This is a genomic window from Amycolatopsis sp. lyj-84, assembly GCF_046549075.1.
GTDB lineage: Bacteria > Actinomycetota > Actinomycetes > Mycobacteriales > Pseudonocardiaceae > Amycolatopsis.
On sequence record NZ_JAJPWO010000009.1, the window covers coordinates 339687 to 393891 of the forward strand.

General features: G+C 69.6%; 64 protein-coding genes and 1 tRNA gene (2 of these 65 only partly in view). 19 read left to right on the forward strand and 46 right to left on the reverse strand.

From position 1 onward, the window contains the following. The 4 genes in view from ACLJRM_RS27610 to ACLJRM_RS27625 are tightly spaced (at most 9 nt apart) and all read right to left on the reverse strand, a layout consistent with a single transcriptional unit that may run on beyond the window. Positions 1–5: the 5' end (the start) of an MFS transporter gene (locus tag ACLJRM_RS27610; RefSeq protein ID WP_410664670.1), read on the reverse strand. It extends 1300 nt beyond the left edge of the window; 5 of the gene's 1305 nt are visible here — the first part of the coding sequence; it begins with the start codon at positions 3–5; its stop codon lies off the left edge, out of view. Then, on the reverse strand, positions 2–349 hold the full coding sequence (locus tag ACLJRM_RS27615) for a VOC family protein (RefSeq protein ID WP_410664671.1): 348 nt from the start codon (positions 347–349) through the stop codon (positions 2–4). Before ACLJRM_RS27615 ends, ACLJRM_RS27610 begins: the two co-directional genes overlap by 4 nt. Then, positions 346–504 carry a CopG family transcriptional regulator gene (locus ACLJRM_RS27620; protein ID WP_410664672.1) on the reverse strand — a complete coding sequence of 53 codons (159 nt, stop codon included), beginning with the start codon at positions 502–504 and terminating at the stop codon, positions 346–348. Before ACLJRM_RS27620 ends, ACLJRM_RS27615 begins: the two co-directional genes overlap by 4 nt. Before the next feature lie 9 nt (positions 505–513). Then, positions 514–1647 (reverse strand): MFS transporter, encoded by a 1134-nt coding sequence (locus ACLJRM_RS27625; protein ID WP_410664673.1) that lies wholly within the window; start codon positions 1645–1647, stop codon positions 514–516. A gap of 77 nt (positions 1648–1724) precedes the next feature. On the opposite strand from ACLJRM_RS27625, the gene ACLJRM_RS27630 reads away from it, so the two are divergent. Continuing rightward, positions 1725–2282, forward strand: a complete 558-nt coding sequence (locus ACLJRM_RS27630; RefSeq protein ID WP_101610677.1) for a helix-turn-helix domain-containing protein — start codon at positions 1725–1727, stop codon at positions 2280–2282. Positions 2283–2284: 2 nt separating this feature from the next. On the opposite strand, the gene ACLJRM_RS27635 is transcribed toward ACLJRM_RS27630, so the two are convergent. Continuing rightward, positions 2285–2692 (reverse strand): VOC family protein, encoded by a 408-nt coding sequence (locus tag ACLJRM_RS27635; protein WP_101613522.1) that lies wholly within the window; start codon positions 2690–2692, stop codon positions 2285–2287. Between the two features lie 167 nt (positions 2693–2859). Here ACLJRM_RS27635 and ACLJRM_RS27640 point away from each other — a divergent pair, with 167 nt between their 5' ends. After that, positions 2860–3243 (forward strand): YciI family protein, encoded by a 384-nt coding sequence (locus ACLJRM_RS27640; RefSeq protein WP_410664674.1) that lies wholly within the window; start codon positions 2860–2862, stop codon positions 3241–3243. Positions 3244–3265: 22 nt separating this feature from the next. Here ACLJRM_RS27640 and ACLJRM_RS27645 read toward each other — a convergent pair whose 3' ends face one another. From ACLJRM_RS27645 to ACLJRM_RS27665, 5 genes are read right to left on the reverse strand one after another with little or no spacing between them, the layout of a single operon-like run. Further along, positions 3266–3553, reverse strand: coding sequence for a DUF1905 domain-containing protein (locus ACLJRM_RS27645; protein WP_410664675.1), 288 nt, complete (start codon positions 3551–3553; stop codon positions 3266–3268). 5 nt (positions 3554–3558) lie between these two features. Beyond that, complete coding sequence (locus ACLJRM_RS27650) at positions 3559–4941, reverse strand: pyridoxal phosphate-dependent decarboxylase family protein (RefSeq protein ID WP_410664676.1); 1383 nt, start codon at positions 4939–4941, stop codon at positions 3559–3561. Continuing rightward, the gene (locus ACLJRM_RS27655) at positions 4934–5575 is read right to left on the reverse strand and encodes a class I SAM-dependent methyltransferase (protein WP_410664677.1); all 642 of its coding nucleotides are present in this window, start codon (positions 5573–5575) and stop codon (positions 4934–4936) included. Before ACLJRM_RS27655 ends, ACLJRM_RS27650 begins: the two co-directional genes overlap by 8 nt. A 23-nt stretch (positions 5576–5598) precedes the next feature. Further along, complete coding sequence (locus ACLJRM_RS27660) at positions 5599–6003, reverse strand: hypothetical protein (RefSeq protein ID WP_410600374.1); 405 nt, start codon at positions 6001–6003, stop codon at positions 5599–5601. Further along, positions 6000–6197, reverse strand: coding sequence for a type II toxin-antitoxin system HicA family toxin (locus tag ACLJRM_RS27665; protein WP_410664738.1), 198 nt, complete (start codon positions 6195–6197; stop codon positions 6000–6002). Before ACLJRM_RS27665 ends, ACLJRM_RS27660 begins: the two co-directional genes overlap by 4 nt. Before the next feature lie 244 nt (positions 6198–6441). Between ACLJRM_RS27665 and ACLJRM_RS27670 the strand changes: the two genes are divergently transcribed. The 3 genes from ACLJRM_RS27670 (at position 6442) to mscL (ending at position 8021) form a co-directional block, all read left to right on the forward strand. Further along, entirely contained in the window at positions 6442–6765 is a 324-nt protein-coding gene (locus ACLJRM_RS27670) for an FmdB family zinc ribbon protein (RefSeq protein WP_101610682.1), read from the forward strand. A gap of 115 nt (positions 6766–6880) precedes the next feature. Next, positions 6881–7522: an SAF domain-containing protein gene (locus ACLJRM_RS27675; protein WP_410664678.1), complete on the forward strand. Its 642-nt coding sequence runs from the start codon at positions 6881–6883 to the stop codon at positions 7520–7522. A 94-nt stretch (positions 7523–7616) separates the two neighbouring features. Continuing rightward, positions 7617–8021, forward strand: a complete 405-nt coding sequence (mscL, locus tag ACLJRM_RS27680; RefSeq protein ID WP_101610684.1) for a large-conductance mechanosensitive channel protein MscL — start codon at positions 7617–7619, stop codon at positions 8019–8021. A 6-nt stretch (positions 8022–8027) separates the two neighbouring features. Here the strand turns inward: mscL and ACLJRM_RS27685 are convergent, their stop codons facing one another. Together ACLJRM_RS27685 and ACLJRM_RS27690 are read right to left on the reverse strand one after the other, a co-directional pair. After that, positions 8028–8198, reverse strand: a complete 171-nt coding sequence (locus tag ACLJRM_RS27685) for a hypothetical protein (RefSeq protein ID WP_168214414.1) — start codon at positions 8196–8198, stop codon at positions 8028–8030. 3 nt (positions 8199–8201) lie between these two features. Beyond that, complete coding sequence (locus tag ACLJRM_RS27690) at positions 8202–8702, reverse strand: molybdenum cofactor biosynthesis protein B (protein ID WP_005155592.1); 501 nt, start codon at positions 8700–8702, stop codon at positions 8202–8204. A 128-nt stretch (positions 8703–8830) separates the two neighbouring features. Between ACLJRM_RS27690 and ACLJRM_RS27695 the strand changes: the two genes are divergently transcribed. Together ACLJRM_RS27695 and ACLJRM_RS27700 are read left to right on the forward strand one after the other, a co-directional pair. Continuing rightward, complete coding sequence (locus tag ACLJRM_RS27695) at positions 8831–9892, forward strand: NAD-dependent epimerase/dehydratase family protein (protein WP_101610685.1); 1062 nt, start codon at positions 8831–8833, stop codon at positions 9890–9892. A 72-nt stretch (positions 9893–9964) separates the two neighbouring features. After that, positions 9965–10768 (forward strand): MBL fold metallo-hydrolase, encoded by an 804-nt coding sequence (locus ACLJRM_RS27700; RefSeq protein ID WP_410664679.1) that lies wholly within the window; start codon positions 9965–9967, stop codon positions 10766–10768. Here ACLJRM_RS27700 and ACLJRM_RS27705 read toward each other — a convergent pair. From ACLJRM_RS27705 to ACLJRM_RS27715, 3 genes are read right to left on the reverse strand one after another with little or no spacing between them, the layout of a single operon-like run. Next, positions 10765–11814: a sensor histidine kinase gene (locus ACLJRM_RS27705; protein ID WP_101610687.1), complete on the reverse strand. Its 1050-nt coding sequence runs from the start codon at positions 11812–11814 to the stop codon at positions 10765–10767. The genes ACLJRM_RS27700 and ACLJRM_RS27705 overlap by 4 nt on opposite strands. After that, on the reverse strand, positions 11811–12509 hold the full coding sequence (locus ACLJRM_RS27710; protein WP_101613523.1) for a response regulator transcription factor: 699 nt from the start codon (positions 12507–12509) through the stop codon (positions 11811–11813). The genes ACLJRM_RS27705 and ACLJRM_RS27710 overlap by 4 nt, the downstream gene beginning before the upstream one ends. Before the next feature lie 10 nt (positions 12510–12519). Continuing rightward, positions 12520–13872 carry a hypothetical protein gene (locus ACLJRM_RS27715; RefSeq protein WP_410664680.1) on the reverse strand — a complete coding sequence of 451 codons (1353 nt, stop codon included), beginning with the start codon at positions 13870–13872 and terminating at the stop codon, positions 12520–12522. 131 nt (positions 13873–14003) lie between these two features. Here ACLJRM_RS27715 and ACLJRM_RS27720 point away from each other — a divergent pair, with 131 nt between their 5' ends. The 5 genes from ACLJRM_RS27720 to ACLJRM_RS27740 are packed head-to-tail and all read left to right on the forward strand — an operon-like array spanning position 14004 to position 17380. Continuing rightward, positions 14004–14660 carry a glycosyltransferase family 2 protein gene (locus ACLJRM_RS27720; protein WP_101610689.1) on the forward strand — a complete coding sequence of 219 codons (657 nt, stop codon included), beginning with the start codon at positions 14004–14006 and terminating at the stop codon, positions 14658–14660. Continuing rightward, a complete protein-coding gene (locus ACLJRM_RS27725) occupies positions 14657–15307 on the forward strand; it encodes a DUF2064 domain-containing protein (protein ID WP_410664681.1) in 651 nt (216 codons plus the stop codon). Before ACLJRM_RS27720 ends, ACLJRM_RS27725 begins: the two co-directional genes overlap by 4 nt. After that, positions 15304–15912: a methyltransferase domain-containing protein gene (locus tag ACLJRM_RS27730; protein WP_410664682.1), complete on the forward strand. Its 609-nt coding sequence runs from the start codon at positions 15304–15306 to the stop codon at positions 15910–15912. The genes ACLJRM_RS27725 and ACLJRM_RS27730 overlap by 4 nt, the downstream gene beginning before the upstream one ends. Then, entirely contained in the window at positions 15909–16976 is a 1068-nt protein-coding gene (locus ACLJRM_RS27735) for a molybdopterin-dependent oxidoreductase (protein WP_410664683.1), read from the forward strand. Before ACLJRM_RS27730 ends, ACLJRM_RS27735 begins: the two co-directional genes overlap by 4 nt. Continuing rightward, on the forward strand, positions 16973–17380 hold the full coding sequence (locus tag ACLJRM_RS27740; RefSeq protein WP_410664684.1) for a hypothetical protein: 408 nt from the start codon (positions 16973–16975) through the stop codon (positions 17378–17380). Before ACLJRM_RS27735 ends, ACLJRM_RS27740 begins: the two co-directional genes overlap by 4 nt. Positions 17381–17668: 288 nt before the next feature. Here the strand turns inward: ACLJRM_RS27740 and ACLJRM_RS27745 are convergent, their stop codons facing one another. From ACLJRM_RS27745 to ACLJRM_RS27755, 3 genes are all read right to left on the reverse strand, one after another. Next, positions 17669–19132 carry a trypsin-like peptidase domain-containing protein gene (locus tag ACLJRM_RS27745; RefSeq protein ID WP_410664685.1) on the reverse strand — a complete coding sequence of 488 codons (1464 nt, stop codon included), beginning with the start codon at positions 19130–19132 and terminating at the stop codon, positions 17669–17671. Positions 19133–19204: 72 nt separating this feature from the next. Further along, entirely contained in the window at positions 19205–20287 is a 1083-nt protein-coding gene (gene galT / locus ACLJRM_RS27750; protein WP_410664686.1) for a galactose-1-phosphate uridylyltransferase, read from the reverse strand. Continuing rightward, positions 20284–21084: a DeoR/GlpR family DNA-binding transcription regulator gene (locus ACLJRM_RS27755; protein WP_101610696.1), complete on the reverse strand. Its 801-nt coding sequence runs from the start codon at positions 21082–21084 to the stop codon at positions 20284–20286. Before ACLJRM_RS27755 ends, galT begins: the two co-directional genes overlap by 4 nt. An 83-nt stretch (positions 21085–21167) precedes the next feature. Between ACLJRM_RS27755 and ACLJRM_RS27760 the strand changes: the two genes are divergently transcribed. Next, positions 21168–21551 carry a VOC family protein gene (locus ACLJRM_RS27760; protein WP_410664687.1) on the forward strand — a complete coding sequence of 128 codons (384 nt, stop codon included), beginning with the start codon at positions 21168–21170 and terminating at the stop codon, positions 21549–21551. Here ACLJRM_RS27760 and lspA read toward each other — a convergent pair. From lspA to ACLJRM_RS27790, 6 genes are all read right to left on the reverse strand, one after another. Further along, the gene (gene lspA, locus ACLJRM_RS27765; protein ID WP_101610698.1) at positions 21529–22047 is read right to left on the reverse strand and encodes a signal peptidase II; all 519 of its coding nucleotides are present in this window, start codon (positions 22045–22047) and stop codon (positions 21529–21531) included. The genes ACLJRM_RS27760 and lspA overlap by 23 nt on opposite strands. Further along, a complete protein-coding gene (locus ACLJRM_RS27770; protein ID WP_410664688.1) occupies positions 22025–22525 on the reverse strand; it encodes a carboxymuconolactone decarboxylase family protein in 501 nt (166 codons plus the stop codon). Before ACLJRM_RS27770 ends, lspA begins: the two co-directional genes overlap by 23 nt. Next, positions 22525–23949 carry an ATP-binding protein gene (locus tag ACLJRM_RS27775; RefSeq protein ID WP_410664689.1) on the reverse strand — a complete coding sequence of 475 codons (1425 nt, stop codon included), beginning with the start codon at positions 23947–23949 and terminating at the stop codon, positions 22525–22527. Before ACLJRM_RS27775 ends, ACLJRM_RS27770 begins: the two co-directional genes overlap by 1 nt. Continuing rightward, on the reverse strand, positions 23946–24638 hold the full coding sequence (locus ACLJRM_RS27780) for a response regulator transcription factor (RefSeq protein ID WP_101610701.1): 693 nt from the start codon (positions 24636–24638) through the stop codon (positions 23946–23948). Before ACLJRM_RS27780 ends, ACLJRM_RS27775 begins: the two co-directional genes overlap by 4 nt. A gap of 85 nt (positions 24639–24723) precedes the next feature. After that, positions 24724–25338 carry a trimeric intracellular cation channel family protein gene (locus tag ACLJRM_RS27785; RefSeq protein ID WP_101610702.1) on the reverse strand — a complete coding sequence of 205 codons (615 nt, stop codon included), beginning with the start codon at positions 25336–25338 and terminating at the stop codon, positions 24724–24726. Next, entirely contained in the window at positions 25338–25991 is a 654-nt protein-coding gene (locus tag ACLJRM_RS27790) for a response regulator (RefSeq protein WP_005155565.1), read from the reverse strand. The genes ACLJRM_RS27785 and ACLJRM_RS27790 overlap by 1 nt, the downstream gene beginning before the upstream one ends. A 379-nt stretch (positions 25992–26370) precedes the next feature. On the opposite strand from ACLJRM_RS27790, the gene ACLJRM_RS27795 reads away from it, so the two are divergent. Then, positions 26371–26443 (forward strand) — tRNA-Arg (locus ACLJRM_RS27795). 165 nt (positions 26444–26608) lie between these two features. Here the strand turns inward: ACLJRM_RS27795 and ACLJRM_RS27800 are convergent. The 21 genes from ACLJRM_RS27800 to ACLJRM_RS27900 all read right to left on the reverse strand — a co-directional run bounded on the left by ACLJRM_RS27800 (position 26609) and on the right by ACLJRM_RS27900 (position 48245). Further along, on the reverse strand, positions 26609–27055 hold the full coding sequence (locus ACLJRM_RS27800) for a hypothetical protein (RefSeq protein WP_410664690.1): 447 nt from the start codon (positions 27053–27055) through the stop codon (positions 26609–26611). A 315-nt stretch (positions 27056–27370) separates the two neighbouring features. After that, a complete protein-coding gene (locus tag ACLJRM_RS27805; RefSeq protein WP_410664691.1) occupies positions 27371–28594 on the reverse strand; it encodes an aminotransferase class V-fold PLP-dependent enzyme in 1224 nt (407 codons plus the stop codon). An 88-nt stretch (positions 28595–28682) separates the two neighbouring features. Beyond that, positions 28683–30410, reverse strand: a complete 1728-nt coding sequence (locus ACLJRM_RS27810; protein ID WP_410664692.1) for a CoA transferase — start codon at positions 30408–30410, stop codon at positions 28683–28685. An 83-nt stretch (positions 30411–30493) separates the two neighbouring features. Further along, positions 30494–31813: an acyltransferase family protein gene (locus ACLJRM_RS27815; RefSeq protein ID WP_410664693.1), complete on the reverse strand. Its 1320-nt coding sequence runs from the start codon at positions 31811–31813 to the stop codon at positions 30494–30496. A 233-nt stretch (positions 31814–32046) separates the two neighbouring features. After that, positions 32047–33717: a (2,3-dihydroxybenzoyl)adenylate synthase gene (locus ACLJRM_RS27820; RefSeq protein WP_410664694.1), complete on the reverse strand. Its 1671-nt coding sequence runs from the start codon at positions 33715–33717 to the stop codon at positions 32047–32049. Between the two features lie 23 nt (positions 33718–33740). Continuing rightward, complete coding sequence (locus tag ACLJRM_RS27825; protein ID WP_410664695.1) at positions 33741–36518, reverse strand: cytochrome P450; 2778 nt, start codon at positions 36516–36518, stop codon at positions 33741–33743. Between the two features lie 12 nt (positions 36519–36530). Continuing rightward, complete coding sequence (locus tag ACLJRM_RS27830) at positions 36531–37259, reverse strand: class II aldolase/adducin family protein (RefSeq protein WP_410664696.1); 729 nt, start codon at positions 37257–37259, stop codon at positions 36531–36533. Then, positions 37256–37378 (reverse strand): hypothetical protein, encoded by a 123-nt coding sequence (locus ACLJRM_RS27835; protein ID WP_410600346.1) that lies wholly within the window; start codon positions 37376–37378, stop codon positions 37256–37258. Before ACLJRM_RS27835 ends, ACLJRM_RS27830 begins: the two co-directional genes overlap by 4 nt. Beyond that, on the reverse strand, positions 37375–38007 hold the full coding sequence (locus ACLJRM_RS27840; RefSeq protein ID WP_410600345.1) for a 2-hydroxychromene-2-carboxylate isomerase: 633 nt from the start codon (positions 38005–38007) through the stop codon (positions 37375–37377). Before ACLJRM_RS27840 ends, ACLJRM_RS27835 begins: the two co-directional genes overlap by 4 nt. Continuing rightward, the gene (locus ACLJRM_RS27845; RefSeq protein WP_410600344.1) at positions 38004–38924 is read right to left on the reverse strand and encodes a thioesterase; all 921 of its coding nucleotides are present in this window, start codon (positions 38922–38924) and stop codon (positions 38004–38006) included. Before ACLJRM_RS27845 ends, ACLJRM_RS27840 begins: the two co-directional genes overlap by 4 nt. Then, positions 38921–39718 carry an alpha/beta fold hydrolase gene (locus ACLJRM_RS27850; RefSeq protein WP_410600343.1) on the reverse strand — a complete coding sequence of 266 codons (798 nt, stop codon included), beginning with the start codon at positions 39716–39718 and terminating at the stop codon, positions 38921–38923. Before ACLJRM_RS27850 ends, ACLJRM_RS27845 begins: the two co-directional genes overlap by 4 nt. Further along, entirely contained in the window at positions 39715–40578 is an 864-nt protein-coding gene (locus ACLJRM_RS27855) for a beta-ketoacyl synthase N-terminal-like domain-containing protein (protein ID WP_410664697.1), read from the reverse strand. The genes ACLJRM_RS27850 and ACLJRM_RS27855 overlap by 4 nt, the downstream gene beginning before the upstream one ends. Next, on the reverse strand, positions 40575–41690 hold the full coding sequence (locus tag ACLJRM_RS27860; protein WP_410664698.1) for a beta-ketoacyl synthase N-terminal-like domain-containing protein: 1116 nt from the start codon (positions 41688–41690) through the stop codon (positions 40575–40577). Before ACLJRM_RS27860 ends, ACLJRM_RS27855 begins: the two co-directional genes overlap by 4 nt. Then, entirely contained in the window at positions 41668–42780 is a 1113-nt protein-coding gene (locus tag ACLJRM_RS27865) for a beta-ketoacyl synthase N-terminal-like domain-containing protein (protein WP_410664699.1), read from the reverse strand. Before ACLJRM_RS27865 ends, ACLJRM_RS27860 begins: the two co-directional genes overlap by 23 nt. After that, positions 42777–43982 (reverse strand): beta-ketoacyl-[acyl-carrier-protein] synthase family protein, encoded by a 1206-nt coding sequence (locus ACLJRM_RS27870; protein ID WP_410600339.1) that lies wholly within the window; start codon positions 43980–43982, stop codon positions 42777–42779. The genes ACLJRM_RS27865 and ACLJRM_RS27870 overlap by 4 nt, the downstream gene beginning before the upstream one ends. A gap of 3 nt (positions 43983–43985) precedes the next feature. Then, positions 43986–44240 (reverse strand): acyl carrier protein, encoded by a 255-nt coding sequence (locus ACLJRM_RS27875; RefSeq protein ID WP_184895904.1) that lies wholly within the window; start codon positions 44238–44240, stop codon positions 43986–43988. Positions 44241–44269: 29 nt separating this feature from the next. Then, complete coding sequence (locus ACLJRM_RS27880) at positions 44270–44734, reverse strand: 3-hydroxyacyl-ACP dehydratase FabZ family protein (protein WP_410600338.1); 465 nt, start codon at positions 44732–44734, stop codon at positions 44270–44272. Next, positions 44731–45117, reverse strand: coding sequence for a 3-hydroxyacyl-ACP dehydratase (locus ACLJRM_RS27885; RefSeq protein WP_410664700.1), 387 nt, complete (start codon positions 45115–45117; stop codon positions 44731–44733). The genes ACLJRM_RS27880 and ACLJRM_RS27885 overlap by 4 nt, the downstream gene beginning before the upstream one ends. After that, complete coding sequence (fabG, locus tag ACLJRM_RS27890; protein ID WP_410664701.1) at positions 45114–45854, reverse strand: 3-oxoacyl-[acyl-carrier-protein] reductase; 741 nt, start codon at positions 45852–45854, stop codon at positions 45114–45116. Before fabG ends, ACLJRM_RS27885 begins: the two co-directional genes overlap by 4 nt. Positions 45855–45891: 37 nt before the next feature. Further along, the gene (locus ACLJRM_RS27895) at positions 45892–47103 is read right to left on the reverse strand and encodes a CaiB/BaiF CoA transferase family protein (RefSeq protein WP_410664702.1); all 1212 of its coding nucleotides are present in this window, start codon (positions 47101–47103) and stop codon (positions 45892–45894) included. Between the two features lie 2 nt (positions 47104–47105). Then, positions 47106–48245, reverse strand: coding sequence for a steroid 3-ketoacyl-CoA thiolase (locus ACLJRM_RS27900; RefSeq protein WP_410600334.1), 1140 nt, complete (start codon positions 48243–48245; stop codon positions 47106–47108). A gap of 168 nt (positions 48246–48413) precedes the next feature. Here ACLJRM_RS27900 and ACLJRM_RS27905 point away from each other — a divergent pair, with 168 nt between their 5' ends. From ACLJRM_RS27905 to ACLJRM_RS27915, 3 genes are read left to right on the forward strand one after another with little or no spacing between them, the layout of a single operon-like run. Further along, a complete protein-coding gene (locus ACLJRM_RS27905) occupies positions 48414–49571 on the forward strand; it encodes an acyl-CoA dehydrogenase family protein (protein ID WP_410664703.1) in 1158 nt (385 codons plus the stop codon). 10 nt (positions 49572–49581) lie between these two features. Beyond that, complete coding sequence (locus tag ACLJRM_RS27910) at positions 49582–50598, forward strand: acyl-CoA dehydrogenase family protein (protein WP_410664704.1); 1017 nt, start codon at positions 49582–49584, stop codon at positions 50596–50598. After that, on the forward strand, positions 50595–51689 hold the full coding sequence (locus ACLJRM_RS27915) for an LLM class flavin-dependent oxidoreductase (protein ID WP_410664705.1): 1095 nt from the start codon (positions 50595–50597) through the stop codon (positions 51687–51689). Before ACLJRM_RS27910 ends, ACLJRM_RS27915 begins: the two co-directional genes overlap by 4 nt. A gap of 171 nt (positions 51690–51860) precedes the next feature. Here the strand turns inward: ACLJRM_RS27915 and ACLJRM_RS27920 are convergent, their stop codons facing one another. Further along, complete coding sequence (locus ACLJRM_RS27920) at positions 51861–52280, reverse strand: enediyne antibiotic chromoprotein (protein WP_410664706.1); 420 nt, start codon at positions 52278–52280, stop codon at positions 51861–51863. A 243-nt stretch (positions 52281–52523) separates the two neighbouring features. Between ACLJRM_RS27920 and ACLJRM_RS27925 the strand changes: the two genes are divergently transcribed. Next, positions 52524–53708 (forward strand): cytochrome P450 family protein, encoded by a 1185-nt coding sequence (locus ACLJRM_RS27925; protein WP_410664707.1) that lies wholly within the window; start codon positions 52524–52526, stop codon positions 53706–53708. Between the two features lie 169 nt (positions 53709–53877). Beyond that, positions 53878–54205, forward strand: partial view of an ArnT family glycosyltransferase gene (locus ACLJRM_RS27930; RefSeq protein WP_410664708.1) — the beginning only. It continues 1673 nt past the right edge of the window; the window shows 328 of its 2001 coding nt (coding positions 1–328); its start codon is at positions 53878–53880; its stop codon lies beyond the right edge, outside the window.

The following is a 54205-nucleotide window of genomic DNA, read 5'->3' on the forward strand; positions in this document are numbered from 1 at the left end:
GTCACGTGTAAAGGTCTCGGTCGTACAGGTTGAGCTGCACCCAGACACCGTCGGGATCCTGGACGCGCAGTGAATGCCCGAAGCTTTCGTCCATCGGCGGTCCCGGCTCGAAACCGGCCGCTCGCAGGCGTTCCGCGACGTCTTCCAGTGGTTCGCCGACCTCGAAGGCCAGCTCGCAGCGGCCCACGTCCTCGCCGGACGACCGGTGGATGGCCAGCATCCCGCCCTCGGCGGGCAGTTCGACCCATCCGCCGGGGCGCGACACCGGCCCGGCCCGCAGCCCGAGAGCCTCGTAGAACCGCGTCATGGCCTCGACGTCCGAGGTGTAGCGGATCGGCACGACCTTCATCGTTCGAGTTCCTCACTGGTCCGCAGGTAATCCTCCAGCACCCGTTCGACGAACGACGAGAGCGACTCGTCGGCGTCGACGGACGCGTGCTTCACCCGCTTGATGAGGTCGGGCGGCAGATAGACGTTGAATTGCCGTTTCTCGACCTGAGCCATGCTCGCATGCTAGCAAACGAGCACAAGGGGCACCGTGACCAGCGCCAGGGCCGCGCCGATCCACGGGATGGCGGTCAGCGAGGCGCCCAGGTTCAGTGCCCCGGCGGCGAAGGCCGGGGTGAGGCTGATGCCCAGCTGGAAGGCCGAGACCGTGGTGGCGCCGGCGAGGGTCGGGGCGGAACCGGCGATGGCGAACACCCGCCCGTAGAGCGCCGGGTTGAGCACGAAAGCCGCGACTCCCAGCAGGAACACCACGGGCACGACAACCCAGACCGACGTGGTGAAGACGGCGAGCAGCACCGAGAAGACCGCGATGCCGAGGACACCGCCAAGAAGCGCGTGGTGCGGCCGCTTGTCGGAGATCCGGCCGCCGGCCGACAATCCCGCGAAGGCGCCGATGCCGAACAGTGCCAGGACGGCGGGGATCCAGACCACGGGAAGGACGTCCTCCAGCATCGCCGCCAGGTAGTTGAAGGAAACCATGTACGAGGCGGTGCTCAGGATCGTGACGGCGTAGACGCCCCATAGGCGCCAGGAGCGCATCGCGCGCAGTTCGCCCGAAAGGTTCGGAGCCGCGGACGCGGTGGCGGGCAGGCCCACGGCGCAGGCGACCACGCCTACAACCGTAAGCGCCACGACGCCCCAGAAGCCGCCGGTCCAGTCGGTGAGGTTGCTGAGCAGGGTGCCCGCCGGTCCCCCGGCCACCATGGCGACGCTGAGCCCGGCGACGACGACGCCCGAGGCGCGCGCGTTGCGGTCGGGGGTCACCAGGCTGATCGCGGTCACGGCGGCGACCGCGAAGAAGCCCGCGTAGGCGAGACCGGCGACGAAGCGGGTGATCAGCAGGACGAGATAGTCGTCGGCGAGCAAGCCTGCCGCGATCGACGCGGCGAAGACGAGTTGCGTGGTCATCAGCGCCGTTCGCCGTGGCCACTTCAGGCTGAGCACGGCGAAGGGCGGGCCGCCCAGGACGACGCCGAGGGCGAACGCGGTGATGAGCGCTCCCGCGGACGACAGGGAGACGCCGAGGTCGGCGGCGGCCGAGGGCAGCACGCCTGCCATCAGGAATTCGGCGCTCCCCATGGCGAACAGGCTGAAGGCGAGCAGGTAGACGCCGGCGGGGAGGCGCTGGGTTTCGGTCATGGCGCCAGCATCGGCAGCGTCTGGCTGTTTCGGCAAAGAACTTTGCCGGAATCGGGACGAGCTGCTGTGCTGGCGATATGGAGAACCAACCCGCCGTCGCCGCGGCGATCGAGCTGATCGCACCCCGGCTGCGACGCGCACGCTCGAAAAAGGGGACGACGCTGGTGGAGCTCAGCCGCGCCACCGGCATCTCCACCAGCACCCTGTCCCGGCTCGAATCCGGGCAGCGCAAGCCGAGCCTCGAACTGCTCCTGCCGGTCATCGCCGCGCTGGGCCTGCGCGTCGACGAGATCGTGCCCTCACCGAGGGTGCTCGAACCGCCCGAGGACGGCCGGGTCCTCATTCCGCTCACCCGGCACGAGGACGGGCCCCGTGCCTACAAGATGACGATCCCGCCCGGCGACGACGAACCCCGGACGCGGACGCATCCCGGCCGCGAGTGGCTCTACGTGCTGCGCGGCAGGCTTCGGCTGGTGCTCGGCGACCAGGACGTCGTGCTCGGCCCCGGCGAGGCGGCCGAGTTCGACTGCCGGACGCCGCATTGGTTCGGCGCCACCGGCCGCGGGCGGGTCGAGGTGCTCAGCCTCTTCGGCAAGCAGGGTGAGCGGATCCATGTCCGCGCCCGCACCCGGTGACGTCAGACGCGCTGCTGGATACGGATCAGGTTCCCGGACGGGTCGCGGACGGCGCCGTCGCGCAGACCGTACGGCTGGTCGGTCGGCTCCTGGATGACCTCGGCGCCTGCCTCGGCGAGCTGCTTGAAGAGGCCGTCGAGGTCGTCCGAGGAGAACAGGATGCCCGCGTAGGTGCCCTTGGCCATCATCTCGCTGATGACCCGGCGCTCGTCGTCGGTGATGCCGGGGTCGACGGCCGGCGGGTGCAGCACGATCGACACGGGCTGTCCCGGCGGGCCGACGGTGAGCCAGCGCATGCCGTCGTAACCGACGTCGTTGCGCACCTCGAAGCCCAGGAGATCGCGGTAGAACGCCAGTGCGGCTTCGGGGTCGGTCTGCGGGAGGAAGCTTCCGTGAATGCTGATGTCCATGGCGATCACGCTAGGTGAGGCCGGTATCCGGCGCTTCTCGATTCCTGATCGGTCGGGTCACCGTGACGTCTTCACTTCCCGGTCGTGGCCCGCTCACTGTTCGTGCTGATCCGCTGTCGGCACAGTGAAGGCGAGCCACGGCACGGTCCTCGAAGGGGAAGAACACGATGAAGTACCTGATCCTGCTCCATTCTCATCCTGAGCCGTGGGGACACCCGGTCGAGGAATTCACGCCGGAGTTCGCCGCCCTTTCCGCGGAGGAACGCGAGCGGCACTTCGCGGCATTCGAAGCGCTGCTCGGCCGTTTGCACGAAAAGGGTGAGCTCGTCAGCGGAGAACCGCTCGGCGACCCCGCGAAAGCGAGCCTGTACGAGTACGAATCCGGCGCGGCGAAGAAGAGCGCAGGCCCCTACTCGGCGACGAAGGACCATCTCGCCGGTTTCTTCCTGATCGAGGCCAAGGACCAGGCGCGGGCCGACGAGATCGCCGTCGAGTTCGCCTCGCCAGGTCAGACCGTCGAACTGCGGCCGATCTGGACCGGCGCCGTGTGAGCGGCCCCTTCTGTCGCGAGGGCTAGGAAATCCGCTTGGTCAGATGCACGGTGACCTGGTCTCCGATCTCCTTCCGGATCACCTTCCGGAACGGTTTGCGCAGCGGCATCATGTGGACGCCGCCACCGATCGGCAGCATGCTCACCTCGTAGTCGTGGCCGTCCACGGTGCCGCTGACCTTGACGGCTTTGCCGGTGCCGAAGAACTCCGCGGAGTCCGGCATGTTCACACACGGCCAGCCGCTGTTGGGGTCGGGAATTACCTCGGCCGTGAACGTCACGTCGATGTCCTGCGGTGTCTTGTCAGCCATACTTTTCAGTTCTTCCTTGTCGTGTTTCCCGCGACGCTGCCCAAGGCCGCCTGAATCGCGGCGACACCGCGATCGACGTCGGCTTCGGTGGTGGTCCAATTGGACACGGAGATGCGCATCAGACGTCGGCCGCGCCAGGTGGTCGCGCCCATCCAGCACTCGCCGGAGCGCTGGACGGCCTCGATCACCTTGTCCGTGTCTTCGCCGAAGCTGACGAGGACCTGGTTCAGCACGACGTCGTTGACGATGGTGACGCCTTCGCTCTTCGCGAGTTGCCCGGCGAACCTGCGTGCCAGCGCGCAGCAACGCTCGACCAGTTCGGCGACTCCTGAGCGGCCCAGCTCGCTGAGTGCCGCCCACGTCGCGAACCCGCGCGCCCGGCGGGAGGACTCCGGCACGAAGTCGCCCGGCGCTCTCACGTCGCCAGCCCCCTGGCCGGTCAGGTAAGCGGCCGTGAGCGACATCGCGGCGACGTGGGACTCGGGATGGGCGCAGAAGGCATAACCGCTGTCGTAAGGGACGTTGAGCCACTTGTGCCCGTCGACCGCCCAGGAGTCGGCCGCTTCCACCCCGGCGGTCAGGTGCCCGAGTGCGGGAGTGGCGGCCGCCCAGAGCCCGAACGCGCCGTCGACATGGACCCACGCGCCCCGCTCGTGGGCGATTTCCGTCGCTGCGGCGAAGTCGTCGAAGGCACCGGTGTTCACGTTCCCGGCCTGAAGGCAAACGATTGCGGGACCGTCGAGGGTGCACTCGAGGTCGGCGACGTCGATGGCGCCTTGGCCGTTCGTGCGTACCGGCCTGACGGAGTCGGTCCCCAGGCCGAGTAGCCGCAGGGAGCGGTCGATCGTCGCGTGGCGTTCCTCGCCGGCCACCACCGTGAGCGGCGGCGCCCCGTGCAGTCCGCGACGCTCGACGTCCCATCCCGACCGCGCCAGCACGTGATGACGTGCGGCGGCCAGGCAGACCGTGTTGGCGCCCTGGCCACCGGTCACGAATCCGAAGGAGGCGCCCGACGGCAGGCCGAGGACGTCCTTGAGCCACTCGCCCGCCACCTCCTCGACGATCGCGGCGGCAGGCGAGGTGACCTGGTTGAAAGCACCCTGGTCCCAACCGGCCGTCAGCATGTCGGCGGCAGTCGCGGCTTCGAGCGCGCCACCGGTGACGAATCCGAAGTACCTCGGCCCGGTGGTCGCCACCAGCGCGGGCTCGACGGCGTCGGCGAGCCGCCGGATCACGTCGGCGGGCGGAGTGGGCTTTTCGGGCAGCTCGCCGAGCTTTCCCCGGACGCCCGACGTGTCGTCCGGGAAGACCGGAGCGTCGGCCACGCTTTCGCGGTAGTCGGCCACGCGGGCGGCGACGTCGGCCAGGAGATCTCGCAGCTCACTCATCCGACGGCTCTCTTTCGATCGTCGCGAACCAGGCAGGAGCGCCGTTCTCGTCGTGGAACCCGGTCCGGACGCGCTCCTTCTCGATGGTCTTCACGCGCCATCCTTCACCGAAGGGCTTTGTCAGCGCCTCACGTTTTACGGGATGAGGCCCGGCGTTCTCGCCCTCGCTGAAACACAGGATGTACAGCGTCCCCTTGGTCACCGCTTCGAGGCTCTTGACGTACGCGAGGCGCTCGTCGGCGTCGAAGGCGTGGAAAAGCCCGCAATCGAGCACCGTGTCGAACCGCTGTCCGAGTCGCTCCAGGTGAAGCGCGTCCGCCGTCGTGAACTCGGCCTCGAGCCCGCGCTCGACCGCCTTCCGGCGTGCTCTGTTCAACGCGGTCTCGGCGACGTCGACGCCCAGCACGTAAAGCCCCCGTGACGCGAGGTGAAGCGCGTTCTCGCCGGACCCGCAGCCCGCGTCGAGCACCTCGCCGGTGAACCGTGGCGCCGCCCGGACGATGGCGGGCTGAGGTCCGCCGAAGTCCCAGGGGGCGGGGCCCTCGTGGTAGGAGGCGTCCCATGGCCGGCCCGTCATGCGCTCGTGACTGGTCGGGTTCCTGCCGCCGAACGGATCTTCGGTTCGCTCCGGCATGGCGGTCTCCTTCACCTCAGGACTCAACCGCCCGCGGTCGCGCCCTTCCCTTTGCCTCCGATCAGCTGACTCACCCGCTGAGGGGTCAAACCCAGCACCGCGGCGATCTCCCGCCCCGACAGACCGGATGTTCCGAGTTTCTTTGCCACCTCACGCTGTTTCGCCGCGGCCTCGCGTTGCCTGCGCTCCGCGTCCCGCACATCGGCGCGAGCGGACCTGACCTGCTCCGCGAGCTTGGCGTCGAGCTGAGGCACGACATCCACATCGAAGGAGTTTTCGTCTTCGATGTCGAGAGCGAACGCGATGTACTCGCGGGCGACAGCCTCCGCCTTGGACAAGGTGCTCGCCTGCGTGACGCCGACGCCGTCGACATGAAGTTCCCACCCGCGCTTCCAGCGCTTGGCCAAGACGACGTAAGTGTCGGTCATTGCAGCCACCCCTTCGGTAGACACGCGAGCTTCTTCATGACGTCGTCCACGACTCCGGGGGAGACGTTCTTGTGATTGGGCACGATCGCTTGGTGCCGACCGCACGGACAAGCCCACTTCTCATGACTTCCCCGAGTCGATTTGTGAGCACAGTCTTCATCGAGAAGCGCCCGCCGCACGTCTCGATACTTCATCGCCTTCACCACGCAGAATAATCTAGGCCCCCTAGATGAGCAAGATCTAGGGGGCCTAGATTTATTGACTCGGTCAGGTGACGATCAACCAGGCAAAGCCGATCCAGATCCAGCACGGCACAAGTGGCGTGACCAGGGCATCATGTGACCTTGGGAAACCTTGTTTGACCAGCGCCGGAATGCGCCGGTACCGTGTTGTGTTAGCACTCATGTCGGCTGAGTGCCAATGCACGAAGGAGCAGCAGTGCCCACCTACCAATACGCCTGCAAGGAATGCGACCACGCTTTCGAGGCCGTGCAGTCGTTCTCCGACGCGAGCTTGACCGTGTGCCCGCAGTGCTCAGGGCCGCTTCGCAAGGTCTTCAGCTCGGTCGGCGTGGTCTTCAAGGGCAGCGGGTTCTACCGCAACGATTCGCGCGACTCGAAGGCCAACACGACCTCGACCTCGGCCAAGACCGAGTCCAAGTCGGAGAGCAAGACCGAGTCGAAGCCCGAGTCCAAGTCGGAGACGAAGAGCTCGGCATCCTCCTCCACGGGTACGACGAAAACGGCCGCCGCCGCTTCCTGACGCCCCGAGTTGTCCACAGGCCCCCGGTTATCCACAGCCGGGGGTTTTCGTTCTTCCCGGGTACCGCACCGGCCCCTAGCGTCGAGATCATCACCGATCGACGAGGGGGAATCCCGTGCTCCACGATCTGCCCGTCCTGCGAAGACTTCAGGGCAGGCCGGCGCGCCTGCTCCGCCGCTGGCTGGCCCTGTCCCTGCTGCTCAGCGGCCTGGTCGTCCTCTTCCTGCCCGACTCCGCCCGGGGCACGCCCGGCACCGCGACCGTGGTCTCCGCCCGTGACCTCCCCGCCGGGACACTGCTGCGCGCCGGGGACCTCAAGCTCGTCGACCTCCCGGACGACGTCCGTCCACAGGGCGCCACCGCCAGTCCCGCGTCGGCCGAGGGGCGGATGCTCGTCGGGGCGGCGCGGGCCGGTGAGCCGCTGACCGACGTCCGACTGGTGGACACAGCCATCCCCGGAACGGGTGATCCAGAGAATTCAACTGTCCCGGTGAGGCTCGGCGACGCGGGTGTCGCGGAGTTGCTCAGGCCGGGTCAGCGGGTCGATGTCGTCGCGGCCGCCGAGGCCGGACGAGAGGCGTCTGTGCTGGCCAGCATGGCCGTCGTGGCGGCGGTCGGCGCGCAGGGAACCGGTGAGCCGAGAGCTCCCGGCGCGGGGAGCAAGGGACCTTTGGTGCTGCTCTCCCTGCCCTCCGTGATCGCGACACGGGTCGCCGCCACCTCGCTGGAACGGTCCATAACGGTTACCCTCCGCTAGCTCGCGCCTGCCACCGGTGGCGGCGGGCGCCTGCGTCCCCCCGGTACGGAAAAGGGACGGTCGGCGAACCGTCCCAGGTGAAGAGGAGTGCGACTTGCTCAAGGGTTTCAAGGACTTCCTGATGCGCGGGAACGTCGTCGATCTCGCGGTCGCGGTGGTCATCGGCGCCGCGTTCACATCGATCGTCACGGCCTTCACGACCGGCCTGATCAAACCGCTGATCAACACCATCGGCGGCTCGGACGCCGCCAAGGGGCTGGGGTTCAACATCCTCAGCGCGAACGACGCCACGTTCCTCGACTTCGGCGGCGTGATCAACGCGGCGATCAACTTCGTGCTGGTCGCCGCCGTCGTCTACTTCGTGATCGTGCTGCCGGTCAAGCACGTCCAGGAGCGGCGTAAGCGCGGCGAAGAGGCGGGCCCGGCGGAGCCGACCGACGTCGAGCTGCTCACCGAGATCCGCGACCTGCTGCGCGCGCAGCAGAACCGCCAGGGCTGACCCGGATCACCGGTCGTGATGAGGCGGCCGGTTCTCCAGGTACCACGAGTCGGAGTCCGGGGCGCGCTGCCCCGGCTCTCGCTCGTCGGAAGTCGTGTCCGGCAGGACGTCGCCGAAGATCTCGTCGACCCGGCGTTGGGCGGCCGCGGCAGGGCGCTTGTCTTCGTCGTCCGCCAAAGGTCAGGCCTCTTCGAGTCCGGAAAGCTCGTCGATCACGTACGGCACCAGCGACGAGAGCGTCGCCATGCCGTCGCGGACGGCCGCGCGCGAACCCGCGAGGTTGACCACCAGCGTGCTGCCGGAGACCCCGACGAGCCCGCGGGAGATCCCCGCGTCCACCGCGCCGGCGGCCAGACCGGACGCGCGCAGTGCCTCGCCGATGCCCGGGATCGGACGGTCGAGCACACCGGCCGTCGCGTCGGGCGTGCGATCGCGCGGGGAGACCCCGGTGCCGCCGACGGTGATCACCAGATCGGCGCCACCGATCACGGCGGTGTTGAGCGCGTTGCGGATCGCGGCCGTCTCGGCCTCGACCACCACGACGCCGTCGACGATGAACCCCGCCTCTTCGAGCAACTCCGTGACCAGCGGTCCCGTGTTGTCCTCGTGTTCGCCGTGGGCGACACGGTCGTCCACGATGACCACCAGTGCGCGGCCCAGCCGTTGTGCGCTCCGTTCCATAGGCACACCGTATCCGGTTTCGGCTGATCTTCGCTCCCGCGGTGTCGCAGGCCATGAGTTGTGACGATTCCCTGACGTGAGCCGCGGATCCGGGGCCGTCGCCGTAGATCCCCCTTAGCGTCGGGAAGGTGCGAACACTCGTAACCGGCGGGGCCGGGTTCATCGGCTCCCATATCGCCGATCTGCTGTCCGATGAGGGCCACGAGGTCGTCGTCCTCGACAACCTCCTGCGCACCGCCCACGGTTCGTCGCGGCCGCCCGGGTACACCGGACGGCACCGGTTCCTGCGCGGCGACGTCACCGACACGGAGCTGGTCGCCGAGCTGCTGGACGGCGTCGACGCGGTCTGCCATCAGGCGGCCGTCGTCGGACACGGCGTCGATCCGTCCGACGCGCCGTCGTACGCGCTGAACAACGACTACGGGACGGCCGTGCTGCTCGCCGCGATGCACCGTGCCAAGGTCCGGAAACTGGTACTCGCCTCGTCGATGGTCGTCTACGGCGAAGGCCGCTACGAATGCCCCATCCACGGGATCGTCCCACCGTCACCGCGGAAACAGTCCGATGTGGACGCCGGCTGCTTCGAGCCCGCGTGCGCGGATTGCGGCGCCGAACTCGACTGGCGGCTGGTCCCCGAGGACGCGCCGTTGCGGCCGCGAAGCACCTACGCGGCCACCAAGCTCGCGCAGGAACATCTGGCGGCGGCGTGGGCCCGGCAGACCGGCGGAACGGTCTGGGCCATGCGCTACCACAACGTCTACGGGCCGCGGATGCCGCAGAACACCCCGTACGCCGGTGTCGCGTCGCTGTTCCGGTCCTCGCTCCTGCGTGGCGAGGCACCGACAGTGCTGGAGGACGGCAAGCAGCAGCGAGACTTCGTGCACGTCCACGACGTCGCGAGGGCGAACGTCCTCGCGTTGGAAACCGAGGGCCCCGAAGGCGACCTGACGCCGCTGAACATCTGTTCCGGGCAGCCGCACTCGGTCGGCGAACTCGCCGAAGAGCTCGCGAAGGCCTGCGCCGGACCGGCTCCGAAGATCGCCGGTGGCGCGAGGCCAGCCGACGTCCGGCACGTCGTCGCCGATCCGGCCCGCGCCCGGCGGCTGCTCGGCTTCACCGCGCGAACCGGTTTCGCCGAGGGCATCGCCGGGTTCGCCACCGCTGAGCTGCGGGAACCGGTCGGTCTCTGAAACCGGGAACAGACCGCACCCCCGGCCGGTTGTCGTTCCCGGCAACGGAATCGGCTTTTTTTGGGGGTTTTGGTGGGCATCACCGTCGGAGACATCGAGATCGAAGCGCTCGGGGACGGCCTGCTCCGGCTGCCGCTCGCGTTCTTCCCCGGTCTCGACCCGGACGCCCACCCGGACGTCTTCGACGAGGACGGCACCGTGCACGTCCCGACCGGCGCGTACCTGATCCGCGGCAACGGCCGCACGATCCTCGTCGACACCGGCCTCGGCCCGCGCGAGTTCGCCTTCCCCAAGGGAATGACGCCCGCCAAGGGCGACCCCACCCCGCCGATGGGCACCGGTGGCGACCTCGCCGCCGCGCTGGACAAGGCGGGCTGCCCGACCGGCGAGATCGACACCGTCTTCCTCACCCACCTGCACAACGACCACATCGGCTGGATCGCCCCCGAAGGCGACCTGACCTTTCCCGGAGCTCAGGTCGTCTTCGGGCAGCTCGACTGGGAGGCCCTGATCGAGCCCGCCGGGACCGGCGAATGGAGTCGTGCCGGCATGGAGACCGCCCGCGCCGCGGGCCTGACCGAGGCGATCAGCGGCGACGACGTCGAGATCGCGCCCGGGATCGTGGCGCGGCACGCCCCCGGCCACACGCCGGGCCACTACGTCCTCGACATCACCGCGGACGACGAGCGCCTGCTGCTGCTCGGCGACGTCCTGCACACGCCCGCGCAGCTGACGGACACGCGAGTGAGCTTCCTCGGCGACGTCGACCCGGACCTCGCGCTCCGCACCCGGCAGCGGTTCCTCGCCGAAGCGGAAGAGACCGGCGCGATCATCGCGGCGGCCCACTTCCCGGACATGGGTTTCCTGCGGTTCTAGGGCATGGCCAACGGCAGCCGGACCTCGAACCGGCATCCCGGACCGTGATTGCGGACGCCGATCCGGCCGCGATGCGCCTCGACGAGCCCCTTCGCGATCGCCAGCCCGAGTCCGCCGCCGCTCGCCAATCCGCCGCGTTCGGGGGTCCGCGCCGTCGTCCCGCGGAACGCGACGTCGAAGACCCGGCCGATCTCGTCGTCGGGGATCCCGCCGCAACCGTCGGAGACCGCCAGCAGCGCCTCGCCGCCTTCTATCCCGATCTGGACCGCGACCGTCCCGTCCGGCGGGGTGTGCCGCACGGCGTTGGACACCAGGTTGCGCACGATCCGCGCCAGTTCCGGATCGCTGCCGGAGACGACCGGCCAGACGTCGGCGTTTTCGACCATCCGCACGCGTTTCTGCTCGGCGAGCGGCGCTTGCGCGGCGACGGCGTCGCTCACGACGTCCCGCAACGGCACGGAGGCCATGGTCAGTCGCAACGCGCCCGCGGTGATCCGCGACAGCTCGAACAGATCCCCGACCATGCCGGACAGCCGCGTGGTCTCGCCGCTGATCCGCCGCGCGTACCCGGTGACCTCGATCGGTTCGGCGACGACGCCGTCCGCGACGGCCTCGGCCATCGCCTGGATCCCGGCCAGCGGGCTCCGCAGGTCGTGGCTGATCCACGCGACCAGTTCACGCCGCGACGCCTCGGCCGCGCGCTCCCGTTCCCGCGCCTCCCGCTCCCACACGCTGCGGCGCGCGATCGCGCGGCCGAGCACGAGTGCCGCGGGCACCGTCACCAGCGCGACCAGCAGGCAGACGAGCGTCATCGTGGTCAGCGCGGGGGTGAACATGAACCCGCTGATCCCGAGCACCGCGATCAGCGTCGCGAGCACCGGGATCAGCACGAGGATCGTCATCGTGCTGGCCAGCGAACCGCGCCTGAGCAGGTACAGCGCCAGCCCGCCGAGCAGCACCACCGGCACCGCGAACATCAGCGCGAACGGCAGGATGTGCCAGGCGTGCGCCAGCATCTCGCCGAACGACTCGCCGGAGCCGATCACGGTCGCACCGGGTCGTACCGGTAGCCGACGCCCCAGACGGTGGCGACGCGGACGGGTTTCGCCGGATTCCGCTCGATCTTCTCCCGCAACCGTCTCACGTGGACGGTCACGGTGGACTGGTCGCCGAAGTCCCAGCCCCAGACCTTCTCCAGCAGATCGGCGCGCGAGAACGCCACGCCGGGATGGGCGAGGAAGAACGCGAGGAGGTCGAATTCCCGGCTGGTCAACGGAAGTTCGGTGCCGCCGAGGGTCGCCTGCCGCGCGGTCATCTGCAGCGAAAGGTCCCCGTCGGTGACCTGACGGGCCGCCGGTTCCGGCCGCGGCATCCGGGCCCGCCGCAGGACCGACGCCACCCGCAACGCGAGTTCCTTGGGGCTGAAGGGTTTCGTGACGTAGTCGTCGGCGCCGAGCTGGAGTCCGGCGATCCGGTTCTCCTCCTCGCCGAGCGCGGTCAGCATCACCACCGGCACCTGGCTCACCTGCCGCAGCCGCCGGCACACCTCGAGCCCGTTGAGCCCGGGCATCATGACGTCGAGCACCACGAGGTCCGGGCCGGTCTCGGAGAACAGCCGCAGCCCCTCGGTGCCGTCCCCGGCGACGTCGACGTCGAAGCCCGCGACCTCCAGATACCGCCGGACGACGTCCCGGACGGTCTCGTCGTCGTCGACCACGAGCACCCGGCCCTGCTCTGTCATGAAGCCCACCTCACCAGCTCGTCAGCACCAGATGGTTCACCACCAGCGCCGTGGCCGCCGACGCGGCGAGCCACCACCGCCGTCCGGGCGACGGCAGCAGCGCCACCGCGGGCAGCAGCCACACCTCGAACGGTAACCAGATGCGTTCGACCTCCGCCTTCGACAGGCCGGACAGATCGGCGAACGCGATCGTCAGCGCCGCGGCCAGCACGATCAGGACGACCGGGTCGCGGAACGACCGTTTCGGCTCGCCCAGGAACGCCGCCCCGGCGCGGCGTGTCCCGGCGATCACGGCCGGGCCGAGCGCGATCAGCACCGCCGCGAGATCCGCCCACACCCAATAGGAGTACGGGCGCAGCGTCGCGATCCCCTGGTAGTAGCGCTCGACCACCAGGTGGTAGCCGTCGAGCCACCAGAACCCGGTCAGCGCGAACGCCACCACGACCGCGGCCACCCCGGCCAGGGCGAGGAGCAGGATCCGCCACTGGCGCGTCAGCACGACGACGGCCAGGACGATCACCCCCAGCAGTACGAGGCCGTACGAGAGAAAGAGCCCGAACCCGAGCAGCAGACCGCCGGGGAGCGCGAGGATCCGCCGCCGCGTGGCGAGCGCCAGCAGCGCGATCCCGGTCGCCGTCACCCCGGCGAACAGCCCGTCCGCGGAGACCCCGATCCAGATCGCGCCCGGGGTCAGGACGGCGAACGGCAGGACCGTCCTCGCGGCGTCCTGCCTGCCCAGTGCGGAGAGCGTCACCGGCACCGCGACCACGGCCAGGCAGCCGACCAGCACGACGAGCGTCGACGCCCAGGCGCCGCCGTGCAGGCCGAGCCTGTCGAGCCAGACGAAGACCAGGGTCGCGCCCGGCGGATGCCCGGAGACGTGCGTCGTCCACGAGTCCGGCTGGTAGTCCAGGATGCGCGAGGAGAACTCACTCAGCATCTTCGGGATGTCGGTGATCCCCGGGACTTCGTGCAGGTACTCGTGTTCCGTGGTGAGCCTGCCGGTGAAGCCGCGGGTCCAGCCGTCGATCATCGCCAGCGAGAACGTCCACGCCAGCGCGGCCACGTAGCCGAGCGCGAGCAACGGCCGCCAGCGCAGCCGTGCGGCGAGCGAGGGACCTTTGGTGACGACGAGGATCGCGAGCACGACGGCGGCGACCGAGCCCGGACCGACATGGGGCAGCCACAGCCCGAACAGCGGTGGCGCGAAGGCGTAGATCACCACGCCGGAACCCGGGCGGTTGTAGTAGAGGCCGACGGCGATCGCCGCGGCGACGACGAGCATCGCCAGCGCGACGGCGATCAGGTCGGCGCGGCGACCCGTGCGGACAGGGGCGGTGACAGTGGACATCACCGGCACCATAACCGTGTTCCCGCGCCGCGGCGGCCTTGGAACAAGGTCCGTCAGAACTCGGTAAGAACTTCGCGGATGTCAGGATTCGGTAAGCATCACAAGGGTTCTCGTCCGTCCATTACGGACCTAACGTGCGTTGCGTGAACGATGACCAGGTTGACGTCGTACTTCCCTGTCTCGACGAGGCCGGTGCCCTCCCGGGGGTACTGGCGGCCCTGCCCGCACGCTACCGGGCGATCGTGGTCGACAACGGATCGAGCGACGGTTCCGCCGGGATCGCGGCCGGGCTCGGGGCGAAGGTCGTCCACGAACCCCGGCGCGGCTACGGCGCCGCGGTCCACACCGGGCTGGAGGCGGCCACGGCGGACGTCGTCTGTTTCGCCGACGCCGACGGTTCCCTGGACCTCGCCGAACTGCCGATGCTGGTCGACGGCCTCGCCGGCGCAGAGCTGGCCGTCGGGCGGCGGGTGCCGAGCGGTCCCGGCGTCTGGCCGTGGCACGCGAGAGCGGGCAACGCGCTGGTCTCGTCCCTCTTACGGCGCAAGGGATTGCCGGTTCGCGACATCGCCCCGCTGCGAGCCGTCCGGCGGCGGGCGCTGCTGGATCTCGGCGTCACCGATCGCGCCTTCGGCTACCCGCTCGAACTGCTGATCAAGGCCCAGCGCGCGGGGTGGCGGGTCGCCGAGTTCGACGTCTCCTACGGCGAACGCGCCAAGGGCACGAAGTCGAAGGTCTCCGGCTCGCTGCGCGGGACCCTCCGCGCCACCCGGGATTTCGGGCGGGTGCTGAGCCGATGACGTTCTGTCTGCTGATCGTCGCCAAAGCGCCCGTGCCCGGTTTCGCCAAGACGCGGCTCTGTCCGCCCGCGAAGCCGGAACAGGCCGCCGAGATCGCGGCCGCCTCGCTGCTCGACACCCTCGACGCCGCGCTGCTGACCCCGGGAGCGCGCGTGGTCGTCGCCATGACCGGCGACCTCGGGAAGGCCACTCGCGGCACGGAAATCGCCACCGCACTCCGGGAAACGGAGGTGATCCCCCAGCGCGGCGACGGTTTCGACGTCCGTCTCGTCAACGCCCACGCCGATGCCCGCCGCCCCGGGGAACCGGTGCTGCAAATCGGGATGGACACCCCGCAGGTCACTCCCGCGCTCCTGACCGAGGCTGCGCAACCTCTGGAAACCGAGGATTCCGTGCTCGGACTCGCGCACGACGGCGGCTGGTGGGCGCTGGGACTCCAGGATCCCCTGCACGCCAAGGCTCTCGCGGGTGTCCCGATGTCCCGCGAAGACACCGGACTCCAGACCTTGCGCGCGCTGGCGGGCATCGGCCTGAGCCCGGGCATCCTGCCCACACTGTCCGATGTGGACACCATCTCCGACGCGCGTCTCGTCGCGGCGGAGATCCCCGGCGGCCGGTTCGCCCGAGCGGTCGCTGAAGTCCGGTGACCGCCTTCGACCGCGGCCTGCTCGGCCACCGCTGCTGGCTGGAACTGGCGACCGGCGAACGTGTCGACCTGCCGGTGGACCGCTGGACGGCCATTCCCTGCGACGGCGACGATGTCCTCCTCGACGCTTGTGCCGGCCCGACCCTCGACGTCGGCTGCGGCCCCGGCAGGCTCACGGCCGCGTTGTCCGAACGCGGTGTCGCCTCGCTCGGCGTCGACATCTCGGCCACCGCCGTCCGCCTCACCCACGCCCGGGGCGCCGCCGCGCTGCACCGGGACGTCTTCGAGCCCGTCCCCGGTGAGGGACGCTGGCGCCATGTCCTGCTCGCCGACGGGAACATCGGCATCGGCGGCGATCCCCTGCGCTTGCTGACCCGCATGGCGGAACTGATCGCGGACGGCGGGACGGTGCTCGTCGAGCTCGACCCGCCCGGCCGCGGCGTCCGTCAGGACCAGGTCCGCCTGGGGCCCGACGGCGGCAACTGGTTCACCTGGGCGTGGGTCGGCGTCGAAGCGATCGCCGGACTCGCCGCCCGGAGCGCGTTCCGGGTCGCCTGGGCCACCCGCCGCGGCCACCGCTGGTTCGCCTGCCTGGAGAAAGCATGAACTCACCTTCGCAACGGGTGACGTCCCGGATCGGGCTCGCCCTCGCCGTCACGTTCACCCTGTGCTTCGTCACCGGCCTGATCAGCCATCTCATCCAGCATCCGCCGTCGTGGTTCGGCTGGCCGAGCCGCCCGGTGTGGCTGTACCGGGTCACGCAGGGCACGCATGTCGTCTCCGGGATCGCGTCGATTCCCCTGCTGCTGGCCAAACTCTGGAGCGTCTACCCGAAACTGTTCGAACGGCCGGTGGTCCGCTCCCTGCCGCACGCGCTCGAACGGCTGTCGATCCTGGTGCTGTCCGCGGCCGCCTTCTTCGAACTCGTCACCGGCCTGTTCAACGTCGCGCAGAACTATCCGTGGAACTTCTACTTCCCGCAGCTGCACTACGCGGTCGCGTGGGTGGCGATCGGCTCGATCCTGGTGCACGTCGCGGTGAAACTGCCGATAGTCCGCCGCTCGCTCACCCAGCGACCGGAACCCTCGCGGCGCGCCTTCCTCCGCACGACCTGGCTGGCCGCGGGGGTCGCCGTCGTCGCGACGGCGGGCGCGACGGTTCCGTTGCTGCGTAACGTTTCTGGGTTGTCATGGCGAAGCGACAAGGGGCCGCAAGGCCTGCCGGTCAACCGGACGGCCGCGGCGGCCGGTGTCCTGGAAGCGGCGAACGACCCGAACTGGCGCCTTTCGGTGATCACCCCGAAAGGCACGAAAACCTACTCGCTCGCCGAACTCCGCGCGCTTCCCCGGACTTCCGCCGAACTCCCGATCGCGTGTGTCGAGGGCTGGAGCGAATCCGCGCACTGGAGCGGCGTCTCGCTGCCTGAGTTGTTGCGGGACGCCGGAAGCGCGCCGGGCACGCCGGTCCGCGTGTTCTCGCTGGAGAAGGGCGGGATCTACGGGATCAGCGAACTGCCCGGCGAGCACACCGGGGACGGGCTCACCCTGCTGGCGCTCGAACTCAACGGCGAGATCCTCGACGCCGACCACGGCTTCCCGTGCCGGATCATCGCCCCGAACCGCCCCGGCGTCTTGCAGACGAAATGGGTCACCCGGTTGGAGACGCTGTGAAAACGTTGCGGCTGCTGCTGTTCCTGCCCGGCCTCGGCGCGCTCGCCTGGGGCGCGGTGCTGTTCGCCGAATACGCGTTCCCGCTGCGCCCGGACGTTTTCGGGACGCTCGGCTGGCTCGCCGGCGGACCGCTGGTGCACGACCTGCTGGTCGCGCCGCTGGTCGGTGCCGCCGGGCTCGCGCTGAGCAGGTTCCTCCCGGAACGCTGGAAGACCCCGGTCAAAACGGGCGCGGTCCTCACGGGGGTGCTGACGCTGCTCGCGGTTCCGTTGCTGTGGCGGCCTTTCGGCGGCGCCCGGAACCCGGGGCTGCACGATGCCGACACCCTCACCGGCCTGTTGCTCACCCTCGCCGTCGTGTGGCTCGGTGTGCTCGTGGCCGCGCTGTTCCGGAAAACGCGGTAGAGGGGGAAGGGCAAACCTGGGGGGCGGGTCGGGGTGTCGCGAAAGCCACTTTCGGGACGTCTGATGTCCCGAAAGTGGCTTTCGCGACATGGTCGCTCGGCATCGCACGCGGCGGTGGGAGCCTTCAGCGCGAGCGCGACCCGCTCGCGAACACGACACCTTTGCCTTACCCCCGAAAAAGGGCCACGCGCGACCGGGATTGGCAGCCGGTCGCGCGTGGCCTCTGGGTCCGGCCCGCTGGGGGTTCGAGCCGGGGTTTGGTCTCGGCCGCGCACTGCGGCCGAGCGTTTAGTTCGGGGTGACGGGCTGGCCGCCGAGGGTCACCTCGACCACCTTGTCACCGCCGAGGGTGAACTTGACCTTGTCGTTCGGCGCCCGGGTGCGGATCTCGGCGACGAGCGCGTCCGCGTTGGGGATCGACCGGTCGTCCAGCTTCGTCACGACGTCGCCGGATTTGAGGCCCGCCTTCTCCGCGGGGCTGCCCGGCGAGATCTCACCGAGCTGCGCTCCGCCCGTCGGCGCCGTCTGCACTCGCGCGCCGATGAAGGTCTGCGTCGCCTGGCCGGTGTTGATGATGTCGTCGGCCGTGCGGCGTGCCTGGTCGATCGGGATCGCGAAGCCGATGCCGACGTTGCCACCGCTCTCGCCGCCCTGGCCCTGGCTGGACTTCGGGCTGTAGATCGCCGAGTTGATGCCGATGACCTGGCCCGCCATGTTCGCGAGCGGGCCGCCGGAGTTGCCGGGGTTGATCGCCGCGTCGGTCTGCACCGCCGACATCACGGTGGTCTGGTCACCGTTGCCGCCGGCGCTCACCGGCCGGTTCAGGGCGCTGACGATGCCCGAGGTGACCGTGCCCGCCAGTTCGAACGGCGAACCGATGGCGACCACCGGTTGCCCGACCCGCAGGTCGTCGGACCGGCCGAGCTCCACCGGGGTCAGGCCGCTGACGCCGCTGACCTTCACCACGGCGATGTCCGTCGTGGGGTCGCGGCCGACGACGGTCGCCGTGCCCTTCTTTCCGTCCTGGAACACCGCCTGGATCTGCCCGCCACCGGCGGCGACCTCGACGACGTGGTTGTTGGTCAGCACGTAGCCGTCGGTGCTGAGCACGAAGCCGGAGCCCTCGCCCGCTCCCGATCGGCCGGAGACCTGCAGTTCGACCACGCTCGGCGACAGTTTCTGCGCCACCGATTCGACCGAACCGGCGGGCAAGTTACCCGTCTGCTGGGCGGGCTTCGGCGCGTCGAGCGCGTTCACGGAGGAGCCACCGGAGGAATCCGCGGTCAGGAAGCCGACCGTGCCGCCCGCGACGCCACCGACCACCAGCGCGATCGCCGCGACACCGGCGAGCAGCTTGCCCGACGTGGACTTCGAGCCCTGGCGCTGCTGCGGGACCGCGTAGACCGACGGGCCCGGCTGCTGCCCGTACGGCGCCTGCTGCCCCGGGATCTGGTGCCCCTGGGTCTGGTGGGACTGGGCCTGGTGAGACTGCGCGTGCTGGGACGGTATCTGCTGGGAGGGTGTCTGCTGGGGCTGCGCCTGTGCCTGAGGCGACCACGGGTTGTACTGCTGGTCCGGGGTGTAGGCCTGCTGCGCTCCGGTGTGCGGAGTGGCGTGGCCGCCGAGGCCGGTCGCGTCAGGCTGCTGCTGGGCAGGCTGTGCGGCCCAGCTCGCGCTCTGCTCCGCGTCCGGCTGAGCGCCGGCCGGCCGCGCCTGCTCGGCGTTCTGGCCGCTGGGGTCGTTCTCGGTCATGTCTCTACCTTGCGGGATGGTCCTGAGAAGTTCCTGAGCCAAAGCTGTGCATCGCACATGAGTATGGCCCCGTCAGCGGGTGGCTCGCAGCCTTTCGGCGATCTGCTCGGGCGTGGCGTCGTTGATCCACACCGCCATCCCGGACTCCGACCCGGCCAGATACTTCAGCTTGTCCTTGGACCGCAGGACCGAGAACACCTCCAGATGCAGCCAGCCGAGCTCGCGATCGCGTTTGGCGGGCGCCTGGTTCCAGGCCGCGATGTAGGGCAGTGGCCGGTCGTAGAGCCCGTCGCAGCGGCGAAGGACCTCGAGGTAGACGTCGGCGAACTCGTCACGCTCGGCGTCCGACAGCGCGGGGATGTCGGGCACCTGGCGATGCGGCACGATCTGGACCTGCACCGGCCAGCGCGCGGCGGGCGGCACGAACGCCGTCCAGTGCTCGCCCGCGACGACGACCCTCGCCCCGGATTCCCGCTCGGCGGCCAGGACGTCGCCCATCACCGGACGGCCGTGCTCGGCCGCGTAGGCGCGCGCGACCTCCAGCATCCGCTCGGTCTTCGGCGTGACGAACGGGTAGCCGTAGATCTGGCCGTGCGGATGATGCAGCGTCACGCCGATCTCTTCACCGCGGTTCTCGAACGGGAAGACCTGCTCGACACCGTCCATCGCGGACAGTTCGGCGGTGCGGTCGGCCCAGGCGTCGACGACCGCGCGGACCTGCTTCGCCGTCAGCCCGGCGAAGGAGCCATCGTGGTCGCTGGTGAAGCAGACGACCTCACACCGGCCGACACCCGGCGCGACCGGCACCAGCCCCGCGCCGTCCACTGTGGACGCGTCGCCGAGGACGTTGCGCGCGAAGGAAGGGAAGCGGTTCTCGAAGACGGCGACGTCGTAGTCCGGCTCCGGGATCTCGCTGGGCTTCCCGGGTTTGGTGGGGCACAGCGGGCACAGGTCGGCGGGCGGCTTGTACGTCCGCGTCTGCCGGTGCGCGGCCATGGCCACCCATTCCCCGGTCAGCGGATCGCGCCGGATCTCCGACGCCGCCGCGACCTGAGGGAGGTCACGGGTGTCCTCGGCGGTCCGTTCGGGCGCGCCCGGCGAGTCGAAATAGATGATCTCCCGGCCGTCGGCCAGGTGCCTTACCGTGCGCTTCACGCTTCTTCAGCCTCAGCCGTCTCCGCCGTTTCGGCGATCATCAGCTCACCCGCCTGCTCGGTGAGCGTTTCCCTTGCGTTGTCGGTCAGGCCGTCGTCCGAGACGACGACGTCGGCCTCTTCGAGCCCGGCGATGGTGGAGATGCCGACGATGCCCCACTTGGTGTGATCGGCCAGCACGACCAGCTTGCGGCCCGCTTCGACCAGCGCGCGATCGGTTTCGGATTCGGTGAGGTTCGGCGTGGTGAAACCGGGACCGTCGGCCATCCCGTGCACGCCGAGGAAGACGACGTCCAGGTGCAGCGAACGCAGGCTCTGCACGGCGACCGGCCCGACCAGCGCGTCCGACGGGGTGCGGACGCCCCCGGTGAGGACCACCGTGCGATCCGGCTGGTTCGCACCGCGCAGCACGTCGGCGACCTGGATGGAGTTCGTGACGATCGTCAGGCCGGGGACCTCGTCGAGGGCCCGCGCCAGCGTCCAGGTGGTGGTGCCCGCGGAGATGCCGATCGCGGTGCCCGGCCGGACCAGCCCGGCCGCGACGGCGGCGATGGCCTCCTTCTGTGCGCGCTGACGCACGGACTTGGCCTCGAAACCGGGCTCGTCGGTGCTTTTGCCGACGATGGAGGTGGCGCCGCCGTAGACCTTCTCGACCAGGCCTCGCCCGGCGAGCACGTCGAGATCGCGGCGCACCGTCATGTCGGAAACGCCGAGCCTCGCGACGAGGTCGCTGACCCGGACCGCCCCGGTCCGGCGCGCCTCCTCGAGGATCACTGCCTGTCGTTGCCGCGCAAGCACGAAGCCTCCCCTGGATTAACTACACAAAATCCTACACGATCAAACATGGCGCGACGAGCGGATCCACCTGCCAGCATGTGTCCATGGCCAGGCTTCGCGACGTCGTCATCGACTGCCACCATCCGGCTTCGCTCGCCCGTTTCTGGGCTGCCGCGCTCGACGGCTACGAGGTCGCACCCTATGACGAAGACGAGCTCGAGCACCTTCGTTCGCTGGGGCTCTCCGGCCCCGAAGACGATCCTTCGGTACTCGTCGAAACCACGGCGGGACCGCGGCTGTTCTTCAACCTGGTCCCGGAATCCAAGGTCGTCAAGAACCGGATGCACCTGGACCTGGCGGACGACGACGTCGAACGGCTCGTCGCCCTGGGCGCGAAGGTGCTCGCGAGCCCCGAAGACGGTGTCGTCGTTCTCGCCGACCCCGAGGGAAACGAGTTCTGTCTCGTTACTCCGCCTCAGTCTCTTTGACGCCCTCGATCGGGACGCCGCGGAAACTGAGCACGAAAAGGGAGACCGCGCCGAAGAACAACGCGATGTCGGCGACGTTCCCGACGAACCAGCCGTTGTAGTCGATGAAGTCGACGACGTGACCACGTGCGAAACCGGGATCGCGGAACAGCCTGTCGCCCAGGTGCGTCGTCGCGCCGCCGAGCAGCAGCCCGAGCGAGATCGCCCAGCCCGCCGAACGGACCTTGCGCGAGATCCACAGCAGCGCGACCACCGCAACCGCCGCCAGGATCGCGAAGATCCAGGTGGAACCGGAGCCCAGCGAGAACGCCGCGCCCGGGTTGTAGAGCAGCCGGAAGCGGATGAAGTCGCCGATCACCGGGATCGGCGCGCGGCCGGTGAGGGCGTCGACGGCCCACCATTTGGTCAGCTGGTCGGCCGCCAGCAGCACCGCGGCCACCAGCAGTGTCCACAGCAGACGGCGGGGCGGCATCTCAGGCGCGTTCTCGGTGCTCATCACCCGTCAGAGTACGGGCGACGCCGAGCGCGTTGAGCGCGGCGGGGAAACCCACGTAGACGGCGAGATGCAGGATCGCCTCGACGGCGGCCCCGAACTCCCCCGCGTCGCGCGCTTCCCGGAGGACTTCGGCCAGTTCCGGCGCCACTCCGCCGTTCGCGGTGTGCTCCGCGATCGACTTGAGCCGCCGGGTCGTGTCGTCGTCCTGCTCCAGGTCGCCGCCGACCTTCGCCACGGCGGTCTTGTGGAACTCGAGCTGCGCCTGCGCGTAGCCCAAGGTCTCCAGCGCGGCGACCGTCACCCATTGCCGCTGTGCCAGCGAAAGCCCCGGCCGCTGGTAGACGCCGCCGTAGACGAAGGCGACCGCTTCTCTGCCGTAGTCCGCCGCCTGGACGGCGTCGAACAAGTTCAACACGGCGGGATCCTCGACGCCGCCGAGAAGCCGGAGCAGTTCGAGGCCCTTGTCGTAGTCACTCATCAAGCAGGGGCTCCCGGGAGCCGCAGGGTCATCAGCGCGCCGCCCGCGGGAGCGCGTCCCGCGTAGACGCCGCCGCCGTGCCGCTGCGCCGCGTGCTGGACGATGGCGAGGCCGAGCCCCGAACCGGGCAGCGTTCGCGCTTCGGAAGAGCGGTAGAACCGGTCGAAGACCTTCGGAAGGTCCTCGTCGGCGATCCCCGGCCCTGCGTCCTCGACTTCGAGCACCGCGGTGCCGTCGCCGACCGGGTACAGCCGAACCCCGACCGTCGAGCCCTCGGGCGAGAACTTCACCGCGTTGTCCAGGAGGTTCAGCACCGCGCGTTCCAGCGCGCTGGTGTCGCCGGTCAGCACCCACGGCTGGAGCGAGACATCGAACTCGATCTCGCCCGCGCGGCGGCGTGCCCTGTCGAGCGCGCGCTCGACGACGTCGACCATCTCGACCCGCTCGTGCTCGATCCGCGGCTCGTCCTGGCGCGCGAGTTCGACGAGGTCGCCGATCAGCTGGGTCAGCTCGTCGAGCTGGCCGCGGATGTCGGCCTCGATGTCGCTGCGGTCCTCGTCGGACAGCGTGCGCGCGCCCGGTCTGCTCGCGGACAGGAGCAGTTCGAGATTCGTGCGGAGCGACGTCAGCGGCGTCCGGAGTTCGTGGCCGGCGTCCGCGACGAGCTGCCGTTGCCGTTCCTGCGATTCGGCGACCGTGCCGAGCATCGTGTTGAAACTCTGCGTGAGGCGGGCGAGTTCGTCGTCGCCGCTGACCGGGATCGGCCGCAGGTCGCCGGTGGTGGCGACACGTTCCGCCGCCGACGTCAGTCTGTCGACCGGCCGCAGCCCCGCTCTCGCGACGGCCGTTCCCGCGGCCGCGGCGACCAGGATCCCGGCGCCGCCGATCAGGAACAGGACCACCGAAAGCTCGTTCAGGGTGCGCTTGGTCGGGCCGAGCGACTGCGCGAGCACCATCGCCTGCCCCGGCCCCTGCGGGAGGGCGACGACCCGGCTGTCGGTCTTCGGGTCGGTGCGCAGCGAGAACGCCTTGTCGCCGGTGGCGACCGCGATCTCGTCCTCGCCGTACGGCGGGCGGCTTCCGGACTGCGGATAGGTCAGCCGGATCTTCTCCCCGACCGTCAGCTGGCCGATCTGCAGGTCCGCGCTGGCGAGGAAGGCACCGGGCACCTGCTGCAGTTCGGTCTGCACCTGCGGCGAGTCGACCGCGGCCTGCGCGCGGGCGCGCAGGTTGTCGTCCACCTGCTGGTAGAGGTTCTCCTTCACGACGAGATACGCGCCGAGCGACACCAACGCCACCGCGCCCGCCACCGAGACGGCGGCGAGCAGCGTCACCCGGCCGCGGAGCGAGAAGCGCCGCGTGCTCCAGCGGTCGCCGCGCGGATCCTTTTCGGACTCGCCGACGACCCGGACCGGCTCGGTCACGGCGGGGTTTCCCTCAGCACGTAGCCCACTCCCCGCACCGTGTGGATCAGCCTCGGTTCGCTCCCAGCCTCGGTCTTTCGGCGCAAATAGCCGACGTAGACCTCCAGCGCGTTGCCCGACGTCGGGAAGTCGTATCCCCATACTTCCTCCAGGATCCGGCTACGGGTCAGGACGTGCTTCGGGTAGGAGAGGAACAGCTCGAGAAGCGCGAATTCGGTCCTCGTGAGACTGATCTCCCGTCCCGCCCGGCGCACCTCGCGCGTCCCCGGGTCCAAAGTGAGATCCGCGAACGCCAGGATCTCGGCGTTCTGCCCGGCCTGCGGGTCCGGGATCGCCCGGCGCAGAAGCGCGCGAAGGCGAGCGAGAAGCTCTTCGAGCGCGAAGGGCTTCGGGAGGTAGTCGTCGGCGCCGGCGTCGAGACCGGACACTCGATCGGACACGGTGTCCCGCGCCGTGAGCACGAGGATCGGCAGGTCGTCACCGGTGCTTCGCAGGCGTCGGGCGACTTCCAGGCCGTCGAGCCGTGGCATCATCACGTCGAGGACCATCGCGTCGGGTCTGTTGGCGATGATCGCTTCCAGGGCCTGCGCGCCGTCCCCGGCCAGTTCCACCTGGTACCCGTTGAACTCAAGGGATCGCCTGAGTGATTCACGGACGGCCCTGTCGTCGTCCACTACGAGGATGCGCATGGCCACAGTCTTACGCAGCGTGCTGAGACTCGCCTAAGAACACACACAGAACAAACAAAGGAAATCGAGCAGTCCACAAGACGTTTCAGCCGGTCTCGGGCCCTTTTGCAACGGGTGCGTTCCATCTGCGCCACAAAGCGAGCATCCGAACCCCCACGACGACGGCAGCTGCTACGACCGTCACCGGCCCCGGCGGCAGTCGCAGAGAGTGACCGATCACGACGAGCACGGCCCCCGCGAGCGCCGCGACCGCATAGATCTCCTTCCGCAGCACGAGCGGGATTTCCCGGAGCAGGAGATCACGCACCGCACCTCCACCGATACCCGTCGTCATCCCGATCAGGCACGCCGCGTAGGGAGTGGCGCCCGCGTTCAACGCGATGGTGGTACCCGCCGTCGCGAACACCCCGAGCCCGAGCGCGTCGGCGAGCAGCACGCCGCGCCGCAGCTTCGCGATCTGCGGATGGAACACGAACACGACCAGCGCCGTCGCCCCGCAGACCGCGAGATAAGGCCAGGTCCGCAGGGTCGTGGGCGGCGTGATCCCCAGGAGGACGTCACGGATGATCCCGCCGCCGAGCGCCGTGGTGAGCCCGACGACGACCACTCCGAAGACGTCCAACCTGGACCGCACCGCCGCGAGCGCCCCCGAAGCGGCGAACGCGATCAAGCCGAGGAACTCGAGCGCGGTGAGGATCATTACTGGTCGAGCAGGCCACCGCGGTAGGCCAGCAGCGCGGCCTGCACCCGGTTCGCCGCGCCGATCTTGGACAGGACTGCCGAGACGTAGCCCTTGACCGTGGCCTCGGACAGGTGGAGGCGTCCGCCGATCTCCGCGTTGGACAACCCCTGGCCGATCAGCCCGACGACCTCACGCTCCCGCTCGGACAGCGACGCGAGCAGCTTGCGCGCCGGCTGCGCGGCCCGCTGCTCGTCCCGGTGCGACTGCACCATGCGCGCCGCGACCCCGGGGTCCAGCACCGCGCCACCCCTGGCGAGGTCCCGGACGGCCCTGAGCAGCGCCGCCGGGTCGATGTCCTTGAGCAGGAAGCCGTTGGCCCCGAGCCTGAGCGCGAGACTGACGTAATCGTCGATGTCGAACGTGGTCAACATGGCCACCGTCGGTGGATCCGGCAGCGCGAGGATGGCCCTGAGCGCGCGAATACCGTCGTCAGGCGCCCTCATCTTGATGTCGAGCAGGGCGACGTCAGGGTGGTACCGCCGGGCGACCTCGACCGCTGATCTCCCGTCGCTCGCCTCGCCCACGATCTCGATGTCGGCAGCGCCGGACATCATGGCACGCAGGCCCGAACGGACCAGTTCCTCGTCGTCGGCGAACATGAGCTTGATCAACGAAGCCCTCCGGCAGCCGGGGGAGCGGCGTCTCGCGTCCCGTTAACGAAGATTACCTACTGTTGTTCAGGGTTTCGAAACCAGACACGTACGAGTGACCCGTGCGGGTCATCTGTGTCGATCTAGCTTTCGATTCAGACCCTGTTTGCCTGGGTTGAGTGTGCGTCCTCCGGGACGGATCCGCAGGTCGAGTGTCACTAGGCGGCCACTGGCGGGGTTCGGCCGGTCCCACCGGCCTGCGCCGGGCGCTCGTTTGAGCGCTACCGCCGTTCGGGGGTTTCGCGGCGTTCACCTCGCCGGCCGCATGCCCTTCCGATGTGACGGTGCCCTCGTGCCCTGCCGGGGCCGGTCACCCGGTAGGCTGTGCCCGGCAGCACATGCCCTCGTAGCTCAGGGGATAGAGCACCGCTCTCCTAAAGCGGGTGTCGCAGGTTCGAATCCTGCCGGGGGCACATCACGACGAAGGCGAATCCCGCAGGCTCGTCGCGACCGATGCCGGTCGACGCAAGGAGATCGGCTTGAGCACCCGGTAACGATGCGTTCAAGGCTCATCTTCATCCGAGCTGGCTACGTACGATGTGCCGCAGCGCGCGGGCACTGACGGCTCAGAACCGTGATCAACGACCCGCGGGGCGGCCGTCAGGGTCGGTCATCGTGATGGCCCCGCCCTGCGCCTTCAGTACGACGTCCGCGCGGTACTTCCCGTCGCCCAGGGCGGCGAGAGTGCCGAGGCTGACCATCCGCGTGATGGCACCGTCGCGGTCGAACACCAGCAGATTGCCGTCCTGGACGTAGTCGCCGCTGTGGGTGCCATCGCCCTCGACGGTGACGGGCCTGCCGAGTTCGCGTTCGATTCGCGCACCGGAGGCGGGGCCGGTGAAGACCTGCACTGACGTCCAATCGCCGGGCGCCAGTTCCTTGAGCGGCCGCGAGCCGCCTGACCTGGCGAGGTCGCCGATGGATTTCTCGAGGCTGTCGTCGAATTCCACTGTCACTCCTGGGGTGCTCGTGCCGCAGCCCGCCACGAGAGCGAGAAGGGCGAGCAGAGTCACTATCAAGCGCATGGTCGGTATTGGTCCGGAGTCGCCGAGGGTTGACCGGGGTCGTGGTCGTCGTTGCGCCCCGGATTGTCCGTGGGCCAAGGCTTGTTCTTGGTTTCGCGAGTCTCGCCAGGAGTCGATTCGCTGGACGATACCAGTGTGTCGTTCTTGTCGATGACCACCGTTTTGCCGTCCTTGACCGCTTGTTCGACCAGGTTCGCCAACTGTTCGGGGCTGGCGTCCGGGTTGGCTTTGGCGATCGAGCGACCGACTTCTTTGGGAGGTTCAAGTCACTCGAATTCGCCTTTTGAATTCAGAGTCCACTGCGGGTTCGCGCGTTCAGGATCCGGCGATGGTCCGGATTCCGGTGATCAAGCGGTCGACGTGGTCCTCGGTCGTGCCGATCCCGATACTCGCGCGCACCGCCGTCGGCGCGGTCGTGCCCGCCTGCTCCAGCAACCGCCGGGTGAACGGGTGGGCGCAGAACAGGCCGTCGCGGACGCCGATGCCGAACTCCGCGGCCAGCCTGGTGGACACCGTGCGCGTCTCGACACCGTCGACGGTGAAGGAGACGATGCCCAGCCTGTCCGGCCAGCGGCCGCCCGCACCCAGCACCCGGACCGCGGGGATTTCCGCCAAGCCGTCGTGCAAACGGGTCATCAGGGTGTCCTCTTCGGACTGGATCGTGTCCAGGTCCGCCGCCGCGAGGGTATCGCACGCGGCGGCGAGGGCCACCGCGCCGATGACGTTCGGGGAGCCCGCCTCGTGTCGCGCGGCACCGGTCGCCCAGTCGACCTGACCGGGTGCGTCCCCGACGTGCGCGGTGGCCCCGCCGCCCGCGAGGTACGGCCGCGCGCCGTCCAGCCAGTCGGCCCTGCCCGCGAGCACGCCGGTTCCGAAGGGGGCGTACAGCTTGTGGCCGGAGAAAGCCACGTAGTCGAGGTCGAGGGCGGTGATGTCGATCCGCCGGTGTGGCGCGAGCTGGGCGGCGTCCACCGCGATGCGGGCGCCGAAGCGGTGGGCGGTGGCGGCGAGTTCGGCCAGTGGCCAGACCTCACCGGTCACATTGGACGCGCCGGTGACGGCCAGCAGTATCGGACGCCCGGAGCCCAGCCCGGTGAGCGCCTCCGCGACGGCCGAGACCGCCTCCTCGGGTGACGAAGGCGCGGAGAGCCGGACGACTTCGTTCCAGGGCAAGAGGTTCGCGTGGTGTTCGCCTTCGAACGTGACGACCACGGTGCCCGGCGGCACGACGTGTGCGAGCAGGTTCAGGGCGTCGGTGGTGTTGCGGGTGAACACCACCTCGTCGTCCGGGCGGCAGCCGAGGAACGTGGTGACGGATTCGCGGGCGCGTTCGTACTTTTCCGTGCACAGCTGGGAAAGCGCGCCCGCGCCCCGGTGCACGCTCGCGTAGTACGGGAGCAGCTCCCCCACCACGTCTGCCACCTCGCGCAGGCACGGCGCGCTCGCCGCGTAGTCCAGGTTGGCGTAGGCGATCTTCGTGCCGTCGGACAATCCCACCTTGACGTCGGAGCCCAGCACGCCCAGCGTGTTCCCACCCATCACGAAGCTCCTCCGCCGACCGGACCATCTGTCGCGTCCCATGATCGCAGCACTCTCACGGGGTGAACATCTCCTGCGCTGCCACGGACTACGAAAAAGTCCATGGTGAAGTAGCGATCGCGCAGCCGTTCTGCTCGAACCGCGTGGGACGGCGCGAGACGAGCGTGCGCAGATCGCGCCGGACGGGCATCGCGACCGGGCCCAGCCTTCGTTCCCATTCCGCCACCGGCCACGCGCCCAGCGCCTTGGTGATCGCGTCCGGCAGTTCTTCTGGTAACGGAACGGGAATCTCCAGGACCGAACACAGTGCCGCGACGTCCTCGGTCACGATCGCGAGCAGGCCGTCGGCCGCCGCGAAGACACCGTCGACGGCGGCGGGCGACGGCTCGCGCAGCAGTGCGTCGGCCGCGCCCAGCAAGGACGTCGCGACCTCGCCGCCCCGGCCGAAGCGCTGACGTGCCACCAGTGCGGCCAGGATCCCTTCCGCCGAAACGAATCCGCCCGCGATGTCCACCATGATCATCAACGTCGGCCGCGGCGGCGCGCCTGCCGGGGTCAGTGCGTCCGCCAGCCCGGAATACGCCTGGACCATGTAGTCCGTCCCCGCGGGCGGGTTCTCCCCCAGCGCGTCGCCCCAGCCGGACGCGGTCGCGTACACGAGCCCGGGGTTCACCGCGTGCATCGTGGCCGCGTCCAGGCCGAGCTCGACGTCCTTGCCCGGCGCCCAGTTGTGCAGGAAGACATCGGCCTCACGGACCAGGTCCAGCACCTCGGCCCGTCCGGACGGCTGTTTGAAGTCGATCTCGGCGATCCGCTTGCCGTCGTTGAGCACGCGGAACTTCGCCGAGCAGTCACCCGCCATCGGCGGCATGCCCCGCAGGGGGTCACCGCCTGGCGGCTCGATCCGGGTGACGGTCGCGCCGAGCAGCGACAGCAGCCGGGTGGCCATCGGACCCTGCACGCGCCGGGTCGACTCGACGATGTGGATCCCGGCGAGCGGCGGTCCGGTATCGGCGCCGGATCCGGGCGGCGCCGCCCGGCCGGCACGGAACGACCACGGCGGCGAGCCCGCGTCGGGGTCGGCACGCCGGTCTTCCACTGTCCTCACCGGACAGATGTGCATCCCGGTCGACGCGGCGATCGATCCGATCTCCTCGAACGAGGAATCCTCGGCCGCTTCGTGCAGTTCGCGCGGAAGCGACACCGACGCCCGTTCGTAGCGGAGAAGGAACGGCCGCCAGCCCTGTCCGACCGCGCGTTCCGGCGCTCCCAGCGAAGCCCAGAACCCTTGCCAGGCATCGCTGCTGAAGGCTTCGATCTCGAAGGCGATCCCGTCGGAGGAAACGAACGGCGGCCGCGCCGTCGATGGGACGCCCTCGGGCCCCTCGGGATCTTCGTCCGCGGTGGCGGCGGCGATGTACTGCGCGACCGCCATCATCGCGACGCGGTCCGCGCTCATCTCGATCCGCGACACGGGGTTTCCACGCAGCTGAGCCAAAGTCGCGGCCAGAACGCCCTGGACGGCGGCCATCCCCGTGAGCACCGAGACGTAGTCGACGCCCAGCGGCCGCGGCTGCGCTTCGGACCGGCCGTGCAGTGCCATGATCCCGAAGTCGGCTTGAAGGAGGTTTTCCGGGAACGGCCCGAGCAGACCGGCCTCGACCGAAACACCCGGTCCGCTCACGCTCAGCACGCCGGGGCGTGCCGCACCGACGTCGGCGTCAAGCATCCGCAATCTGTCGAGAGCTGTCTCGACGGCCGGGCCGGATCCGGCGCTCAGGACGCGGAAACCGTTCAGAGGAGCGGAAAAGGACACGACGTACCTCCGGGTACTGCCACGGAAACGGCCTGGCGTCCGCGGGTTGCGGACGCCAGGCCGGAGGGTCCGATGGCGACGGACTACACCGGGACCGATTCCTCACGCGGTCGCGGCAGGGTGGCCGCCTTTCGGGCGGCGCGCCGCTTGATGACCCGCTCACCCCAGTTCATCAGCGGCCGTTCGATCAGGTAGTACGAGATCGTCGACAGGATGATCGTGCCGACCAGGGCGACCAGTTGCAGCTCCCAGAACCCGGTACCCGCACGGATCATCATCAACGGCATCGGCTCCCCGTTGAAATAGGCGTCCGGCTTCTGCAGGTAGAAATGCATCACCGCGAACTGCCACAGGTAGATCCCGTAGGAGATCTTGCCGATGAACAGGATCACCCGGTTGGTGAACACCGCGCGGATGAGGCGCGACTCGGGTCCGGGCGCGACCATCGACAGCAACAGGGTCGCCGAGAGAATGGCCAAGAGTCCGTAGAAGATCCCGAGCGCGGTGAGACTGTAGTAATCGTCCATACCGATTTCACTGCCGGGGCGGGCGCAGTTGATGAGCAGGCAGGTCATCGCGATACCCAGGAACAGGACACGGTGACGGCCGGCGAAGGTGAGCAGTTTGGGCGCCTCGTTCGGCGACGCCTTCTGCAGCTCCAGCCAGATCGCGATGATCATGCCGATCGCGACCTCCGGCATCAGGCCCATCGGGTACCAGAACAGCGCGCGGGTGCCGAGGCCGTTCATCTGCGAGTACAGCAGCCAGGCGACACCGGCCGCGAACAGGAACGGCACCGGGAGCATCATCCGGTACGCCCGCGCCCGCGCGGTCTTGCCACGGGAGGCGAACTTGAAGGTGGCCCAGGCCAGCAGCGGCAGCAGGAGATAGAACTGCGCCATGTCCGGCACCGTCCAGGTGATCTCCATGCCGTTGCTCCAGCCGTCCCAGTCGTAGATGTGCAGCAGCAGCATCGGACGGAGGACGTCCCACAGGTTTTCGACCTGCTGGAGGTTCAGCGCGACCAGCACCACGAGGTACATCACGTAGTACGCGGGGAGCAGGCGCAGCACACGCCGGATCACCGTGCCTTCGCGTTTGCGCGGGGTGCCGTTGATGATCGACTTCGCGAAGCCCTGGTAGACGAACATCCCCGTCAGCACGAAGAAGACGCCCGCGAAGATCTGCAGGCCGCCGGTGAAGAATCCGCCGACCGCGCTGGTCGAAGCGATCGTGCCGCCGAGTTCCTTGGTGCCCAGCACCCCCGCGATCATCGCGACGTGCGTGAAGAGCAGTGCCAGCGCGCAGACCCCGCGCAGGCCGTCGACGGCGAGATAGCGTTGTTTGGCGGGCTTCGCCGCGGCTGCGGGCGGCCCGCCTTTCCGCGTTGTGGTAACGCTCATGTGTGCGTCCTTTCTCCCAAAAGCTATGGGGTGAACCGCGCTCGAGCCTTTCCACGCCACGCGGCGGAACCCAGACCGATATCCGTCTGCCCTGCTAGCTTCGCACCGCCGTATGGCCCCCGTCTTATCCCATTCTGCGACCCTTTTCCGGCTTTGTAAGTACATGAAGGCCCCCTTCCTTGCGCCCAGCGCAAGGAAGGGGGCCTTCATGTACTTACCGTGGCTGTCGCGCCTCAGGCGGCTTCTTCCTCCAGCCGTCGCGCGATGTCCGCCCGCAGGACCTTCTTGTCGATCTTCCCGATCGGGGTGCGCGGCATCGCGTCGACGATCACCAGCCGCTCCGGCAGTTTGAACCGGGCGACCCCCGCCGTCTCCATGACGTCGATGACGTCCCGCAGTTCGACCGAAGCGCCGGGCGTCGGCACGACGTAGAGACAGCCGCGCTCACCGAGTACCGGATCCGGCATCGCGACCGACGCCGCCATCTCCACCGAATCCAGTTGGTAGGCGAAGGATTCGACCTCCTCGGCCGCGATCTTCTCGCCACCGCGGTTGATCACGTCCTTGGTGCGCCCTTCGACGACGACGTAGCCGTCCGGGCGCAGCCGCACGACGTCACCGGTGCGGTACCACCCGTCCGGGGTGAAGGCGCGCTCGTTGTGCTCGGGCGCGCGGTAGTACCCGCGGATCGTGTACGGGCCGCGTGTGATCAGCTCGCCCTGCTCGTCCGAGGGGACGGGATTCCCGTCAGGGTCGACCACCCGCAGTTCGTCGGCCGGGTTGATCGGGCGGCCCTGGGTGTCGCAGGTGACGTCGAACGGGTCGTCCAGCCGGGTGAGGTTGGTCAGCCCCTCCGCCATGCCGTAGCCCTGCTGCAGGGTGCAGCCGAACACCGAGCTGATCTGGCGCACCAGCTGGTCCTGCAGCCGCGCGGCGCCCAGGGTCAGCACCTCGAACGAGGACAGGTCGTGATGCTGGTCGGCCTCGCGGTACTCGAGCCAGCGCACCACGATCGCCGGTACCACCGACGTCACCGTGGCCCGTTCGGCTTCGATCGCGCCCAGCGAGTCACGAGCGGACGGCGACGGCGAGACCACCACCCGGCCGCCGGCCCACAGTACGCCGAGGATCGCGCTGAGCGGGTAGTTGTGCCCGAACGGCAGCACCGCGAGATACACCGACGAAGCGTCGAAGCCGAAAGCGTCGGCGGATCCGTCGACGTAGCAGGCGTAGTCGTCGTGGGTGCGCGCGATGAGTTTCGGCAAACCCGTGGTACCGCCGGAAAGGATCAGCAGCGCGACCGAGCGCGGGTCGGGTGCCGACGCGTCCAGTTCGGCGCGCGCCGCCGCGGGGTCCGGAGCCGGGGAGCACAGCGCGCGCAGGTCGACGTGGCCGTCACGGACGTCCCCGGCGACGATGACGTGCTCGATCGTCTCGGCCCCGGCGGCGATCCCGGCCGCCAGTTCCTGGTGGTCGAAGTCCTTCACGCGGTCCGGCACGGCGATCGCGCGCGCCTCGGACAGTTCGGCCAGATAGGACAGCTCGTGCCTGCGGTGCTGGATCAGCGCCATCACCGGGATCACACCGAGCCGGAAGCACGCCAGCGTCAGCACGACGAACTCCCAGCCGTTGGGCAGCTGGAAGAGCAGCCGGTCGTCCGGTCGGAGGCCCAGGGCGCGCAACCGCTGGGCGGCACCGTCCACACGGGACAGCAGCTCGGCGTAGGTCAGCCGGAAGTCACCGTCGGTCAGGGCCTCGTCGTCCGGGGTCGCGGCCGCGGCATCGACGAATCGCGAGGCGAGTGCCTGGCCTTTCCAGTGGCCTTCGGCGACGTACCGCGCGACGAGGTCGGCGGGCCAGGGGACCGTTCCCGCTCGGCTCGGCTGGACAGGTTTCGAGGGCACGACGGCCTCCCTTTCTCGTGTGATCATCCGAAGCGCGCGGGCATGGTCTTGGCGCCGGAGACGAAGTTCGACTCGAGCCGGGTCACCGGTCCGGTCAGACGCAGCCGGGACAGATGCGGCAGCAGCTCGGTCAGCAGCGTCGACATCTCCAGCCGGGCCAGGTGCGCGCCGAGGCAGAAATGCGGGCCGATACCGAAAGACAGGTGGGGGTTGGGGTCGCGGCCGAGGTCGAGCCGGTCCGGGTCGGTGAACACGGCGGGGTCACGGTTGGCGGAGGTGTAGTAGACGACGACCTTGTCGCCCTCGGCGATGGGCTGTCCGGCAATCTCCGTGTCCCGCAGTGCCGTGCGGCGGAACTGCATGATCGGGGTGACCCAGCGGATCAGCTCGTCGACCGCGGTGGCGATCGGCACCTCACCGGACACCAGCCGGTCGCGTTCGGCCGGGTTGGCCACCAGCGCCTCCATCGAACCGGAGATCAGGTGACGGGTGGTTTCGTTGCCGGCGACCACCAGCAGCAGCCAGAAGCTGCAGAACTCCCGGTCGCTCAAGTGTTTCCCGTCGACCTCGGCGTTTACCAGCCTGCTGATCAGGTCGTCGGTCGGGTTCTCGCGACGGGACATGCCGAGCTTCATCGCGTAGGCGAACGCTTCGGCGAAGGTCCGCCGGTAGGCGTCGACGTCGCCGCCGCCGAACTCCGGGTCGTCGAAGCCGACCAGCGCGTTGCTCCAGCGGTAGAGCAGGTGCCGGTCCTCCGGCGGGAACCCGAGCAGATCGCACAGGACCAGGAGCGGCAGCTCGGCGGCGAAGTCGGCGACGGCGTCGAACTCCCCCGCCGCGGTGACCTTCTCCACCAGCCGCCGGGCGTGCCCGGCGATGCTCTCGCTCAGCCCGCGGACCGACTTGGGCGTGAACACGGTCGCGACCAGGCGGCGGATCCGGACGTGCTCCGGGCCGTCCATGCTGACCAGCAGCTGCCGGGTCTGCTTGAGGTCGCCCGGCGTCCGCGGGTCGGGCAGGAAGGCGCCCTTGGCCGCCGACGAGAACTCCTCCGGCCGCCGCGACACCGAGTAGACGTCGTCGTAGCGGGTCACCGCCCAGTAGCCGGAGCCGCGCAGGACGGTGCGGCCCGCGCTGGAATGCCGGGTCAGCAACGGTTCCGGGGTCCAGGCCACCGGTTCGGTCTCGCGGCGGCGGGCGAACTCCGCGTGCGGTACCCCGGCGGCGAACGTCACCGGATGCGCGATGTCGGGCCGTTCGATCCCGATCGCGGAGAAACTCTTGCGCAGCACGTCCTTGCGGAGCTTGCCGGTCGCCTCCCGAGGGAGCCGGGGGATGACGTGGTACGACCTCGGTGTCTTGAATCCCGCCAAAGACTTGCGGCAGAACGGGTCCAGCAGCGCGAACAGGTCGGCGGGGGCGTCTTCGGCGACCTCGACGACGGCGGCCACCCGCTCGCCGAACTCGTCGTCGGGGACGCCGATCACCGCGACGTCGCGGACCACCGGATGGTTGAGCAGCACGGCCTCGATCTCGGCCGGGTACACGTTGACCCCGCCGGAGACGATCATGTCCTGCGCGCGCCCCGTCAGATAGAGGAAACCGTCCTCGTCGAGCCGGCCGACATCGCCGAAGGTGAAGGTGCCCGGCTCCAGATGCGCGGACCGCGTCTTCTCCGGGGCGTTGTGATACGAGAAGCTCTGGCCTTTGACCCGCCGGATGAACACGCGCCCGGACTCGCCCACCGGTTGCGGCGTGCCGTCCTCGCCGAGGATCACGATCTCGTTGGGGGGCACGGCCTTGCCGACGCTGCCGGGGTGCTCGAGCCAGTCACGCGAGTCGGTGAGCGTGACCGCGCCGCCCTCGGTGGCACCGTAGTACTCCGTCAGGACGGGGCCCCACCAGTCGATCATCCGGCGCTTGACCTCCGGCGAGCACGGCCCGCCGCCGTGCCACACGCGGCCGAGGCTCGCCCCCGAGAACCGCGCGCGGACCTCCGGGGGAAGCCGCAGCAGGCGGATGAACTGGGTCGGCACGAGGTGTGCGGCGGTGATCCGCTCGCGGTCGATGATGTCCAAGGTGGACTCCGGATCGAACGACCGGCGGATCACCAGCGTCGAGCCCAGCAACAGCCCGAGCAGCGAGAAGAACAGCTGCGACGAGTGGTACCAAGGACCGTCGAGCAGGCACCGCTCACGCGAAGGGACGTCCAGGACGACATGCGCGTACCTGGTCAGTTTCGACACCCGGGAGAACGGCGCGCCGACGACGAAGAGGCCGTTCACCACGCCCTTGGGCACGCCGGTGGTCCCCGACGTGTACAACATCGTGGCACCGCAGGTCTGTCCCTCGGGCTCGGCCGCGGACACCCCGGCCAGCAACGGTTCCACCGCTTCGAATCCGTGCTCGTCCGAGGAGCCGGTGACGAACAGCGTCGTGCACCCGCCGGTGGACTGGGCCACCGCGCGACCGGCCGTCTCGGCGTACGAGGGCTCGACGACCAGGGCCTTGCTCCCGGAATCCGAGACGATGTAGGCGATCTCCGGATCGGTGAGGTGCCAGTTGACCGGTACCACGGTGATCCCGGAGTGCAGGCACGCCAGGAGTACCTCGTAGGTCTCCCGGCGGTTGCCGAGCACACAGGCCAGCCGGTCGCCCTCGCCGAGCCCCCGGTCGCGCAGCAGGGTGATCCAGCGGTTCACCCGCTCCCCCAGCAGCCGCCAGCCGACAGCTCCGGCCTCGTCGACGATCGCGATCCCGGCCCCGTCGGCCGCGATGTGGTCGTTCAGTAGCGTCGGCATGACCTTTACCCCTCAGTCCAGCAGATCCGGCTGCACGCGCACGAGATCGGCGTACAGCGGGCGGAAGTTGAGCCGCCCCATCCCCGGTGTGCCGATGGTCGACGCGGTGTGCCGCGCGACCCCGGGCTCGATCGGCACCGGTGTCCCGGCCGCCTCCGCGAGCAGTTGCACGTGACACGAGCTGTCCATGGTGGTGAACCACCAGGCCGCCTCCTGCACGGTGCCGCCGACCGTGAGCAGCCCGTGGTTGCGCAGGATCACCGCCTTGCCCGTGCCGAGGCGGACCGCGATCCGCTTGCCCTCGTCGGAATCCAGCACCACACCGCCGAACTCGTCGAAGACCTCGTGGTCCTCGTAGAACGCGCAGGCGTCCTGCGTGATCGGGTCGAGTTTGCGGCCCAGCGCCGCCCACGCGCGCCCGTAGGTCGAATGCGCGTGGGCGACCGCGACGACGTCGGGCCGCGCCGCGTGGACGTGCGAGTGGATGACGAACCCGGCCGGGTTGATCCTCCCGTCGCCTTCGACGACTTCGCCCCGGCTGTCGACCAGCAGGAGATCGCTGACCCGGACGTGTCCGAAGTGGACACCGAACGGGTTGATCCAGAACTTCTCCGGGTCGCCGGGATCCCGCGCGGTCACGTGGCCGCCCGCGCCCTCGTCGAAACCCCGCACCGCGAACAGCCGCATGGTCGCCGCCAGGCGTTGCTTGCGGTAGAGCCGTTCCTCTTCGACGGTCCTCATCCGCAGCCGCCCGGGCTGTCCCAGTCGTAGACGGCGCCCTCGTCCAGCAGTTCGGCGGGCACGCCGTACCACTCGGACTGGGGCAGCTCGATGACCGTGGCGTCCTGGTCCTCGCTCATGCCGCACGCTCCTCTCGCACCGCGGGCCGCCAGACCTCCAGGAACGCGTCCAGCCGGTCGAATCCCCAGAAGCGGTGACGGCCCCATTTGAAGTAGGGGATGCCGAAGATGTCGTCGAGATACGCCTGGTAGAGACAGTCGACCCCTTCGGCGCGGATCTCCGGGTCGTCGACGGCGCCGACGGCCAGCTCCGGGTCGAAACCGGCCCGTTCCGCCGCGGCGCGGACGACGTCGGGCTCGCAGATGTTGTCGCCGCGACCCCAGCGCGCCTCGTTGAGCGCGTCGTAGAACGGCCACTCGACACCCTCGCGGCGTGCGCGCAGCCAGGCCAGATGCGGCAGTTCCCACCACGGCTCGATGTCGATCGGCCAGGCCATCTTGCGGCCCTGTCCCTCGGCGATGCGCTTGGTGTCCATCAGCATGTACAGATGCTTCGCGCGGCTCATCTGCACGTAGTGGAACTCGCCGCCGCGTTCGTCGAGGCCGGCCCCGGTCACCGTGTCCGGATCCCAGTACGGAAGGCACACCAGCTGTTCGAGGGCGCCGGGCACCTCGTCGCGCAGGCGGTTGATCGCGAGCCAGCTGTACGGGCTGCGCAGCGAGAAGTACAGCTTGGCGGGCCGGCTCACGCCCGGTCCCCGAGCAGCGCGTGCACGACACCGTCGTCCAGCTGGGCCATCCCGCCCGCGCCCGGACCGGCCGCGATGGCGTAGCCGTGCAGGATCTGGGCGGTGGCCACCGGGACCAGTTCCGAGCCACGCTGCACGTAGCAGTCCATGCGGCCGTCGAACATGACCCCGCGCAGGATGTCGGTCACGGTGAACACGGTGTGCACCGTCTCCTCCATCCGCGCGTCCTCGAGCAGCCGGACGCGGGCGCGGGAGACGACCGGGATCCACGCGCGTTCGGACAGCATGCGGCCGACGGAGATGCCGCGGTCGGCGAGGTAGCGGTCGACGACCTCCTCCAGCGTCCGGACGAAACCGGAGTGCTGGACGCGGTCGGAGTAGTGGCAGTAGAAGTACGGCGCCCGCCAGGACCACAGGAACGCACCCGGTTCCGCGGTCAGCACCGACTCGGCGGTCTCCCCGGCGGGGATCGCGATCCGCGCGGTAGTCGACGTCAGCGCCGGGACTTCCAGGTGCGCCAGCGCTTCGGGGGCGGCCGCCGTGGTGTCCGCCGCCCGCTCGCGGACCAGCGCGACGGTGACCTTGCCGCGCAGCACCGTGACCTTCGCACCGTCGCGGACCACCGAGAGCAGGACGTTCAGCTTGTCGCCGCGGCCGGGGGTGACCTCGACTTCGACCTCGTCGTCGAGTTCCAGCACCGCGGGCAACTGCACCGAGCAGTCCACGATCTCCGCGCCGAGGCCGTGCTCGAGGAAGAGGTCGCGCGCACTCGTGCCCTGGTCGCGCAGCCACTGCAGGACACCCTGCTCGACCAGGTACATGAAGTGCTTGAAACCGATCCAGGTGCGGATGTTGGCGCCCTCGAACGCGGGGCGGCCGTGCGTGACGGTCCGGCTTGGCCGCAGGACTGCGGTCATCGGAGTTCACCTACCTTCGGGATGGTCCGGACGTCCTCGACGAGGCCGGTCACCTCGGCCGCGGCGTACCGGGCGTAGCGAACGTGGAAGAAGTGGTCGCCGCGTTCGTGCGTGTGCAGCGTCGCGCCCGGCATGCCCGCGGCGAGCGCGACGGCGGACTCGGCGGGCAGCGTCGGGTCTTGACCGCCGACGAGCACCTTCGTCGGGATCTCGACGTTGCCGAGCTGGAGGTCGGCGCTCGCGGCGTAACGGTCGAACACCGACGCGAAACCGAGCGGCCCGGCGCGGTTCAGCGCGATCTTGACCATGCCGTCGATGACCTCGGGGTCCAAAGTGGCCGCTCGTTTGCCGAGCCGGGCGCGGACACCCTCGCCGACGTGCGCGGTGAACGTCTCGCGCGAGCGCTCGAACATCCGCCAGGTCACCTCGTACCGGGGCAGCCGGTAGAACGGGCAGAACAACGCCACCGATGAACCGACACGCGGATCGAGCGCGCACATCAGCTCCAGCGCGGCGTTGGCGCCGAACGAGTGCGCCACGAGGACGTCCGGGGTGGTGCCGAGCAGGTCGAGGCCGTCACCGAGCCAGTGCCCGAAGGAGCGATTGCGCCAGCGGAAGTCGTTGCCCGCCTTCCACGGCAGCTCCAGCGAGACCACCCGGTACCCCTGGTCGAGATGGGCCGCCAGCGGCGTCCAGCTCTTCCAATGGCCTTCCATCCCGTGGACGAACAGCACCAGCGGCGCGCCGGGCCTGCCGGGGGAGATCGTGTGCGCCTTCACCGCTGAACCGTTCACCGGGACCCCATCTCATCGCTGTGATCAGTGACGGTGACCGAAACCGCCGGTCCGCCGTCGGGCCGTCGCGGGCCGATGCCCACGCGGCCTTCGCCTTCCGCGACGGCGAGGTGGGCGGCGAGCGCGAGCTCCACGACCCCGTGCGCGCCGTAGAAGTCGCCCCACTGTTCCTTGACGTCGAAACCGCCGGGCCCGACCGTGCGCCGGGGCAGCGGCGCGGCCTCCCATGGCTCGACGTCGACGACGGCGTGTCCGGAGTTCTCGCGCCAGGGCTCGAGGATCACGCACGCGCTCCCCGCGCGCAGTGGTCCGTCGTGCAGGATCGAGGCGATCTCGTCCTCCGGCTCGGCCCCGACGAGCACCACCCGGGTGGCCCGGCCGGAGCGCAGCAGCAGACTCGCCATCCGCAGGCCGGCGAGCCCGGCGGTACTGCCGGAACACAGCATCAGGTTGGGACCGCCGAAACCGAACCACAGCGCGACCGTGCTGGCCACGACGTTCGGCGACACGTTGGGCGCGTCGAGCACGCTCACCGCGCGACCGCCTTCCGCCTCGACCGCACGCGCGACCTTCGCGACCGTCTCGACGTTGCCGAGATTGCTGCACGCGACCACCGCGGTACCGGTTTCGATCGGCCCGGTGGCCCGTTGCCCCGGTTCGAAACCGAGTGCGCGATGCACCGCGCACAACGCGAGACGGGTCGAAGGTTCCTTGTACAGCAGACCTTTCCGCCCCAGGACGGTGGCGGCCTTCTCCGGCGGCGCGCCGTCGAACCCTGCGACCCCCGGCAGGTGCAGGCTCCAGCCGGTGAGCAGCAAGCGGGTCTCCCTCGCCCGTACCCCGGGCTCGCGGGCGGTCATGCCCGCTCCAGCAGGGTGACGGCGTTGACCCCGCCGAAGCCGAACGCGTTGACCTGCACCAGATCCGGCCGCGCGGTGACGGCGTCGCCGATGACGAGCCGCAATCCGGTGCCCTCGTCGAGGGGGTCGGTCAGGCCGGCGACGGCGGGCACTTCGCCGGAAGCGAAGATCCGCAGCGCGACGTCCACGTTGACCAGTGCGGCGCTGCCGGACGTGTGACCCGTCGAACCCTTGACCGCGGTGACGAGCGGGTTCCCGCCGCCACCGAGGACGACCTTGCGCAACGCGTCGCATTCGACCGGGTCGTTGAGCGCGGTGCCGGTCGCGTGCGCCACCACGACGTCCACATCGGACGGGACGCGGCCCGCACGCGTGTAGGCGTCGGACATCGCGCGGGCGATGCCCTCGATGTCCGGCGCCGTCGCGTGGTAGGCGTCGCAGGAAAGACCGGTCGCGGCGACCTTGCCGAGCGCCGGGCCTTCCCAGGTCCCGGGAACGACGACGAGTGCCGCCGCGCCCTCGCCGAGGAGCACGCCGGTGCGCTCGCGGTCGAACGGCCGCACGCGCTCTGTCGGTTCCTCGGCGACACGGCCGATCATGGCGAGCATCGACCGGGTCATCGCATCGGCGGCGGCGACCACGACGGCGTCGCATTCGCCCAGTTCCAGAAGGTCCTGTGCGAGCGCAAGGACGTGGCCGCCCGCGCTGCACGCGTTGACGACCGTGGTCACGTCCGTGACGCCGGGCAGGGTTTCGGCCACGACGTCGGCGAAGTCCAGCCGTCCGGCCGAAACGGTCTCGCCGGTGAGCGCGAGCCGTTCCACCGCGGACAGCTCACGCAGCCCCGTGCCGATCAGCACGGCGACCCGCGTCGTCGCGGTGTCCACACCGGACTGCACGACGGCTTCCTTCAAACATTCGGCCAGGAGCCGTCCCGCGCGGAACAACTCGTCGTCGAGGTCGGCGTGGTAGCCGTAGGCGACGTTCAGCTGCCCGGGTTCGCCGTACCGGAGCGGTGAGACGCCACAAGCGCCGCGGAGCAGGCCGTCGAACGTCTCCGCGCCCGAACCGAGGCAGGTGCGCACCGCGCTACCCGCGATCAGGACCGCCATCGGCGTACCTCCTCACGATGGCGGCGCCGACGGCACCGTCCGCGCCCCGCGCGGTGAGCAGGCTCAGCCCGCCGGGCCCGGCATCGCGCTCTTCGGCCAGCAGGACACCCAGCGCCACCGCGCCGGAGGCCGCGTCGCATTCGCCGAACAGCCGCTTGACCATGACCCGTTCCGGGCCGTGTCCGAGCGCGCGGACGATCGGGCCGTACTCGCGGTGATCGTCGTCGTCGACCTCGCCGGTGTACACAGTGGACACTTCGAACGCGTCGGCACCCGCCTTCGCCAGCACCCGGCGCACACATCCGGCGAGCGCGGTTTCGGCCGCTTCACCGCCGCCGGGCCCATAGGCCGTGGCGACCGCGAGGACACCGGCACGCTGCCGCGTACCCGCCCACTCCGGCGTGTTCTCCTTGGCCAGCACGAACATCCCGGCCGCCTCGCCGGGGGCGACGACGTCGGTCGCCCCGGTCAGGTGAGTCGCCCACGCGCGGTGCGGGGTGAACTCCTCCACCGCGCCGGCGACGACCACGTCGACGTGACCGCGCTCGATGGCGTTGCCGGCGTACCGCAGCACGTTGAGGAAACCGAGGGTGCCGCCCGCGATGGTGGTGTTCGCCCCGCGGAGGCCGAACCGGATGGCGACCTGGCCCGCGGCGCAGTTCATCACCGTGTTCGGGAACAGCATCGGGTTGACCAGATACGGCTTGTCCTGCACCAGGGTCTCACGGGTGTAGTCGCTGGTGGACTTGAAGCTGCCCAGCGAAGTCCCGAGCACCACGCCGATCCGCGGCCGGACCTCGTCGTCGAGGGACACCCCGGCTTCGCGCAGCGCCTCCTGGCAGCACACCACGGCCAGCCCGGTCGCCCGGTCGTAGGTGCTGGTCCCCTTGCGTCCCAGGTGTTCCCGGGGACTGAAGCTGTTGAGGAAGTGCCCGCTCGTCACGGGCAGCGGCTCTTCGTAGAGGTCGCCGATCTCGTGGCCCTTCTCGACCTGGCCCGCCTCGGCCAGTGCGAGCTTCTTCGCCAGCGCGTCCACGCCGACGCCCGCGGAGGTCAGCGCGCTCCAGCCGGTCACCACCACACCGCTCATTCTGGCGCTCCCAACATCACGATGGCGTTGTTGCCACCGAAGGCGAAACCGTCGTTCTGGACCACCCGGACGTTCGCCGGACGGGCCGCGTTCGGCACCGGGTCGACACCGCCCAGCTCCGGATCGGCGGTGGTCCAGTTGACCGTGGGCGGCAGGAAACCCCGGTCGATCGCGATGGTCGAGGCGATCGCCCCGAACCCGCAGGCCGCGCCCATGGTGTGGCCGAGCATCGATTTGATCGAGCTGATCGGCGGCGGGCGCTCACCGAAGACCTCGATGACCGCCTTGCTCTCGACCAGGTCGTTCACCTGCGTGCCGGTGCCGTGCGCGGAGATGTAGTCCACATCGGACGGTGAGATCCCGGAGTTGCGATGCGCGATGCGCATGCATTCCGCGACCGTCGGCGCGTCCGGCGTGACCGGGTGGATGGCGTCGCAGTTGACGCCGTACCCGAGCAGTTCCGCGTAGATCGTGGCGCCCCTTTTCCGGGCGTGGTCGAGGGTTTCCAAGGCCAGCACGGCGCCACCCTCGCCGGTGAGGATGCCCGCGCGGCCCTTGTCGAACGGAGTACAGGCGTCCTTCGCCAGCGCGCCGAGCCGGTAGAAACCGGCGTGTGCCCAGCGGCACACCGAATCGGCGCCGCCGGCGAAGACGACGTCGGCCTCGCCGCCCGCGAGCAGGTCGTAGGCGTAGCCGATCGCGTAGTTGCTCGCCGAGCAGGCGGTCGCGATGGTCAGCGACTCGCCGGCCAACCCGAGCTCCTCGCTGACCGCGTTCGCCAGCCGGTTGGCGGGCAGCTGGGTCAGCAGCGCCGGGTCCTGCGCGGCGAAACCGTCGGCGATGATCTGCGCGGTGAGCGCCTCCGCGACCGCGGACTCACCGCTGGTGGTGCCCATGATCGCGTGTGCACGCCCCGGCTCCACCGAAGTGAGGTCGAGCCGGGCGTCGGCGACCGCCAGCTGCGCGGCGCTGGCCGCGAACTGGCTGGACCGCCCCCACCGCGCCGGGTCCACCCGGCGGAGATGGGCGCCCGGATCGAAGGTCTGGACCTCGCCCGCGTTCCGGTGCGGGAACCCGGCCGGGTCGAAGCTGGTGATGGGCGAGATCCCGGATCGGCCGGTGCGCAGCGCCTCGGCGAACGCGGCTATCCCGATCCCGATGCTCGACACCGGGCCGACCCCGGTCACGACAACGCGGGCCACGGTTCATCCCTTCTTGACGGAGTGCCGGATCAGGGCGTCGTTGACCGCCTTGAGCGTGCGCAGCTCGGGCAGTTCCGCCTGCGGGATCTCGACCTTGTACTGCTTGTCGATACGGGCGAGGATCTCGATGGCACGCAGGGAATCGGCCTCGTAGTCGTCGATGAAGTCCCCGTTGTCCTCCAGCTCCTCGGGCTCGAGTTCGAGCACCTCGGCGACCAGCTCGCGAAGTTCCTCGAGCTGGGTGTCGGTCTGCGTCATGACGATCCTCCGATTTCGTTGTCCGGTTCTCACGCCGCGGGCCGCACGGGGCGTCGCGTCGCGGTCAGGGTGGTGACGGTGGCGATCAGGCGATCGCCGACCCAGGTCTGCCCGGTGGCGAAGGCCGTGTCGGCCAACACCGACTCCAGGCGGACCTCGTGGCGCAGCACGTCACCAGGACGGGCGGCGCCCGTGAAGCGGTAGTCACGGGCACCGATGAACATCAACGTCGAGTCGTCGTCCTCGACCGGCTCACGCCCGTCGAGCCAGAGGAGCGCGGCACTCTGCCCGAACGACTCGATCATCAGCGACTTCGGGTAGTCGTACCGGTCCGCCGGGGCGCCGTCGGGAATCCCCTCGTAGCAGGGCTCCGTACCGGTGACCGCCTTGATCGTGACGATCGACTCGCCCGGGACCAGCTCCAGCACGCGGTCCACCAGCAGCAGCGGGTACCGCTGCGGGAGCTGAGCGCGGATGTCGTGGTGCTCGGTCATCCCGCGACCTCCTCGAAGGAGGCGCGGATCTTGGCCGTCGTCGTCTCACCGAGGGTGGCCTTGCCGGTCACGTCCCAGCCGTCCGGGGTGCGCTTCGCGGTGGCGGTCAGCACCATCCGGTCGCCGTCGAGCAGCGGCGCGAGGAAACGGACCGACCGGACGGTGCTCAACCGGGCACCCGCGGCCTCGCGCATCGCCTGCTCCAGCGTCTCGATGACGAAAACGCCGGGGTACACCGCCTGACCGGGGAAATGCCCGCGCAGATTGGGTTCCTTGCCGTCCACGGTGATCTGGGCGACGAGCTCGAGGTCGTCCCCCGAGGCACGGACGTCCAGCGTGTCGACCGCCCGCAGCGGCGCGGCGAAGGAAGGAAGCCCGGTCACAGCGTGATCCCCCCGTCGATCTGCAGCACCTGTCCGGTGATGTAGGAGGAGCGGTCGGAGACCAGGAACGCGACCAGTTCGGCGACGTCCTCGCCGGTGCCGAACCGTTTGGCCGGGATCTGCGTGAGCGCCTTGGCACGCTGCTTCTCGCCGAGGGAACCGGTCATGTCGGTCTCGATGAATCCGGGCGCGACGACGTTGACCCGGACACCGTGCCCGGCGACCTCCTTGGCCAGCGACTTGCTGAAGCCGATGATGCCCGCCTTGCTGGCAGAATAGGCGGTCTGGCCCGCGTGGCCGTAGACGCCGGCTACCGAGGACATGTTGACCACGACGCCGCCGCGGTTCTTCATGAACCGGAAGGCCATGGCGCGGCAGAAGTTCCACGTACCGGTGAGGTTCGTGGCGAGCACCGCGTTCCAGTCCTCGGCGCTGGCGAGAACCAGCGGGCTGTCCTTGGTGATCCCCGCGTTGTTGATCAGCAGGTCGATCGGGCCGAGCTTCTCCTCGGCGTCCTTGACGAATTGCTCGACGGCCTCGGAATCGGCGACGTCGCATTCCGCGAAATAGCCGGGTACGCCGATCGCCGCGATGTCCTCTTCGATTTCCGCCGACGCCGCGCTCGGTTTCGAGAAACAACCCGCGACGGCGTAGCCCTCCTGGGCCAGCCGCAGCGCGACGGCCCGGCCGATCCCTCGTGAAGCCCCGGTGACCAGGGCCCGGTGGTGCTCTGCCACGCCGCCTCCTCGGTTTCCAGCACAATTTGTTTCTATTTTAAGAAGCGCGGCGCAAACTATTCTTCTCATCGTTTGCCGCGAGTTCCGCGAACACTTCGACGGTGTCCGCGCCCGGCCGGGGAGCACCGTGACGAACCTTCGTCGGAGTACGGGAGAACTTCACGGCCGGCCCGACGATCGGCGCCGTGGTTCCGTTGCTCAGCACCGTTTCCTGCAGCATCGCCCTGGCCTGGACGTGCTCGTCGGCGACGGCTTCGGTGAGCGTGCGCACCGGCGCGGCGACGAGCCCGTTGCCGTTGAGCTCTTCGAGAGCATCGGCGAGCGGTCGTCCCGCGCACCAGCCCGAGATCATCGCGTTGATCGGTTCTCGATTGGCCAGTCTTTCGACGTTCGTGCGGAATCCCTCCGCGCGGCCGAGTTCCGGTCTGCCGATGATTTCGGTGAGCACGCGCCAGTGCCGGTTGATCGCGACCGCGAGATACAAATGGCCGTCGGCGCATTCGTAGACGTTCGCCGGAACGACGAAATCGGTCTCGTTGCCCAGCCTCGGCGGCGGGGCGCCGGTCGCGGCGAGGGTCGGCAGGCCGCTGCTGCTGGCGAGCAGGCAGTCCACCATGGCCACGTCGACGTGCTGTCCTTCGCCGGTCCGGTTCCGGTGCGCCAGCGCGGCGAGCGCGCCGATCGCCGCGTGCAGGCCCGCGAGCTCGTCGGCGAGGAACGTCGGAGCGCGGACCGGCGGACCCTCCGGGAGGCCGTTGAGCGACATCCAGCCCGCCGCGGCCTGGATCGCGGGATCGTAGGCGGGCAGATGCGATTTCGGTCCGTACTGCCCGAAGCCGGACACCGAAACGAAAACGATGTCCTCGCGCGCCGCCCGGCAGGCCTCGTACCCGGCGCCCCAGCCGTCCAGGGTGCCGGGCTTGTAGTTCTCGACCACGATGTCCGCGTGGGCCACCAGCTCCAGGAACCGCGCGCGATCGAGGTCGGCGCGCAGGTCCAGCCCGGCACTGCGTTTGTTGCGGTGCACGGTTTCCCGGAACCAGGACAGCCCGGTGCCGGGGATGTTCGGCGGCACCTCGCCGTCGTGGCCGTCGGCGAGCTCGATCCGGACCACGTCGGCCCCCAGGTCCGCCATGACGCAGGTGGCGAGCGGACCGGACCAGACCTTGGTCACGTCCAGGACGCGCACACCCTCCAGCGGACCGTCCGAGCCGGTCCGCGCACGGCGGAAGAACTCCTCTTCGCGCATGGTCAAAGCCTTTCCAGCAGGGAAGCGGTGCCGAGCGAACCGCCGCAGCACATGGTGATCAGCGCGGTCGAGGTGCCGGTGCGCTCGAGTTCGTGCAGTGCCGTCACCAGCAGCCTGGTCCCGGTCGCGCCCAGCGGGTGACCGAGCGCGATGGCGCCGCCGTTGACGTTCACGCGGTCGATGTCCGCGCCGTGCGCCTTGGCCCAGTTGAGCACCACCCCGGCGAAGGCCTCGTTCACCTCGCAGATGTCCACATCGGACAGTCGGCGGCCGGTCCGGCGCAGCACCCGTTCGGTGGCGACCACGGGCCCGTCGAGCAGGTAGTACGGATCGGCGCCGGTGACGACCTGGCCGACCAGCCGTGCCCGCGGGGTCAGGCCCAGCGCGCGTGCCTTGCCGTACGACATCCAGAGGATGGCGGCGGCGCCGTCGGAGATCTGCGACGTCGATCCCGCGGTGTGCACCGCGCCTTCGATGTTGGGCCGCAGCGCGGCAAGACCTTCCAAAGTGGTGTCACGGATGCCTTCGTCGCGAGTGACCGCGCCGACCGGGGAGACTTCACGGTCGAACCGGCCCTCTTCCCACGCCCGGGCCGCGCGCTGCTGGGAGAGCAGGCCGTAGTCGTCGGCGTCCGCGCGCCCGATGCCTTCGCGCTCGGCGATCCGCTCCGCGCCGCCGAACTGTGCCTTGGGCGGGTCGTCCCACGGGTAGTCCCGCGTCTTGTAGTGCCCGGGCCCCTGGTAGAGGTTCGTCCCGATCGGCACCCGGCTCATCGACTCGACGCCGCAGGCGATCCCGGTGTCGATGGCGTCCGCGGCGATCAACGCGGAGATCAGGTGGTTCGCCTGCTGCGCCGAGCCACAGGAAACGTCCACTGTGGAGCAACCGACGCCGGGGTCGTGACCGGAGTTGAGCCAGGCGTTGCGGGTGACGTTGAGGCTCTGCTCGCCGGACTGGGTCACGCAGCCGCCGATGATCTGGTCGACGTCGCCGGGCTCGATGCCGGCGCGGGCGATGACCTCCAGCTGGACGTGCCGCATCAGTTCGACGGCCTTCAGTTCGGCGAGCACCCCGCCGCGCTTGCCGAGCGGGGTGCGGACGGCGGAGACGATGACCGGGGTGCGGTCGTTCAGCGCGGCCACGGGCGGGTACCTGCCTCTCCACCGGACGCGGTGCCCGGCTCCCCCATCGTGGTGCGGCCCCGGCAGGCGAACGTCTCTCGGATTGCGGACCCAGCTGGGGTTTCTCCGTAGTTGCGGGAATGGTTCGCGCACCCCCTCACGATCACCGAGGCTGGTTATGGTGCCTCTATGCGGCTGGACGACAGCGAAGATCAAGCGGCATTCCGGGCGGGCCTCAAGGCCTGGCTCGCCGAGCAGTTACCCGAAACCACGCCGAGCGCGCCTCGCGCGTGGTCCGCCGACGAGTTGCGTGCCTGGAGCAAGGCGCTGCACGCGGCCGGATACGCCGGCCTGACCTGGCCCGCCGACCACGGCGGCCGGGGGCTTTCCCCCGCGTACCAAGCGATCTACGCGGAAGAGAGCGCGCTGGCCGAGGCACCGGACCACGCCGGGGTGATCGGGCTGGGCATGGTCGGCCCCGCGATCGTCCACTATGGAACGGACGGGCAGAAGGCCACCCATCTCCCCCGGATCCTTTCCGGGGAAACGATCTTCTGCCAGGGCTTCTCCGAGCCGGACGCCGGATCGGACCTCGCCTCGGTGCGCACCCGGGCCCGCCGCATCGACGGTGGTTACGTCATCGACGGCGAAAAGGTCTGGTCCTCGTACGCCCATTTGGCCGACCACTGCCTGCTGCTCGCCCGTACCGACCCGGACGCGGCCAAACACCGCGGGCTGACCTGTTTCCTGCTCGACATGCGCGCGCCCGGTGTCGAGGTGCGGCCGTTGCGTCAGCTGTCCGGCGACACCGACTTCAACCAGATCCTGCTGACCGGCGTCGAGATCCCCGACGACTGCGTGCTCGGCGAACCGGGGCAGGGCTGGCGGGTCGCGCTGACCACCCTCGCGCACGAGCGCGGCACCTTCGGCATCACGCTCACCGCCCGGCTGGCCGTCCAGCTCGACAGGCTGGTCAAGACCGCCAAGGCGTGCGGAGGCGACACCGACCCGCGGGTCCGTGCCGAGATCGCCGAGCTGTACGTCGACCTGCAGGGCCTGCGCTTCACCGGATACCGCGCGCTGGCCGCGATGGAACGGACCGGCGAACCGGGACCGGAGAGTTCGATCCTGAAACTGCGCTGGTCGCAGGCGAACCAGCGGGTGAGCGCGCTCGCGCTGCGGCTGCTCGGCGCGGGTGCGGCGGCCGACGGGACCGACGCGTTCTGGGACGGCTACTGGCAACACCAGCGGTTGCGCAGCCGAGCCAACAGCATCGAGGGCGGGACGTCGGAGATCCTGCGCGGCATCGTCGCGGAGCGGGTCCTCGGCCTGCCGAAATCACGTTAGAGGGGTATCGATGGATTTCGCGCTGACCGAGGACCAAACCGGGCTCAAGGCCGCCGCCCGCACCTACCTCGAGGACACGTACGACCTCGAACGGATAGCGGCACTGGCCGACGAAGGCGGGCAGGACCTCGCCGCCTGGCCCGAGCTGGTCCGGCAGGGCTGGCTCGACCCGGACCTCGACCTGGCGGAGTTCGTCCTGCTGGCCGAAGAGGGCGGACGCGCGCTGCACCCGGTGCCGTGGTTCGCCACCGCGGGGCCGGCGCTGCCGGTGTACCTGGCCGCGGGCGTCGACCTGCCCGGACCGGCGACGCTGGCCGACGGCTCCACCACCTGTCGCGCGGCACGCCGTGACGGTGTTTGGCGGCTGGACGGCGCGGTGCAAGCGGTCCTGCACGCCGAGGTCGCCACGGAGATCGTGGTCGCGGCCCGCACCCCGGCCGGGGTGGCGCTGTTCGGCGTCGATCCGGATGCCGTTTCCGTGTCCCCCCGTGTCGGCGTCGACCCGCTTCGGGCGACGTCGGACCTCGCACTGGCCGGGGCCGAAGGCCGGTTGCTGGCCGGGCCGCCGTCCGCCGCGCCACTGCTCGCCGCGATCCGCGGCCGGGCCACGACCTTGCTCGCGGGCGAGGCCATCGGCGTCGCGGACCGGGCGCTGGAGATCGCCGTCGGGCACGCGAAGACGCGGACCCAGTTCGACCGTCCCATCGGTTCGTTCCAGGCGGTGAGCCAGCAGCTCGCTGACGGTTACGCCGAGGTCGAGCTCGCGCGTTCACTGGCCTACCGCGCCGCGGTCGTGCCGCAGGACGGCGGGCCCGCCGCCGTGGAAGCGGTCTCGTGCGCCGCGCACGCCGCGAGCCGCGCGGCGATCTCCGTCTGCGAGACGGCGATCCAGGTCTGCGGAGGTATGGGCGTCACCTGGGAATTCCCGCTGCACCGCTGGTTCCGGCGCGCTTTGTGGCTGGAGGCGGAACTCGCCCCGGGACCGTTGGAAGCGATCGCGCACTCACTGTTCGGAGAGCACTCATGAGCCTGCAACTGCACTGGTTCCTGCCGTCGCACGGCGACGGGCGGGAGATCGCCAAGACCGCCGACGGAGTCGCGGCGCCCGGCGCCCGGCGCGAGCCGGACCTCGAGTACCTGACCCAGGTCGCGCTCGCCGCGGACCGCTTCGGGTTCACCGGGATGCTCACGCCGTTCGGGTTGTTCTGCGAGGACCCGTGGGTGGTGGCTTCGGCACTGGTGGGCGCGACGCGGTCGGTCAAGTTCATGATCGCGATGCGGCCGGGATTCGTCTCGCCACTGCTGGCCGCGCAGACCGCGGCGACGTTCCAGCGCGTCTCCGATTCGAGGCTGCTGCTGAACATCGTGACCGGCGGAGACCCGGACGAGCAGCGCCGCTACGGCGACTGGCTCGACCACGACCAGCGGTACGCGCGCACCGGCGAGTTCATGGACGTCTTCCGCCAGGCTTGGCCGGGTTCGCGGTTCGACTTCACCGGCACGCACTACACCTTGAAGGCCGGGCTGATCGCCCGGCCGCATCCGGTGCGCCCGACCCTGTTCCTCGGCGGTTCGTCGTCGGCGGCGCTGGAAGTCGCGGCCGCGCAGGCGGATGTGCTGCTGATGTGGGGCGAAACGCCCGCCGCGATGGCCTCGCATCTCGAGCGATCGCAGGCACGCGCGGAGTCACTGGGACGTTCGCTGCGCTTCGGCACGCGATTCCACGTGATCAGCCGCGACACCTCGGCCGAGGCGTGGAAGGTGGCCGACCAGCTGCTCGCCGGGATGGACCCGGCCCGGATCCGGCAGGCACAGGAACGGTTCGCCGCCACCGAATCCGAGGGCCAGCGGCGGATGGCGGCGTTGCACTCCGGCAGCACCGACTCCCTGGAGATCCACCCGAACGTCTGGGCGGGCTACGGCCTGGTCCGTCCCGGTGTCGGCACGGCGCTGGTGGGCAGTCACGAAGAAGTGGCCGAGCGGATCGAGGAATACCATGCCCTCGGTCTCGATCATCTGATCCTTTCCGCTCAGCCGCATCTCGAAGAGGCGTATACGTTCGGCGAAGGCGTGATGCCGCTGCTGCGCAAACGCGGTCTGCTCGCGGAAACCTTCTGAATCAGCTTGGCCGGGTTGGTCGTGAGTGGCGTTTCGGGTTAGAACCCGAAACGCCACTCACGACCAACGTGCGTTGAGGCCTTCGTACCCTTATCCTCTTACTCGACGGTGGAGGAATTGGGACACGCGACGTCCCAATTCCTCCATCGCCGTTCGTTCCGACCGCGAGCGTCAGCTGAAGCTGATGATCACGCCGCCGCCGTTGCCGGCGGCGTCACCGAGGCCGACGACGCAGGTGATGACCTTGCAGTCCACCGCGCCGTAGCTGCTGCCGTCGGGCAGGACGCCGGTGAAGTTCTTCTGCACGGTGACCGGGCTCGAGATCTTCCCGGACGCGTCAGCGACCAGCGAGAGCTGCGAAGGGCTGCAAGGGAACTGCCCCGTCGCGTCCTGGGCACACTCGCCCACACGATAAGTGCCTCCCGGCGTCAGGCCGGTTCCGGTCACCTGGACCACCGCACCGTCCGAGAGCCCCGAGGCCGGCGTGACCGTGACGGCCGCCGCGGCGGAAGCGCCCGGTGCGACGACAGCCAGCAGGCCGAGAGCGGCGATGGCGGAACCGGCGAACTTGGCGACAAGCTTTGCGGACACAGTAATCACTCCGATTCATTGCTGGGGATTTTCCGACTTACCAGGCGCGGGTTCCGTTGCCCCCCGGCGTCCTGGTAACAACGTTACGATCACGGACCTAGATCGTCAACTCTTTCTTCGAGCAGTTTTCGAGTAGGCCGCAAGAAAAAACGTGCAATAAACTCGCGCGCTTCATGCGTAATTCACGGGTGGAAAGCCAGTCAGGAGAAGAGGCTCCGAGGGCGCACGCGGGAACCTGATTCAGTGACCTCTTCCAGCTCCGAATTCCTGTTCGGTGGCGCGCCAGAAAGGCACGCCGCCTACGCCGCGCTGCGCGAAAGCGGCCCCGTCCGAAGGATCACGCTCTCCTCGGGCACCAGCGGATGGCTGGTGAGCGGCTACGCCGAGGTCCGCCAGGCACTCGCGCATCCGGGACTGAGCGGGCGCACCGGCGTCGTCGGCGACCGGCGCGGCCTGTCCGAGGACGTCCGGCTCGGCATGAACACGCACATGCTGAATCTCGACCCGCCGGACCACACCCGGCTCAGAAGGCTGGTGTCCGCCGCGTTCACCGTGCGCCGGATCGCCCAGCTGCGCCCCAGGATCGAGGCCATCACGGCCGAACTCCTCGACGCCGTGGCCGACTTCGACGAGGTCGACCTGATCAAGGCGCTGGCCCTGCCACTGCCGATCCGCATCCTCACCGAGATGCTGGGCGTGCCCGAGGACGAGGCGGGCGCCTTCCACGGCTGGACCGAGATCCTCACCGCCAGCGCGCTCCCCGTCGACGAACTCGACGCGGCCGCCGCCGAAATGTTGCGCTATGTCAGGAAACTCCTCGCGGAGAAACGCGCGAATCCCGGCACGGACCTGCTTTCCGCGCTCGTCACGGTGCACGACGGCGACGACCGGCTGACCGAGCACGAGCTGACCTCGATGGTCTTCCTCCTGCTCATCGCCGGGCACGAGACCACCGTCCACCTCATCGGCAACGCCACTCTCGCGCTGCTCGAGAACCCGGCGCAGCTCGCCGCCTTGCGCGCGAACCCGGAGGGAATGCCCGCCGCGGTGGAGGAATTCCTGCGCTACGAGAGTCCGGTGCACGCGGCGATGCGCTACTCCAACCAGGAAGTGGAACTCAGCGGCGTGACGATCCCGGCCGGCTCGCTGGTGATCGTGTCGCTGCTGGCCGCCAACCGCGACCCCGCCCGCTTCCCCGGCGCGGACGCGCTGGAACTCGACCGCGGGGACAACCCCCAGCTCGCCTTCGGGCACGGTATCCACCACTGTCTCGGCGCGCCGATGGCCCGGCTCGAAGGCGGGATCGCGATCGCCGCCCTGCTCACCCGGTTCCCGGACCTGCGCGAGGCCGTCCCCGCGGGGAGTCTCCGCTGGCGCGTCAGCATGGTGATGCACGGCCTCGAAGCCCTTCCCGTCCGGCTTCGCTGACGAGTGTCCTTAAAGGACGCTTTAGCTCGACTGCCACCAAACCAGCAGGCTGGGATAAGACGCGCTCGAAACCGCGGTGCGACACTTTTCGTAGACGATCACGAATTCGCGGTGCGTATCTCACGTCCGCGAGCCGCGTCACCTCCTATTCCTGGGAAGGGAGTAGAACGTGTCCCAAGACCTAGGCACCCCGGTCACGAGCACCGCGCCGCGAGGCTCTGCCCCGCCCGTGCGGACGCCGAAGAAGAAGACCAAAACGGGGCTGTCCGCACTGGCCGCCAAGCGCATCGCCGTCCTGAGCTCGCTCGTCGCCGGCGTCGCCTACGGGTGGGGTATCGGCGGGAACGCCGCACACTACGCCTACGCCGCCGCGGTCCGCAGCATGTCCGCGAACTGGCACAACTTCCTTTACGGCGCCTACGATCCCGCCGGATTCATGAGTGTCGACAAGGCACCCGGGTCGCTCTGGCTTCAAGCGCTTTCCGTGCGCATCTTCG

Excerpts from the sequence above, each read along its gene's own strand:
- ACLJRM_RS27910 (WP_410664704.1), top strand. The coding sequence starts at position 49,582 with ATGGATTTCGCGCTGACCGAGGACCAAACCGGGCTCAAGGCCGCCGCC.
- ACLJRM_RS27805 (WP_410664691.1), bottom strand. The coding sequence starts at position 28,594 with ATGGGTGGGAACACGCTGGGCGTGCTGGGCTCCGACGTCAAGGTGGGA.
- ACLJRM_RS27630 (WP_101610677.1), top strand. The coding sequence starts at position 1,725 with ATGGAGAACCAACCCGCCGTCGCCGCGGCGATCGAGCTGATCGCACCC.
- ACLJRM_RS27905 (WP_410664703.1), top strand. The coding sequence starts at position 48,414 with ATGCGGCTGGACGACAGCGAAGATCAAGCGGCATTCCGGGCGGGCCTC.
- ACLJRM_RS27865 (WP_410664699.1), bottom strand. The coding sequence starts at position 42,780 with ATGAGCGGTGTGGTGGTGACCGGCTGGAGCGCGCTGACCTCCGCGGGC.
- lspA (WP_101610698.1), bottom strand. The coding sequence starts at position 22,047 with ATGAGCACCGAGAACGCGCCTGAGATGCCGCCCCGCCGTCTGCTGTGG.
- ACLJRM_RS27825 (WP_410664695.1), bottom strand. The coding sequence starts at position 36,518 with ATGCCGACGCTACTGAACGACCACATCGCGGCCGACGGGGCCGGGATC.
- ACLJRM_RS27725 (WP_410664681.1), top strand. The coding sequence starts at position 14,657 with ATGACGTTCTGTCTGCTGATCGTCGCCAAAGCGCCCGTGCCCGGTTTC.
- ACLJRM_RS27815 (WP_410664693.1), bottom strand. The coding sequence starts at position 31,813 with ATGAGCGTTACCACAACGCGGAAAGGCGGGCCGCCCGCAGCCGCGGCG.
- ACLJRM_RS27645 (WP_410664675.1), bottom strand. The coding sequence starts at position 3,553 with ATGGCTGACAAGACACCGCAGGACATCGACGTGACGTTCACGGCCGAG.
- ACLJRM_RS27620 (WP_410664672.1), bottom strand. The coding sequence starts at position 504 with ATGGCTCAGGTCGAGAAACGGCAATTCAACGTCTATCTGCCGCCCGAC.
- ACLJRM_RS27845 (WP_410600344.1), bottom strand. The coding sequence starts at position 38,924 with ATGACCGCAGTCCTGCGGCCAAGCCGGACCGTCACGCACGGCCGCCCC.
- ACLJRM_RS27855 (WP_410664697.1), bottom strand. The coding sequence starts at position 40,578 with ATGACCGCCCGCGAGCCCGGGGTACGGGCGAGGGAGACCCGCTTGCTG.
- ACLJRM_RS27665 (WP_410664738.1), bottom strand. The coding sequence starts at position 6,197 with ATGAAGTATCGAGACGTGCGGCGGGCGCTTCTCGATGAAGACTGTGCT.
- ACLJRM_RS27780 (WP_101610701.1), bottom strand. The coding sequence starts at position 24,638 with ATGCGCATCCTCGTAGTGGACGACGACAGGGCCGTCCGTGAATCACTC.
- ACLJRM_RS27745 (WP_410664685.1), bottom strand. The coding sequence starts at position 19,132 with ATGACCGAGAACGACCCCAGCGGCCAGAACGCCGAGCAGGCGCGGCCG.
- ACLJRM_RS27880 (WP_410600338.1), bottom strand. The coding sequence starts at position 44,734 with ATGACCGAGCACCACGACATCCGCGCTCAGCTCCCGCAGCGGTACCCG.
- ACLJRM_RS27800 (WP_410664690.1), bottom strand. The coding sequence starts at position 27,055 with ATGCGCTTGATAGTGACTCTGCTCGCCCTTCTCGCTCTCGTGGCGGGC.
- ACLJRM_RS27660 (WP_410600374.1), bottom strand. The coding sequence starts at position 6,003 with ATGACCGACACTTACGTCGTCTTGGCCAAGCGCTGGAAGCGCGGGTGG.
- ACLJRM_RS27895 (WP_410664702.1), bottom strand. The coding sequence starts at position 47,103 with ATGCGCGAAGAGGAGTTCTTCCGCCGTGCGCGGACCGGCTCGGACGGT.
- ACLJRM_RS27710 (WP_101613523.1), bottom strand. The coding sequence starts at position 12,509 with ATGACAGAGCAGGGCCGGGTGCTCGTGGTCGACGACGACGAGACCGTC.
- ACLJRM_RS27785 (WP_101610702.1), bottom strand. The coding sequence starts at position 25,338 with ATGATCCTCACCGCGCTCGAGTTCCTCGGCTTGATCGCGTTCGCCGCT.
- ACLJRM_RS27770 (WP_410664688.1), bottom strand. The coding sequence starts at position 22,525 with ATGAGTGACTACGACAAGGGCCTCGAACTGCTCCGGCTTCTCGGCGGC.
- ACLJRM_RS27715 (WP_410664680.1), bottom strand. The coding sequence starts at position 13,872 with ATGGTGCCGGTGATGTCCACTGTCACCGCCCCTGTCCGCACGGGTCGC.
- ACLJRM_RS27625 (WP_410664673.1), bottom strand. The coding sequence starts at position 1,647 with ATGACCGAAACCCAGCGCCTCCCCGCCGGCGTCTACCTGCTCGCCTTC.
- ACLJRM_RS27760 (WP_410664687.1), top strand. The coding sequence starts at position 21,168 with ATGGCCAGGCTTCGCGACGTCGTCATCGACTGCCACCATCCGGCTTCG.
- ACLJRM_RS27915 (WP_410664705.1), top strand. The coding sequence starts at position 50,595 with ATGAGCCTGCAACTGCACTGGTTCCTGCCGTCGCACGGCGACGGGCGG.
- ACLJRM_RS27835 (WP_410600346.1), bottom strand. The coding sequence starts at position 37,378 with ATGAGCGAGGACCAGGACGCCACGGTCATCGAGCTGCCCCAGTCCGAG.
- ACLJRM_RS27860 (WP_410664698.1), bottom strand. The coding sequence starts at position 41,690 with ATGGCGGTCCTGATCGCGGGTAGCGCGGTGCGCACCTGCCTCGGTTCG.
- ACLJRM_RS27735 (WP_410664683.1), top strand. The coding sequence starts at position 15,909 with ATGAACTCACCTTCGCAACGGGTGACGTCCCGGATCGGGCTCGCCCTC.
- ACLJRM_RS27690 (WP_005155592.1), bottom strand. The coding sequence starts at position 8,702 with ATGGAACGGAGCGCACAACGGCTGGGCCGCGCACTGGTGGTCATCGTG.
- ACLJRM_RS27830 (WP_410664696.1), bottom strand. The coding sequence starts at position 37,259 with ATGAGGACCGTCGAAGAGGAACGGCTCTACCGCAAGCAACGCCTGGCG.
- ACLJRM_RS27635 (WP_101613522.1), bottom strand. The coding sequence starts at position 2,692 with ATGGACATCAGCATTCACGGAAGCTTCCTCCCGCAGACCGACCCCGAA.
- ACLJRM_RS27640 (WP_410664674.1), top strand. The coding sequence starts at position 2,860 with ATGAAGTACCTGATCCTGCTCCATTCTCATCCTGAGCCGTGGGGACAC.
- ACLJRM_RS27615 (WP_410664671.1), bottom strand. The coding sequence starts at position 349 with ATGAAGGTCGTGCCGATCCGCTACACCTCGGACGTCGAGGCCATGACG.
- ACLJRM_RS27655 (WP_410664677.1), bottom strand. The coding sequence starts at position 5,575 with ATGCCGGAGCGAACCGAAGATCCGTTCGGCGGCAGGAACCCGACCAGT.
- ACLJRM_RS27875 (WP_184895904.1), bottom strand. The coding sequence starts at position 44,240 with ATGACGCAGACCGACACCCAGCTCGAGGAACTTCGCGAGCTGGTCGCC.
- ACLJRM_RS27650 (WP_410664676.1), bottom strand. The coding sequence starts at position 4,941 with ATGAGTGAGCTGCGAGATCTCCTGGCCGACGTCGCCGCCCGCGTGGCC.